Source organism: Polaribacter sp. IC066 (genome assembly GCF_007997085.1).
Taxonomy (GTDB): Bacteria; Bacteroidota; Bacteroidia; order Flavobacteriales; family Flavobacteriaceae; genus Polaribacter.
The window spans coordinates 1-57,671 of sequence record NZ_VORR01000010.1; the positions used below are offsets into that span (position 1 = coordinate 1).

The following is a 57,671-nucleotide window of genomic DNA, read 5'->3' on the forward strand; positions in this document are numbered from 1 at the left end:
TTATTTATGCATAAGGTAAGAGAAGCCATGAAATCTAGCGAAAATCATCCAATGGACGGAATTGTTCATATTGATGAGTTTGTTATTGGTGGAAAGGAAGTAGGTAAAGTGGGAAGAAGTTATAATAGTAAGAAGAAAAAGATTGTAACTTCAATAGAATTAACAGATAAAGGAAAAGTTAAAAGAATGTATGCCTTAAAAATTGATAATTATTCAGCCAAAGAATTAGAGATCATATTTGACAAACATATTGATAAAAATGCAGTAATAACCACAGATAAATGGAAAGGCTATCGCCCTTTATCTAAAGATTATAATATCACTCAAATAGAAAGTAATAAAGGCAAGAATTTCATGGCATTGCATACGATGATTCATCAAGTAAAATCATGGATTAGAACAACCTTTTCTTCAGTAAGTGATTTTAACATAAACAGATATCTTGATGAGTTTTGTTATCGAATTAACCGTTCTCAAAGCAAAAAAAATATCTTTAATAATTTAATAGTAAGAATGGTCAAAGCAGATAAAATATATCAAGCAAAAATCATATGTTCTTAACTACTTACCTCAATAAGATTAAATTACCTTAAAAACCAAAAGCTAACTCTCTACTGTTTTTAATCTATAGAAAACTTTACGATGAATTAGCAAATTGGTTTTCCCCTAGCAAATACTTTACTTTTCAGGTTTTAAAATCAACACATTTTCGCTTCTTCTTATTTGAATCTCGTTCAGCTTCATTTTTACATATTCGCCATTTCGGTATTTCTCTGCTTGGTCTTTATAATGCTCGCTAAACACGTTTCCTGATTGACCTGTGGGAATAATTGCCAAACTATTTTCTACATCAGAAAAATCTACAATTATTCTAGTTGAAGCCCCAGCAGTTACGTTGTAAAGCCCTGTGCTATCTAATTTAAAAATTTGGTTATTAATAACCTCATGCCCCCCTATTGTTTCAAAAGGTCCTACATTAAAAATTTTACGCAACAGGCCTCCTGCTTTTCCGATAGCATGCTCATGTTCTACAGAAATTACACGGCTCCAGAGCCAATCATCCACATTTTTTCCTAATTGATTTTCTAAAAAAGAAAACGCATTCTTAAAAGAATTTGAAATAATTTCTTCTCTATTCTCTAATTTTGATGGCGTACTAATATCATCCCACCAAACAGATTGTGCTCTATTTATTTGAATTGGTAAAGCTTGGTCTTGCAGTTGCGAGTTGATAAACAAATCAAAACCATCGCCTAACTCATCTTTGTAGGTTGCGCTTAAAAATTCATATAAGAAACGATTGTAAATAGTGGCGGCAACTGAATTTTTAAAGTACGATCCATCCCATTTTTCGAGAATAAGAATTGCTTTCTTTTCTGAAACAGATAAACCTACGCTATTTATATTTTTTATTAAATTATTTGCTATTTCTGAAACCGTAGAAGATTTTACATCAAACATCATTTTTGCCACATCTTCTTTCGTAAAATCGTCTTTTTGATCCAATAATTCTACAATTCTTTTAGCTCTATCTTCTGGTTCATAATACCCGGGATATAATTTACCTCTTACAGAATCTATCTGATTGTTTGCAGAATACACATAATTGCTCTTTGGGTTTATCGCTTTAGGGTTTTCACTAAAAGGTATATAGGCTATAATTTCATCCTTTCCAGAAACCCCGTCTAAATAGGTTTTGGAAGAAACACTATCTCTTAACTCATATAATTTTGCAGATGCAAACCAAGCAATATTGTTTTTTGCATCTCCATACATTACATTTAATCCCGGCGCATGAATTTTTGAAACTGCCTTTTCAAAAGTGGCTAATGATTTTGAGTGAGACATTTCATAAACAGCATCTAATACTTCGCTGTTTAGCTGCGTATAAATCCAATTCATGGCAATGGGTCTATCCTCTTCAAGATGCGAAATTAAACCATTCATTATTGGCCCATGCGTGCTTACTTTTACTTGAAAAGTAGTGTCTTGCTCATCCTTTATATGAATTGTTTTATCAAAAATTTCATAGTCTTTGTATCCTTCAGAAGTTTTATATTGATTTGTATTTTTAGGATTATTTTCTTCGACATAAAAGTTTATATCGTCATTTGCTAACATCGTTAAACCGTAAGAATACTCGCTATTATGACCTAATAATGGGAAAGGTATCAAGGCAATATTGAACCCGTACATTTCAAAATCTGGTGTTGTTATATGACTTTGATACCAAACAGAGGGTTGGGAAAAAGCAATATGAGGGTCGTTTGCAAAAATCACTTTTCCGTTTTTTGTTTTTTCTGCACCGATTACCCAAGAATTACTTCCTATAAAAGTAGAGACGGGTAAATTATCCATAATTGTACTTACAGCATTTGATATACCTCCTTTAATTTCTGTTACTTCAGTTTTATTAATTGTAAGATTCTCACTAGAGCTTGTCATTAGTTCCTTAAAATAAGCATTTCCTAATTTCTCTTTTACCTCTGTTAATAAAGGATCTGTTTTGTGCGCTACTGCAAAACTAAATGCCATATAGCCAATTACATTATGAATATCTTTAATTGTATAATTCTCTTTTTTGATCCCTAACAAAGAAAACTCTAAAGGTGTTTTACCTTCATTTATAAATTGATTTACGCCCGCTAAATAAGCTTGGGTTAAAAGGTATGTTTTTGAATTTTTATCAAGATTAGCCACAGTTTTTTCAGAAGCTTCTTCTATCCCTAATCCTGCAAAAAAAACATCTGTTTTTAAAAGCTCTTTTCCCAAAATTTCTGACAATCTACCTGCGGCAATTCTTCTAATCAACTCCATTTGCCACAATCTATCTTGCGCATGCACATAGCCTAAAGTAACATAAGCATCTTTTTGATTTTTGGCATTGATATGGGGAACCCCAATTTCATCAAAATAAACAGTTACCTCATCAGATAAGTTTTTAAGCTCTAATTCGCCATTATAAGTTGGGTGATATGTTTTTGAGTAGAACCAGACACCAACAACCAATATAATGATCACTAAAACTAAAATTTTTAAAGCTTTTTTAATAAATTTCATTTGAAAGTTTTTGATGAGCCCAAAGATAAAATATTTATGTTGTATTTTTGATATTCTAACTATTTCTTCATTTATGAAAAAAATTCAAATGGTTGACTTACAAAGTCAATATCAACAAATAAAAACAACTGTAGATGCTTCAATTCAAGAAGTTTTAAATTCATCTTCGTATATAAACGGTCCTTTAGTCAAAGATTTTCAAAAAGATCTAGAAGACTATTTAGGCGTAAAACATGTAATTCCGTGTGCAAACGGAACAGATGCTTTGCAAATTGCTATGATGGCGCTAGGTTTAGAGCAAGGTGACGAAGTAATTACTGCAGATTTTACTTTTGCTGCAACTGTAGAAGTCATCGCCCTTTTAAAATTAACACCTGTTTTAGTAGATGTGGATGCTACAACTTTTAACATCGATATTGATGCGCTTAAAAAGGCGATTACCCCAAAAACAAAAGCGATTGTGCCGGTTCATTTATTTGGACAAGTTGCCAATATGGATGCTGTTATGGAAATTGCCAAAGAACATAACTTATTTGTAATTGAAGATAATGCCCAAGCAATTGGTGCTAACTATACTTTTAAAGATGGCACGCAACAAAAAGCAGGAACTATTGGAAATGTAGGAACCACCTCATTTTTTCCTTCTAAAAATTTAGGCTGCTATGGAGATGGCGGTGCAATTTTTACAAACAATGATGAACTTGCTCATACTATGAGAGGTATTGTAAATCATGGTATGTATGAAAGGTATTACCATGATGTTGTGGGTGTAAACTCTCGATTAGATTCTATTCAGGCTGGAGTTCTAAAAGCAAAACTACCCAACTTAAATACTTATTGTGATGCACGTAGAAATGCTGCTCGTTTTTACAATACTGCTTTTGCAAATCATGCTCATATTATTCCGCCTACTGCAAAATCTAACAAAACCGAGCAATGCAATCAAATTTGTGATGTTTGTGACTGCCATGTTTTTCATCAATATACCTTACAAATTACCAATGGTAAACGTGACGAATTGCACAAGCATTTATTAGAAAATGAAATACCGAATGCCATTTATTATCCTGTTTCATTGCATGCTCAAAAAGCCTATAAAGATTCGAGATACAACGAAGAAGATTTTCCTGTTACCAATCAATTGATTAAAACCGTAATTTCTTTACCGATGCATACAGAATTAGAAAACGATCAATTGCGTTTTATAACCGAAACAATTTTAGATTTTTTAAATAAGTAACCCAAACAACAACCAACAATGAAAAAAATTTTAGTAACAGGAGGTCTTGGCTTTATAGGATCTCATACCGTAGTTGAACTACAAAGCGAAGGCTTTGAAGTAATTATTATAGATAATTTAGCAAATACAACCCTTTCTGTTTTAGATAGCATTACAGAAATTTCAGGTATAAAACCAACTTTTCATAAGGTAGATGTTCGCGTAAAGAGTGAAGTAAAATCGGTATTTGATGCACATGAAATTGACGGAATTATCCATTTTGCTGCCTATAAAGCGGTAGGTGAAAGCATGGGAAAACCTTTAGAATACTATGAAAACAACTTAAGTTCTTTAATTTACATCTTGCAAGAAATGAGAGATCGTAAATTAGATAATTTTATTTTCTCGTCTTCCTGTACAGTTTATGGCCAAGCAGACCAATTACCAATAACAGAACAAGCACCTGTTAAAGCTGCAGAATCTGTTTATGGAAACACCAAACAGATAGGAGAAGAAATTATTAAAGACGCAAGCAACGCACATCATCTAAACTGTATCGCATTAAGATATTTTAACCCTATAGGTGCTCATCCTTCTATAAAAATTGGCGAATTACCATTAGGAGTTCCGCAAAATTTAATTCCGTTTGTTACACAAACCGCAGCAGGAATTCGTAAAGAGTTATCTGTTTTTGGTGATGATTATCCTACGGAAGACGGTACGGCTGTTCGTGATTACATTCATGTAGTCGATTTAGCAAAAGCACATATTGCGGCTTTAAAAAGACTTATCGACAAGAACAATAAAAAAGCTTTTGAATGCTTTAATATTGGTACTGGCAAAGGAAGTTCTGTTTTAGATATTATTACAACTTTTGAGAAAGTAAATAACTTAAAGTTGAATTATAAAATAGTTGGTAGACGAGAAGGTGATGTTGTAGCCGCTTTTGCAGACACTACAATTGCCAACAAAGAGCTAAATTGGAAAACAGAAATTAGCCTAGAAGAATCTTTAGAATCTGCTTGGAAATGGCAACAGAAACAATCTGTGTAACAAAAAAAAAATTACGCATTAAAAAAGCTTCATAAATTAATTTTTATGAAGCTTTTTTAATGTTTAAATTTATAATCTCTATCCTTTTACAGGCACAGAAACCACCGTATTTCCCCAACCTAAATGCATCGTTGCAGCATTTTCTTCGCCTTCAAAAACAACAGAAAAAGATTCTATAACATCTTTAGATTTAGATACTTTGCCAAAAACCCTTACAACATCTTCTGTTTTATCATAAAAATAAGAGCCCCAGACGTTTTTTTGTGTACTTAAAATAATCGTCCATTCTGTGTCTGTAGGAATCGTAAATAGCGTGTACGTGCCCGCTTTTACATCTCTATCGCCAAAAGTAACATCTTTATAAAATGTAATTTCTGCTGCTTCGTTTGCACCTGTTCTCCAAACTTTATCATTGGGCGCTAACTTATCTAAAGTTCTTCCTTTTAATTGAGGTCTGCTGTACACTACTTTTACAAGCTTATCAGAATTTCTCCAGTTTACAGGATATGAAGATGCATCCATAGGACTGACATCTACTTTTGGAAATTTTTGTGCAAAGGTATTTGTTGATGAAATCAAAGCAATTGTAAAAATTGCAATTGAAAAAATGGTTTTTATCATATGTAGTTTAAAATTTATTTATTAAAATAATAACCTCAAAATTAAAAAATATTCTCATTTTAAGGTACTAATATTCTGTTAAGCTTTTAATGACAGCCACAATCTGAACTACATTTTTTTACTTTTTTTGACGGAATAAAATATTTCTTTATCAAAAAATATGCGGCTAAAATGACGAGTATATAAACAATAATTTCTTGCATTAACTTAAAATTTGATAGGTTAAAAACGAAGCTACATAGGCTAATATAGCCATGCCGAATAACTGAATTAGTGGCCATTTCCAGCTTTTAGTTTCGCGTTTTACAATCGCAAAAGTGGCCATACATTGCATCGCAAAAGCATAAAAAACCATTAAAGACATCCCAACAGGAAAATTAAAAAGGATACCGCCTGTTTCGTTTACTTCAGCCGCCATTTTTTGTTTTATCGTTGTCGTATTTTCATCATTTGCTTCTACACTATAAATAGTTGCTAATGTACCCACAAAAACCTCACGAGCCGCAAAAGAAGTAATCAAAGCAATTCCTATTTTCCAATCGTAGCCTAAAGGCTTTATAGCTGGTTCTATGGCTTTTCCCATCATACCAATATAAGAGTTCTCTAATTTTGCTGATGCTATTTTTTGCTGAAGTTCATCCTTATTTAAGGTTTGATTCACTACATTTTCTGTGATAGCCTTTTCTACATTTTTATAAGTAGTACCTCCATTTGATGCTAAAAACCACAAAACAATAGATAATGCTAAAATTATTTTTCCGGCTCCAAAAACAAAAGCTTTTGTTTTTTCTACAACTTCAAAGAATACATTTTTAAGAGATGGCAATTTATAATTAGGCATTTCAATAACAAAAAATGACTTCGATTTTATATGTAAAGTTTTATGTAAAATATAAGCTGCCAATATTGCGGTTACAAAACCCAGCGCATACAGAGAAAGCAAAACCAATCCTTGAAGGTTTAAAAATCCGAAGAATTTTTTATCAGGAATTATCAATGCAATTAATATAGCATAAATGGGCAAACGTGCAGAACAGGTTGTAAAAGGCGTCACTAAAATGGTTATCAGACGTTCTTTCCAGTTAGCAATCGTTCTTGTAGCCATAATTGCAGGAATTGCACAAGCAGTTCCTGAAATTAACGGAATAATACTTTTTCCGTTCATACCAAAACGTCTCATAATTTTATCCATTAAAAAGACAACTCTACTCATATAACCTGTTTCTTCTAAAACGGCTATAAATAAAAATAAAATGGCAATTTGAGGAATAAAAATAATAACGCCACCTATTCCTGGTATAATGCCTTCTGTTAATAAATCTGTAAAAACACCGTTGGGTAAACTGTTCTTGGCAAAATCTGCTAATTGCGCAAAAGAGCCATCAATAAAATCCATGGGTACAGAAGCCAAATCGAAAATAGATTGAAAAATTATAAGCAGAATTAAAAAGAAAAATACGTATCCAAATATTTTATGCGTAAATATTTTATCTAGTCTACCCCTTAAATCTGTTGCTTTTGATTTATCAATAAGATAGGTTTTCTTTAAAATTTTATTAATTTCCTGATAGCGGTAAATGGTTTCTTTGTGCTGATACTTTTTTAGTTTAGAAGCATCCTTTTTAAACGCTAATAAATTCTCTTTTTCTTCTTTCGTAACGGTGTCTGGAAAGTTATTTTGAGTAACCATCAACCATAATTCATAAAGAGAATAATTAGGACTAATTTCTTTTAATTTTTTAAAGTAATCTGGATCAATTTTATGATCAATTCCGCATAAAGGAGATGCTTTTGCCGCAACATGACAACGAATTATGGCTGCTTTAACATCTTTAATTCCTTCGTTTTTTCTTGCGCTTATTAATATGACTTCTGTATTTAATTCTTTTTTAAGAAGCGATAAATCGATAGAGATTCCTTTTTTCGTCATTTGATCAACCATATTAATGGCCAATACTGTCGGAATTTCTAAATCTTTAATTTGAGAAAATAATAGTAAATTTCTTTTTAAATTTTCGACATCAGCAACCACTAAAATTACATCTGGAGATTCTTTAATATCTTTTTTAAGCAAGGTTTTTAACACAATACTTTCATCAATAGAAGTAGGATTAATACTATATGTACCCGGTAAATCTGTAATAATGGCATTTTGCGTGGGTGATAGTTTACTGACGCCTAATTTTTTATCTACGGTAACTCCAGGATAATTGCCAACTTTTTGGTTTAACCCTGTAAGCTGATTAAACAGCGATGTTTTGCCTGTATTTGGGTTTCCTATTAAAGCAACTTTTATATCAGTTTTAGACATTTCCTATTCGCTTTTTAAAATTTTAATTTGTAGAGCTGTTTCTTTTCTAATGGCTAAATGGCTCCCGTTTACACAAATGTATAGCAGGTCTTTAAGAGGTGCAATTTGCACGAGCCTCACTTCTGCTCCGGGCAAACACCCCATCTCTAATAATTTTAAAGGGATGAAATCTAATGAATCTTCAGAAATGTATCCTATTTCTCCGATGTGTAAAGATGCGATTGTGATCAAAGATTTAATTTTAGGAAGCAAAGATAATCATTTAGAATGATTCTAAACAAGTTATTTTCTGGTATATTCTTTTTTCAAAAGAGCCATATCTTTCTTCAACTTTTCCATGTCTTCTGTTTCTGTGCCATCGTAATAACCACGAATACGTTTTTCTTTATCAACCAAAACAAACTGTTCTGTATGAATAAAATCATCTTCTCCGCCATCACCAGCTTCTATAATAGCCATATAACTCTTTCTTGCTAATTCGTAAATGTGCTTTTTATTACCCGTTGTCACATTCCATTTTTTATCATTTACCCCTTTATTTATAGAATATTCTTTTAAAACAGCAACGCTATCTATATTTGGCGTTACAGAATGTGATAAAAACATAATATCGTCATCATCTTTATAAAACTCTTGCAATTCGCTCATATTATAGGCCATGGCAATACAGATGTTGGTGCAACGTGTAAAAAAGAAATCTGCAATATAAATTTTATTTTCATAATCTTTCTGGGTAATCAAATCTCCGTTCTGATTTATTAATTCAAAATCTGCAATGGTATGATCTCTAGTTATGTGTTTTATCGATACGTCTACCAAACGCGGATTTACATCTGCAGGATGATATACTTTTAACTTCTTTTCGACTTTCAATAGATTATAGTAAATAGGAATAGCGACTGCTGAAAAGACTAGCAAAAAAATAAATGTTGATCTACTTTTTTTGAAAAATTTTAAATCCATGAAACAAGGTATTTTTGCAAATTTACGGCTTAAAAAAACCATAGAGAAATAGCATATCTTAAAATACTTCTAAAATCTTTGTTAAAATAAAAGCAACTATTAATAGTTCTTCTTAAACTCTCTTTAAAAACGTACATTTGTACATTTTTAAAATCTGATTTATCGCTGAATGGAAATATTAATAAAAGCATCACAATTTATTTTAAGTTTGTCTCTTCTAATCGTCTTACACGAATTAGGGCATTTTATCCCCGCAAAATTATTTAAAACTAAAGTTGAAAAATTTTATTTATTTTTTGATTATAAATTCTCAATTTTTAAGAAAAAAATTGGCGATACAGTTTACGGTATTGGTTGGATTCCTCTAGGTGGTTATGTAAAAATAGCCGGAATGATCGATGAAAGTATGGATAAAGAACAAATGGCTTTACCACCAAAACCATGGGAATTTAGATCAAAACCAGCGTGGCAGCGTTTAATTATAATGCTCGGTGGTGTTTTTGTAAACTTCGTTTTAGGAATCTTTATTTACATTATGTTAATGTGGAGTTATGGTGATAACTATTTACCGAACGAAAATGTAAAAGACGGTGTCTGGGTGCGAGACTCTTTAGCCATGAATATAGGCATACAAACAGGTGATAAAATCTTAACTGTAGATGGTCAGAAAATAAGAAAATTCTACGGATTAACATTAGAGTTCATCAACGGAAATAACTTTCAGATAGAAAGAAACGGCCAAATCATTGACAAAGAAATTCCTACCAACTTTATTTCTCAATTAATGGATCGAGGTAAAGATGCTGGACCTATTTTATACCCGAGATATCCTTTTGTAATTGGTAAGATTTCTGAAGACTCGCCGAATATAAATTCAGATCTAAAGCCAAAAGATATTCTTATTGCTATTAATGACAACGCTGTTAAGTATTATGATGAGGCAGAAGCAATCTTGTTGAATCATAAAGGTCAAAAAATTACCGCTACAGTTTTAAGAAATAAAAAAACAGAAAAAATTGACTTACAAATTACCGATGAAGGTAAAATAGGTGTTTTTAGCACAACGATTCCTGATAAAGATTTAGAAAGATTAGGCTATTATGAACTTGCCAATTTAGAATACTCTTTTGCAGAAGCAATTCCTGCGGGATGGAATAAATCATGGAAAACTTTAACCGATTATATTAAACAACTGAAAAAGATTTTTAACCCAAGTACAGGTGCTTATAAAGGTTTAGGTGGTTTTATTTCTATTGGTAGTATTTTTCCTGATGAATTTAGCGCAGAATCTTTCTGGAACATCACAGCCTTTTTATCAATCATGTTAGGGTTTATGAACTTATTACCAATACCAGCACTAGACGGAGGCCATGTGGTATTTACACTCTGGGAAATGATTACGGGTAAAAAGCCCGGAGATCGATTTTTAGAATATGCCCAAGTTGTAGGCTTTATTCTTTTAATTACACTGCTACTTTTTGCAAACGGAAATGATATTTTTAGATTATTTAAATAATATTTTTAAACCAAAAAGCCTCACATTAAATATGTGAGGCTTTTTTTTTGGCTAAATTCTTAAGCTTCTGTTTATAATCGGAAACCAAGTATAGTAGGTATTGCACTTATCGCATGAATAAGCTCTGGAACCTGGAATTAATTTAACAAAAGCCTTTCTTTTTAATCTATGCTTTGACACAGATTTACATTTCGGGCAGGCTTTCATAATAGTTGTATTTAGTTAGCAGCAACGAATATAATTAAAAATCAAGTAATTAAACTAATTTCGATTCACTAAAAAAGTGTAAAGATTAACAATTACACCTCCTTTATAAGCAATTTAAACGTTTTAATTTCTTTGTTTTTTTTTAAAACAAAACACTATAATAGCGCTATTTGCTTTGTAATTTAACACAACTTATTTAAGGTACTTGCTTATTTTTAATTCGGAAGGAACATAAAACTAAAAGAAATATTTTACAATCTTTTTTAGTTTCAAATTTAAAAAGAACGATTGATGAGTGGAAACCAAGTGTACACAACATTGCATTTATCACAACCGTAAGCCTTTGTTCCTGGAAATAGTTTAGCCAAAAATTTTCTTTTCATTCTGTGTCGTGACACCGACTTACATCGAGGACATGCTTTCATTCGTGATAATTTTCAATTTGTTCGCAATCTACTTAAAAGCAGTTTCTTATCTATTAAATAAGGCTAAACATCCATTTATTTGTTCTGAAAGTATCTATTTACGTTCTGAAATTACTTATTTTTTTTTCTAGTTGGTTAAGTTTTAATCTTATTCAATTGTTCACTACATCCTAACACCTCTTTTTACAGAAAAGTTATAGATCCATTTTAATTCATTTCTTTAGTTTTTTATTAATGATCTTTAAATTCTAAACAACAAAAATTAATAACATTCTAACAACATCGATGTACCGCTAGAAAAACAAACAAACTCAAACATTAGAACATACTACCCAATTAATTTTATGATGATGTTTGATTTTATGATGACGTTTGTAGACCATGGATAATTTTTACTTAAAAAATTAAAAGAAGGAACACAAACTTTATTTTAATATTTTCTTTCAGAAAAAAGTAAGCAAATATTTATATCGACAAGCAAAAAAACCAATTTATTAAAACCTAATAAAATTAAATTACTGCTATTAACCTCGAAGTAATTATACTTTAAAGTTGTCTTACAATTTTATTCATTTTTCTTTTCCATTGACCTTTCGACTTCGCTCAAGATAAATTCCAAGAAACAAAAATCTAGACTTCTGATAATTTTATTGAATTCTACAAGATATTTCGCTATCGTGTCCAGACCGCAAAAGGGCTGTAGAACAGGTAACCGCTTCCTATCTTTTGAACTCTTACTAAAATTATCGTGTGTCGGGTTTAGATTGTGAATGCTATATCCCGAAACTTCGAGAGTAGAAATCTGTCATCTAACGCACGGAACTGATGATGTCCTTTAACAAAATAGGCTCTTTAAAAAGTAAACTTCTATTGATGCGAGTTTAATACCAAATTAGCCTTATAATGCCGTAATAAATCGTTTCTTTTCGCTTACCTTTCATCAAAAATAATTCAATTTATTTGCACGTCACTATAAAACTAAATTGGTATAATAGTTATTCGTTGAGGAATTTGATTAAAAAAAATCCATCTACTCAAAAGTAGATGGATTTTAAATTAGAAAAACACTTTGTATTTATACCTTCAGAGATTTAGCCTCTTGCTTCTTCACTTCATTACGTTCAATTTTGTGCCCGGGTCTTGTCCATTTTGGTTTTTCACCTAAAGCTTGATAAGCAGATTCTGATGCCTCTACAGTTTGTGGTTGTACTTTTTTAGTAAATGGTTTTTGCGGATTTAAGCCTAATAATTTAAACATTTTCATGTCTTCATCTACATTAGGGTTTGGCGTTGTCAATAATTTATCGCCAGCAAAAATAGAATTTGCACCCGCAAAAAAGCACATTGCCTGCCCTTCTCTACTCATTTCTGTTCTTCCGGCAGATAAACGTACTTGTGTTTCTGGTAATACAATCCTTGTGGTTGCAACCATTCTAATCATATCCCAAATATCAACAGGAGTTTCATTTTCTAAAGGCGTTCCTGCTACTGCAACTAACGCATTAATTGGTGTAGATTCTGGTTGCGGATTCAAAGTTGATAAGGCAACTAACATTCCTGCTCTGTCTTCTGCTGCTTCTCCCATTCCTATAATGCCGCCAGAACAAACGGTTACATTTGTTTTACGAACATTATCAATAGTATCTAATCTGTCTTGATACCCTCTTGTAGAAATTACTTTTTTATAATATTCTTCGGATGAATCTAAATTGTGATTGTATGCGTACAAACCAGCTTCTGCCAATCTTTGCGCCTGATTTTCAGTCACCATTCCTAACGTGCAACAAACTTCCATTTCTAGTTTATTAATGGTTCTTACCATATCTAAAACTTGGTCAAATTCTGGCCCATCTTTTACATTTCGCCAAGCTGCACCCATACAAACACGAGAACTCCCACTTTCTTTAGCTCTTAAAGCTTGAGCTTTTACCTGGTTCACCGTCATTAAATCGTTACCTTCTACATTGGTATGATATCTTGCTGCTTGCGGGCAATAGCCACAATCTTCAGAACATCCGCCAGTTTTTATAGACAATAATGTTGATACTTGAACAACATTAGGATCGTGTTGTTTTCTATGAATTGTTGCTGCATCATACAGCAGTTCCATTAACGGTTTATTATATATTTCTAGAACTTCTTCTTTCGTCCAATTGTGTCTTACTTCGCTCATAAATGTTCACTTAATTTCTACACCAAAAATACAGTATTTCGTCTATTTCTCTAATCCTTTTTTCAAAACTTCTTGAATTCCTTCTAAATGCTCACTAAACTGCATCATTTGCGCTAACACTTGCGTCATTTCATTAGCATTCCCAAAACCTTTTAATTTGTTGTTTTTCACAAATGTGGTTTTGATTGTTTCCCAGCGTAATTTTTCATCCACAGATAATAGATTCCCTAATTCTTTGTATTTTAAAAGATTAGACTCTGCTGCACTTGTTAAGGTTTGAGATTCGTTTTCATAATGAGACAATAACAAAATTTCTAACTCTTTATTATTCATAATTGGTACCACTTTAGCAACCAGTTTATTCATATCTCTATAAGAGCCTTGCAATTTAAAATTAGGTTCAGTTCTGTTCTGGTCGTCCATGGCAGCAGATTTTATATATGCCGCATTTACCTCCATCACTCGATCTCTAACAATCATTACTTTCTCTAAAACAGACAAATAATCATTTAATTCTTGTTTTGTGTAATTTCCTTTTAACTCAATGCCTTCTCTATTTCCTGTTTCAACAATTTTCACAAATTGATAAATATCATCAAAATTTGTGCTGGAAACTTGGCTCAAAATCGGATTTGAAGTCAACGAATTTTCGATTAAGCTCATCTTAAACAACGATGCTGTATCCCCAATAATATCTCCCAAATTATAAATATCTGCTCTATTGGCAAGCATATCCGGAATTTGAAACTTGTCGCCGCTTTCTGTATACGGGTTTCCAGCCATAATTACACAGAACTTTTTATCTCTAAAATCATAGGTTTTTGGTTGCCCATTATAAACACCTTCAATTTTACGTGTTCCGTCTGCCAAAGAAATAAATTTCTGTAAAAACGCTGGATTACAATGCTGAATGTCATCTAAATACAACATTACATTATTGCCCATTTCAAACGCTAAATTCAGTTTTTTTAATTCTTCACGCGCTGCAATATTTGTCGCAGACATTGGGTCTACAGAAGTAACTTCATGACCAATTGCAGGACCATTTATCTTCATAAAAACAAAACCCAATCTGTTTGCCAAATATTCCATTAAAGTGGTTTTACCATACCCTGGAGGCGAAACCAACAACAACATTCCCATTCTATCAGTACGTTTATTGCTACCTACACTTCCTAATTGTTTCGATAAATTATCGCCAAACAAAGGCAAATACACTTGATCTATTAATTGGTTTCTTACAAAAGACGTTAAAACTCTTGGTAAAAATTCTTCTAACTTTAACCCTTCTTTTAGTGCTTCTGTAACATTGTGCTTTTCCTTTTTATATTGATGAAATCCGGAAATTTCAACCGCTGAAAAATGTGCTAATTGCGCTACAAATTGATGATAATCGAAAATAAATTCTTGGCTTTTTATCGAAGAATGACTTCCTAATAAATCTTTGATAATTTCTTCTGCTTCAACATTCACTATATTTTGCGCAGATTTATCTTCATATAAAAACAAACAAACAATTTCGTAAATATAAGCTGCATCTTTTTCATGTGATGATTTTACAAAAGAGGACACCCATTCGGTTGCTAAATTAATTTTATAGGCTTCATTATTAAGCAACTGAATTTCAGTTCTTAAATTATGAACGTTCTTGTTATCATTTAAAACTTTTAGAAACTCGTCAAATAAAGTAATTGCTTTCTGACTTACATAAAAACTTGTTTCATCACTTAATTCTTGAAATAAATAATTTGCAATTTCGAACTGATTTTCTTCTTGATACTCCTTACTATTTACTAAAACCTTGGCAAAAATAGTATGTATAGATTTCCCTAAATCTGTAATCAGCTGTAAATGACTATCACTTTTTGGAAACACCTTTAAAACGGCTGCAGATGCTTTTATTTTATCACCATAAAAAGTTCTTTTTTCTTCGGATAAACAATGCCAAAATAACTGTGAAAATGCTCTAATTTTTGGAGAGAACCTCAACAAACCGAGTGAAGTTTCTTTGATTATAAAAGTTTTTAAAATTTTAAATGCATCTACATCATGAACTCCTTTTGTGTAGCCTTCTGTATAACTTTTTGAAGCAACAGTTTTCACTAAATCCAACAATTTTTCATCGGTTCGATTGTATAAATCTTCGATAGTATTTTCTTGTGTAATTCGATACGCTAAATAAGCTGCGCGATAGACGTTTTCATTTTCGGAAACAAAAGATTGATTCCAATATTTCTCTGATTTTAATAGAACCTCATTTTCAATTTCTTGGTAAAAATCTGTTCCAGTTAAATGATAAGAAAGGGATTTGTCTTTATACACAATCGTTAAGTCTAACACTTGCTTGTTTACCCCAAATTTATGTTTCCCTAGCCTAATTACATTTTCGCCATCTTCATATAAATCTTGTTTGTCTTTTAGTTTTCTAACAGCATCTTCTTTGGCTGTTTTTAAACCCGTTTCAATCATTTCTGCTTTTCCACCATCTTCTAAATCATATAATTGAGTAATGATGTCTCGCAGTTTATTAATCATTAAATCGGATGCGAAATACCCATTAATTTCATTTAAAAATTTAAAACTTTCTGCTTTTTTAACAACGCCATTTAAAATTCTTTTTGCCGCTGTTTCTAAAGAAATTGCTTTCCTATTTCTGGCTTCAATAATGCTACTTTTCTTTGCCTGAAAGGCATTATAGACTTCTTCTCTTTTTTCTAAAATATCTGCAATAAATTCGTCATAATCTGCAAATCTACCTTCTAAATCTTCTAACTGAATCGCTACTTTATTTAGCAATTCGTCTGTTTTTTCTGGCGTTGTGGCAATGTCTAAATAATTGACAATACTTTGATCAATCAGTTTTATTTTAGAAGAAAAATCTGCGCTTGCTTCTTCTGAACTTAACGATTTAACTTTATTCTTAATTCCTGCTTTTAGTTGATTAATCGTAGAAAAAATCAACGAAATAGAATCGATAATTTTTGTAGAATGAGAAGTATCTTCAATCTCTAAATTAGACACAATTTCTATCAGCAATTCTAAATCTGTAACAATTTGATTGACTTCTTTTTCTACTGCTTTTGCATTGATTACTTTACTGATTTTATCTAATTCCGTTTCTTTTTCTGCTACTCTTTTATGATACGGTAGCAATGCTTTTTCATCCAACAGAAAAGAAACACATCTTTGTGAAATTGTTTCTGTTTGTGCGACAAGTTCGGCTTCTAATTTTACTAAATAAGCTACATCTATATATCTTATTTCTTTAAAACCAATAATTTCTCCTCGTAAGGTTCTTAATTGTGACAATGCTTGCACAAAATCATCAATAGATTTGAACGAAGTACTTTTTATTTTACTAAAAAAAACGTTTGCTTTTCCAGCAATTTCTTCCGTTATCTTTTTGGCATTTTTTCGAAGTTGTACCACCTTATCAAACTCGTCAATAGCTGCATTTGCTGAAGCGTTTATGGCTGCTAACGGAATGGATAATTCAAAGGTTTTTGATTCTTTTATCCAGTAATAGCTATCAGAAATATCCAAGGAAATTTTAGCAATGTCTTCATACAACCCGTCATAATTATCTTCTTTATTTAAAAGTGTGATTAAAACTTGGCATTCTGCCATCGCCTTCACAATATCTTTATTGCCAACTTTGTATAAAAAAGAGTCTTTAAATTCTGATGGAATTTCGGTGCCTTGCGTAAATGGTGTTTGCCAAATCTGAATTACATGATGCCTTGTTTGATCTTCATTATCTTTAAAATAGCACAATTCGCCATTTTTTAAGAAGGTAAATCCGCTACAAATAATTGGCGTTTTTACCTCTTGCTCAATCACATTATAAGACATCAATACATACAATCCTGTTGTTTCTTGATAAAAGACATAGAAAAAATCTTCTCCGTTTTGTGAGCTTATTTTATCTTGAAACTTTAAATCTGTGAACTGATTATCAAAAATTTTAAAACCACCCGATTGTAAATAATATCCGTTTGAAAAAATAATTCCTTGGTCGTTTGGCAATAAAACAGCCGCATCTTTTATCGCATCTATCTTCTTAACCTCTTGTATTTTATGATTGTACACAAAATAACGCGTTGCTTCTTGAAATGGTTTTATTTCTAAAATGATTAGATTTCCTAAATCGGCAAAACGGTATTGACCATCATCTAATGTTTGATCTGCTTGCGTAACCGACTCATTATAAATACCTTTTCCGTCATCGGTATTATTTTCGATTTTTATGGTTAAATCACCGCCAACAGTTTCCACAAAAACCTTATCTAAAATACTAATATGCGGATGTTTGCCATAAAAATGCATGTCTCTCGTAACTTCTTGCCACCTATATTCATGCTGATTTGGAAATACAAACTCGTGATCACTCCTGTTATCAACATAACTTAAAGTTCCGTCGGTTATTAACCATTTAAAAGTTTTGATATCGCTAGCGGTTTCACTTAATTGAAAAACCAAATGCAAGTAATTACCAATAATGGCAAATTTGCTAAAAATGGTGTTTCTGTAATATTTATAAAGATTCGTGAAATCTAACGTAAAAGCATCATTTTCTAGAAAATCTAAACCTTTGTTCACAAATTGCGTTCCGTCATAAGAGAAAATGCTGAAAACATCGTTTAACTTTACATCTGTTCTTAATCCTAAATGAACATTATATCCAAAAATACTGATATTGCCAATCGTTATAATATCTCGAGCAATACAGTTGTTTTCTGTGTTAATTCTATTGTTTGCAATTAGTTTAGTTTCTACACTACCAAATACTTTTGCACGTTCTTGGTTTAATTGACCAAGCCGGGTTTGCAGTGCTTCTTTTTGCTTTTGAAGACGATTTTGAATAATTTCATACGTTCCGTCTTCGAGAATATTCTTTTGATTTTTTTCTTCTTTTTGCATTCGGATTATAGATAGATTTTACTGTAGAAATTAATAATCTGTAGTTCTATCCTGCAAGGTTTTAATACCTTGTAGGTATGTTTAATTCGAAATAGTTTTTAATCTTATCCCTACAAGGTCAAGAAAAAGACCTTGCAGGATATAAAATGTAATTAATTCTACCCCAACTTCTTATCAGACAATCCTAAACCTTTTGCAAGATTCATTAAATTCGAAAACAAGTTGCTTTCTTCATTATCAGAAGTTTTCGATTTTAAATCCATCAAAATACTCGCTACAGAAAGATTTTTTAAATCTTCTGATGATACATTGTATTTATCAGCAAAATCTCTCACTTTTTCTAGTAAATTTCCTTTAACATCATTGCTGCCAAGAATTGCATTTTTTACCTCTTGAATATTATCAGAATGTTTTGTCAATCTGTCAATACCTTTTGCTCTTGTAATTTGCCCAACAATCTGATCAAAGAACATGGTTTCTCCGCCAACAATATCAATATTCGCGGCTTTCAAGGCCTCTCCGATTACACTTGCTTGCGCATCTGCTATTTCTTTCTGAATATTAATTTCAGCCAAGTCAACTTGTAATTCTTTGTTTAAACGCAATTTAAATTCTTCATGCTCTTTACCAACACCATCTAATTTCTTCATGGCATTTGCTTTTTCTTCAATTCCGGCTGCATCTGCCAAAGCTTTTTCTTTGATTACGATTGCTTCTGCCATTCCTTGTTTCTGAATCGCTGTTGCTTTTGCTTCAATACCAGCCGCTTCTGCTTTCGCTTTTTTCTCAATAATTAAGGCTTCTACAATACCTTCACGCTCATGCGCATCTGCTTTTGCATGCATTACTTGCGCTTCAGACATTCCGATTACAGCTTCTTCTTTCGCTGTTGCTTCCGCTAAAATTTTTCTTGATTCCGCTTCTTTTTCACTGGCTTGTTTCTTCGCTAACGCTTCAATATTAATTTCTTCTGCTTGCTGAATTGCTGCTTGCTTTTGTGCTTCTGCAGCTTTCGTCGTTTTAATTAGCTCTTCTTCTGCATTTCCCTCTGCAATCGTAATTTTAACTTGCTTTTCTCTATCCGCAGTTTTAAAAGCCTGAATATCTTTCATATTCTCTTGCTCTTGTACCACTCCTTTTTCTAAAACAACACGATCACGAATTACATCTTGAATATTCTTCTTCTCAACTTCTAATACTCTTTCTTTTTCTATCTGCGCTAAAGTTACAATTCGCTCTCTTTCAGTTGCTTCTAACATTCTGTCTTTTTCGACTCTCTCTGTTTCTACAACACTTGTTCTTTCTTTATTTTTAGCAGCGACAATTACTTGACGTTGCATATTTTCTTCGGCAACTTGCAATTTTTCTTCTGTAGCGATTCTTGCACTTTCAGATTTTAAGCGCTCTTCTTCATTTACTTTTAAAATACTTGCTTCTTCGCGAGATTTAATATTGGCAATTTCTCTTTTCTGCGATTCTTCTTTTTCTGCTAATTGCTTGTCTAATTCTAAAATTGCCTCACGCGCTTCAACGTCTTGTTTTCTGATGGTTTTTTGTTCATCACGCATAATTAAATTCGACTTCACGTTTTGTGCCGCCGTTAATTCGGTGATTTTTTTAATCCCCTCTGAATCTAAAATATTGTCTGTCTTTAAAAACGAAACTGGCGTTTGTTCTAAATAATCAATTGCACAATCTTCTAGCGTATATCCGTTTAAATCCGTGCCGATAATATCAACAATTTCATCTCTAAATTCTCTACGCGCCTCGTATAATTCTATGAACTCAAACTTTTTTCCGACTGTTTTTAAGGCTTCAGAAAATTTTGCTTCAAATAAATCTTCTAATGTTTCAATATCGGATGCTCTTGCACAACCAATAGTTTGTGCTACTTTTTTAATATAATCGATTTCATTATTTACACGAACAAAAAACGCCACTTTAATATCTGCACGCATGTTGTCTTTACAAATAAGACCTTCATTACCAAGTCTTTCTATTTGAATTTTCTTTACAGAAATATCCATAATTTCTACTCGATGAAAAACAGGCACCACATACATTCCTTTATCTGTGGCAACTTTAGTACCACCCATACCTGTTCTTACCAGCGCTTGCCCTTGTGGTATTTTCTTATAGAACATGGCAACAATAGCAACAACAAGAATAAGTAGGAAAATAAATACTCCTAAAAAGATTCCAATAAGTGGTGATAAATTTTCTAGCATAATTTTAAATGTTTAGTTCGTTTTATAGGATTGTACGTAATAATAATTTTTGTCTGCACTCTGTTTAATGATTAAAATAGACTCTCTAAAATTAATTAGTTCGCCGTTTAAAGATTTTACATATATGGATAAAGGTGTTTCTTCTACCACAATTTCTGCAGAACCCATTTTATTCTCTTTTATAGTAGATAAACAAATTCCTACTCTTCCAATAATATCGATGGGTACATCGCCATCTTTATTAAAATTTTTAAAGAATTTCTTAAACGGAATTGTAAATATTTTGTTGATAATTAAGGACGGAAATATGGCCAATAACATAATTAAAACCCCAAAAGAAGTATCATAACTATAAGTAATTGTTGTGATGGTGGTTGTTAGCATCCACCAAATAAAAATCCAGCAAGTGAAAGCAAACATAAAGGGCAAACCGACAAAATTAAAGTATACAAGTACAACTTGCCACCATTTTAAGGGGCTTCTTCTGTTGCCTATTATATGTTCTTTTTCAATTTGTGCGTTAGAGACATCTTGAAAATCAATATTTCCACCTTCTATATTCGCATCAAAGTCCGCATCAATATCAAAATCGACGTCAATATCAAAATCTACATCAAAATCTACTCCAGAAATCATTGTGACTAACCAATACAAAATGAGTATCAGCATCAAAATAGTTAGTGTAATGTTCACTGGAGAGAATAATATGTCTATAAGTGAATTCAATATTATGATTTTATATCGTTAGAAAAACCTAACTGTTCTTTTAATTTTGTCAATTCGTTTTCGGCTGAATCAGCTGTAAAATCTATGGCTTTGTCAATTTCATCATCTATAGATTTGTTAGCGTTTGCAATATCGCCGTACGCTTCTGCTAATGCTTCTTCTTGATGTACTTTTTCTTTCATTCTTTCTAACATTGATACCGTACTTGATGCATCAATATCTGCCATTTGCTTATTCAATTTTTGCGTTGCATTAGAAACTTTTACTCGTGCTTTTAACGTTTTTAATTCGTTTTCCCATTTACTGATATTCTTCCTAACTGCTACAACATTCTTTTCTAATTGAGATACAGAACCTTCTAATTTCGCAGATTCTGCTTTCGAGTTTTCTGCATGCACACTACTTTCCTCTTTTTTAATTAAAGATTCTTTTGCCAAACGTTCTGCTTCAGACATTTTTAACGTACCTTTTTTAGCTTTCGTTAATAACAACATCGCTTTTTCTTGGTAATTCTCTACTTTAGATAAAAACTCTTCGTACTCATTTTTAGACCTAATTGCCAAGGCTTTTACTTGTGCCAAGGCTTCTAAACTTTTTTCAAGATCTACTTTCATATCTCTTATTCCTTGCTCTGTCAATTTGATAGGATCTTCCATATTGTCTAAAGTCGAATTCGCTTCGGCTTGTCCCATTTTAAATAATCGTTTAAAAAAATTCATAATTTAATATTTTGAAAAGTTTATAATTTGTTCTGAATATTCGCTCAACAACAAGCTCAACGAATTTAATGACGCCTCTAACTCGTTTAAATCGAGGTTTTCAATTTGCAGAGTGTCTCTAAAAATTACTTTTTGTCCGGTTTCATCAAGTACAAATGCACCGTGAATAATATCTCTATTTTTCTGCAATAATTTTTTAAAAACCTCTTCATTTTTATTTTTGATGTTAAAAATATGTTGCTCCATAATTAACATTGGCGGCGCAATTCCTAAAATCAAATTTTTAATCCCTTCACTCTCTTTGCTAATCATTAAAATACCGTCTTCAGAATTTTCAAAAACAATATTAAAATCGAGTTGCATTAAAAAATTTTTAATTTTTGTGTTGTAGTTTTTCATAGTTAGTTATTTGTTGTTTGTTCTTTTTCTTTAAAAACACAATTACCCAATATTACAACAAGTTAGACAAAATCGCTACAAGTTTTAAAACAAAAATAAAAAGGCAATACACAAGTAAGATCATATTTTAAAAGTTTAAGTTGGTTGATAAAATGCTAATTCTGTTAGTTTTTATTCCTATTTTGATAAAACAGCAACAAAAAGCTAGTTAGATTAGCACAATTAAAAATAATTAACTAATATTGTTAGCGTAAAGATACACTTAAATTTAAATAATGCAAATTAAATTAGCAAAATATGTCTTTTTTCGGAAAAAATATTAAAAAAATAAGAACAGTAAAAGGATTAAGCCAAACAGCATTCGCTGATATTTTTGGCTTAAAGCGATCTGCATTAGGTGCTTACGAAGAACACAGAAGTGAACCAAAAATAGAAACAATTATTAAAATTGCTAATTATTTTAGCATAAAAATAGATACGTTGTTAACGAGTGATATTACTGTTAACGAGTTATTACAGTTTAAAGAAAGTTTAGCAACCTACACTGAAGATATCAAAAAAGAACCGTTTGCAAAAGTACCATGTATTACAGATAATAACAATATAGATTATCTGCAGCATTTTAAAAATGATATTTTTATTGACGAAATGCCTTGTCTTCAAATCCCTATAAATACGTCTAAAAATTTTAGAGCGTTTACCGTTTCTAGTTTAGAAATGACCAACAAAGACAAAGGTTTTTATCCGAAGGATATTGTTATTGGCGAACAAACACCGATAAATGTCATAAAAAAACTTACAAACGGAACGTTGGTTTTTGCAATTATCGACAACAACATATTATTCAGAAGACTACATATAACCAACAACAATGTTATTTTTAGAGCAGATCATAAAAATATAGAAGACGAAATTTATAAAATTTCTGATGTAAAAGAACTTTGGCGCGTTCGATACGTTTTCTGTAAAAGAATTCCAGAATTTTCTACTTCTTTTGAAGATAAGTTAATTACAATAGAACAAGAAATTTTAAAGATGAAAGCGAAAATGGAGTAAGGGTTTTTAGCTTTTGGTTGTTAATTTTTGGCTTTTAGCTTTTAGCTTTTAGCTTTTAGTAATCTAAAAAATTAAGATATAACTGAACTATTTAACAAGGTTATTTTTAGTTAAATTTTAAACTAACTCTTCACACATTGTCACATCGAGTGATGCCGCTTTTGGGCGGGATTGTATCGAGATGCCCTTTTAGTCTTTTATGCATTTTAAAAAAATCCAAAAATAACTTTTATGCTCTACTTCCAAAAAATCACTTGCACAGAAAGCACTCAATATTGACTTTTTATTAGACACATTATTTCGACAACAACACAGAAACCGCATTTCCACCAAAACCAACTGCATTTATAAGTACATTTTTAATTTTCTTCGGATGCATTTGTTTCTCTGCAAAAGGAACTTCTATTACTTGTTGATGCTGTAACATCAGCAAACCCAATTCTAAACTCAACATTCCAGATGCACCAAATGTATGTCCTAATTTCCATTTATTAGTGGTTAAAAAGGGTGTTATTTCTCCGAATAAACTTTTAATTGCATTCACTTCAGATTGATCTCCTTTGATAGTTCCTGGAGCATGCATCACAATTACGTCAATTTCATTGACTTTTATTTCTCCTAAAGCCATTTTCATAGATTTCTGAAAGCATTTTGCATCTGCTGATATTGAAGTGTTATGTTGCAGAACTTCCGTTGCAAAACCAACTCCTACAATTGTTGCTAAAGCATTTTCTACAAATCCTTTTTCTAAACAAATTGCGGATGCGCCCTCACCCAAAACCATAGTATTTTGTTTCTTTTTTAAATCAAAAGATTTACAGGGATAAAATTCTTTATGAGCGTCAGCATCATGCTTCGCATAGACCTTTAAAGCTTGCATTTGTGCAATTGTAAAATCGGTTAAAGCCGCTTCACTTCCGCCTACCAAAAATTGTTCTGACATTCCTGAATTTATCCAAGCAACTCCGTTTAAAAGCGAATGTAAAGCTGTAGAACAGGTTACAGAATGCGATATTTCTGGACCTGAAGTTTGCAAATCATGCGCTACCCAAGACGAAATATTACCTAGTGTTGTGGTTGGAGAACTTAATGTTGATGATTTTTGAGTTTCTAAAAACTCCTTATGATATTTCTCAAACAAAGAGGTTGCCCCTCTTGAAGATCCAAAATTAATTCCGAAATGATTGTCTTGAGATTTGTCGAAAGATTTCTCTGATTTCCAATTTGAGTTTTTAACAGCCTCTCTAGAAACATAAATGGCAAATAAAACGGAATCGTCTAAATTTCTGTATTTTGAATCAGATTTTCTTAAAGATCTAATTTTCTGCTGATTTTCTGCTGATAGCTGCCCAACAAAAACAGTTTTTCCACTCACCTCTTTTTCTGACAAAAAGTGTGTGTTTGACAGATAATTTTGCCAAATTTCTTTTGGAGAACTACCTAATGCAGAAATAGACGCGATTGATGTGATAGAAACTGGTTGAATCATTAATTACTATTATTATCTGCACAAGACCTCACAGGTTTTAAAAACCTGTGAGATCTGTAAATTTTCACAAAGATAAGTTTTGCGTTAAGGATTGAAGCATTGTCGGAGCTCATTTTTGTTGTTTTTTCAACAAAAAAAGCGACTGCGGAAAGCCTGACGTTTTTTAAATCTAAAAGTTTTTTTTTCAAAACTTTTAGATTTAAAAAACGGAACGCCCTAAACAATCTCTAAACTTTCTTCAATAGTATTATACACTTTTTGTAATTCAATTTCAGAAATTACATACGGAACTTGAATATAAATCGTGTTCCCTAAAGGACGTAAAAAAACACCTCTTTCCATGAAAAACTTCAATAATTTGTCACGTAAATTACCGTAACGTTCCATTTTGGTATCTAAATCTAAAGCAAAAATAACACCTTGTGAACGTGCTGTTTTTACTTTTGAATGTTTTAAAATATGTTCTTGAAACTTAATATGAGACGCTGAAATTGTTTTTATATTTTGCTGAATTTCATCCGTTTGTAACAATTCTATCGCGGCAATTGCAGCACTGCAAGCAATCGGGTTGCCAGAATAGGTATGGCAATGAAAAAAACCTTTTGCCATTTCATTGCTTAAAAAAGCATCGTAAATTTTTTCGGTACAAGAAGTAATTGCCAACGGAACTAAACCGCCAGTTAACGCTTTACTCAAACAAATAATATCTGGTTTGGTTTCTATATAATCGGATGCAAAATTACGCCCTGTCTTTCCGAAACCTGTCATGACCTCATCGGCAATCGATAAAATATCGTTTGTTTTAAGAAATTTTAAAATCTCATTTAAGCCCTCTTTATCATGAATTTTCATTCCGGCTGCACCTTGAATAATTGGCTCGTAAATGAAACCTGCTATTTTATAGTTTTTTGTGTATTCTTTTAAAGTTGCTAAAATTTCTTCGTGGTTTTCTCCGTTCGGAGTCGGAATTCGTTTTACATCCATCAAAAAATCTTCAAACGGACCATTGTAAACCGACAAACCAGAAACCGACATGGCGCCAAACGTGTCGCCGTGAAATCCGTTTTCAAAAGCGATAAAAGTTGTGCGCTTCTCCTCTAAATTAAAATAGTACTGCAAGGCCATTTTAATACCTGCCTCTACTGCTGTAGAACCGTTATCATTAAAGAAGATCCTATTCTGATTTTTAGGCAATATTTTAATTAGTTCTTCTGATAATTTTACAGCAGGCTCGTGCGTAAAATCGCTAAACATTACTTGGTCTAACGTTTGCATTTGCTGGTAAACCCGACTCGTTATAAACTCGTTGCAATGCCCAAACATGCAAGTGTACCAAGACGAAATTGCGTCGATGTATTCATTGCCATTTTCATCTGTTAAAATACAGCCTTTTGCCTTTACAATTGCTAAACTATCTGGGTTTAATTGATGCTGTTTTAACGGGTGCCAAAGGTGTTTTTTATCTCTTTCTTGTAGTGTCATTTTACAAATTTATACAGCATTTTTTATACTTCTTGCCGCTGCCGCAATGGCAAGGTTCGTTTCTACCTATTTTTTTTGATTCGTTTACAAAGTAAGCAGGACTGATTGGATTCTTCTCTAGAGGAAAATCTTTATCAAAATATTCGTCATCAATAGCTGTATCATCAAAAAAAGTACCTGAATCATTTAACCAATACTCTTTAAAAGCATTGTATTTTTCTAAAATAGAGTTTTCTTTTACAGATAAATCTTCGTTAAATTCTTTAGATATATCTTTAGCTACTTCCTCGTAATCTCCACAAATCCAATATCCAATAATTTCTAAATTAAAAAGTTCCTTAATTTCTGGCAATAATTCTTTACACCTAAAATTTATTAAATCTGAAACAAAAAGACCTAAAAATTCGGTGTCTACTATATTTTCATCTGCCTTATTTCTGATAAAATAATTTAAAATATCTTTGCTATAGCTTACTAAATCAGCTTTAGAACCTCCATTTTTATAATATAAAATTTTACATAAAGTTTCTTGAACTATGCTTTTTGTATACGCACCTATATTTGGCTCTTGAATAAAAGAAACCAATGCTTCAACATTATTTTTTTCTGAAAAGTATAGGGCTGGTGTTGCCAAGCTAGGTAAAGAATCTCCAAACCAAAAATCTAGATAGGTACCATTTTGCTTTAAAACCTCTAATAAAACTGGAAGTGCTTTTTCCTGTTTTAAGTGTGCAAGCAATAAAAAAGCGTGTGAAACCAAATCGGTCGTTATCTCTTTATCCCCGATATAAAAACGTGAATAATGATCAAATCTAACAATAGAATCATTTACAACTTGAATTAAATCTTCTGTAAGTTTGTCTACCTCTAAATGATTAAATAATTCTAATTGACTTTCTTTAATTTCATCAATTCCTCTTGAATATAAAATATCAATTTCTCTAGGGTAATTAAAAACTGGAGGATTTATTGTTTGCAAAGCAGATGTTCTATCAATTTCTGGCACCATTAACATTAACTCTCTTTCTTTACTCATTCTTTTCGAAGCTAAACCGTAGAAGTAATGCCTTTTCATTTCATTAGCAACCAGATACTTTGGGTGTTCATTATCAATCTCTTCTAATATTTCTAACCGTACTTCTGCCTCGTCGATATCTCCTACAGCCAACAAGTATTGTATACTAACTGAAAAATAAGCCATTACCTCGTCTAAATGGAACTCTGTGCGTTCTGGATATAATTCATGTAACAATAAATTTTTACCTAAAACATTTTTTACTTCGTCAAAATTTTCATTTTCTATTAAGGTAGAAGCGAGACTTAACAAGCCAAATAAATAATTAGGATGCTCTTTTACTAACCATAAGTTGCATTCTCTTGCCTTTTCTGGGTTGCTATTAAAAATATAATACGTTGTTAGGTAATTTTTAAAAACAGGAACTTTAGGAAATTGTACTGTATATTTTAATAACTTTTTTAATGTATTTGTTTTAGTTTTCGGTAATTCTGGATGAATTTTACTTAACAAAGAAGCAACATACGGTGTTATATGATTCTGTTCATTTAATAGAGAATGATCTGTGGATATTTTAAAGCTAATTAATTCCATGATTTATATTTTGAGTCTATCTACTTTTTATTTTCTTTTTTTTAGTCTATTTTTTGACTAAAAATTTAATCTACCAGCAACTGAATTTAAACGTAAACTATTAGTTGATTCATCACTCAAAAAATAAAATAATAGCTATTATTCGTTGCAATAAAACTGATTTTTCTTGCAAATTCCGTTTAAAAACTTACTCCAAAAAAGTACAAACATTTTTACAAGTTATCAATACAAACAGCAACGTAAAGGTATTGAATTTTGTCTATTTTTGTAGTGATGAAATTGCCAAAGAAATTAACAACGAAATTAAATATTCGTAAAGAAAATAATTCTTTACGAAAATTAACTCCGCCAAATAATTTAATTGATTTTTCTTCTAATGATTATTTAGGACTTGCAAAATCTGAAGATATTTTTGAGTGTACCCATCAGTTTTTAGTAGATCGAAAAATCAAACAAAATGGCGCAACAGGAAGTAGATTGTTATCTGGAAATCATTTTTTATATGAGGACGTTGAACGTTTTTTAAGCGAATTTCATCAAACAGAAGCTGCAACTATTTTTAATTCTGGTTATGATGCTAATATTGGCTTTTTCGCTGCAGTGCCGCAAAGAAATGATATTATTATCTATGATGAGTATTCTCATGCTTCGATTAGAGACGGAATTCAATTAAGCAATGCAAAATCGTATAGGTTTCAACACAATAATTGTACTGATTTAGAGGAGATGCTCAAACGAGTTCGGCATGATCAATCAGAAATTTACGTGGTTACAGAATCGGTTTTTTCTATGGATGGCGATTCTCCTGAACTTATTTCTATATCAGAAATCTGTAAAAAATACAACGCTTTTTTAATTGTGGATGAAGCACATGCCGTTGGTGTTTTTGGCAAAAATGGTTGTGGTCTTGTGCAAGAACTAAACCTACAAAATGATGTTTTTGCAAGAATTATTACCTTTGGTAAAGCTTTGGGTTGTCATGGGGCCGCAATTTTAGGAAGCCAAGATTTACAAAACTATCTCGTAAATTTTGCACGAAGTTTTATCTACACCACTGGTTTATCTCCTCATTCCTTGGCAACCATAAAAATGGCTTATCATGAGATGCTCAACCAAGTTCGGCATACAAAAAAACTTAAAGAAAATATTGAGCTCTTTAAATCTGAAATAATAAAGTTAAAACTACAAAAACTTTTTATTGAGAGTGATTCAGCCATTCATTGTTGCCTAATTTCTGGTAATGAAAAAGTGAAATTAATTTCAAGGCAACTTCAAGAAAAAGGCTTTGATGTAAAAGCAATAGTGGCACCAACAGTTCCAGAAAAAAAAGAACGTTTGCGTTTTTGCTTACACAGTTATAATTCTGCAAAAGAAATTAGTGAAGTTTTAAGTTTGTTGACTATTTTTGCTTTCGGTGAATCTAATTCAGTATCTGATTAAATAAATTTAGACCAAACCTAAAAACAGAAAGACTTTTAAACCCTTTCTGACATAAAATAATGTAGTTAATGGTATGAACAATAACTTTAAAATTTTAGCAGTTTTCGAGTTTTCTACAGAAGCGCACGTTACAAAATCGAGATTAGATTCAGACGGATTTACAACCATGTTGATGGACGAAAAAACGATAGATACCGATCCTTTAGTGAGCAATGCTATTGGCGGCGTAAAATTATTAGTACATAAAAATGATTTTGAAAAAGCTGCTGTAGTTTATAATGAGATTAGAACCTATCAAAAAGATAAAAACGATAAGGATATTAGCTGTCCGAAATGCAGTTCTACCAGAATTTTAATTGCGCCTATTCAGCGGAAAAATGTATTTTATATGCTATTTCCTTTTTTTGAAAAAACAAGACATATTTGTAACGATTGCAAAACAATTTTTTAATGCAAAAAAAATATTTTATTACCGGAATTTCTACAGAGGTCGGCAAAACAATCGTTGCCGCAATTGTTACAGAAGCATTAGAAGCCGATTACTGGAAACCCGTTCAAGCAGGAGAATTAGACAATTCTGATACACATAAGGTTAAAAAACTAATTTCTAATTCGAAATCGGTATTTCATCCAAATTCGTATGCCTTAAAAACACCGATGAGTCCGCATGCAGCTGCAGAAATTGATGATGTTACCATCGATTTAAACAAAATACTAGAGCCAGAAACCAAAAATAATTTGGTCATTGAAGGCGCTGGTGGTGTGCTAGTACCTTTAAACGATACAACTACTATTTTAGATTTAATAAAACCTGAATACAAGGTAATTGTAGTTTCTCGCCATTGTTTAGGCAGCATTAATCATACTTTATTAACCCTAAATTTATTAAAAGAAAAAGGGTTTGAAGTCGCTGTTATTTTTTCTGGTAAGGAACATAAAACAACAGAAGCAATCATCAAAAAAATGAGTGACGTACACGTTATTGGCCGAATTGATGAGGAACCATATTTTGATAGAAATGTGATTAAAGAATATGCTGAAAAGTTGAAAGAAAAATTGTAATTTACAAGCCATGAAAATATCTGAAAATCTTACTTTTTTTTCTCCAAAAGCTTCTTCTGGAAATGGCGCTATGTTAATTGATGTAGGAATTTCGGCAGGTTTTCCTTCTCCAGCAGGCGATTTTAACCAAAACCGAATCTCTTTAGATGATGAATTGGTTAGAAATAAGGACAGCACTTTTTACGCAAAAGTAAAAGGACAATCTATGATTGATGCAGGTTTAGATGATAACGATTTACTAGTTATTGATAGAAGTTTAGAACCTGCTAACAACAAAATTGCAGTTTGCTTTCTAGACGGCGAATTTACCGTAAAACGTTTACGAGTATCTAAAAATGAAGTTTGGTTACAGCCAGAAAACCCTGATTATCCGATTATAAAAATAACGGCAGACAACGATTTTATGATTTGGGGAATTGTAACAAACGTCATCAAAAAAGTTTAAAATTACCTTTTTTTAATATTTTATTATTGTTTTTCGATAATTTTTATATATTTGCAATGTCAAATCATATAAAAATGAAAACAATACCTCTTTTAAAAAAACTAATTAATTTCTATTATTACCTGCTCCTTTCAGTACTGCTTCTTTTTGTGGCAATTCTTCCTGTTTTATTTGCAACTGATAAAATTAAATCAATAAATATTGTTGAAGGATTTGATTTATCTAACTTAAGTACTCTCCAATTTGCTCTTCTTCTAATTTCATCAACCGTAATTTATCTACTTTATATTTGCGCAATTTACTTTCTAAAAGAATCTCTGGACGATTTATCTAATGAGAATTATTTTTCTAAAAAAGTAATTAAAAACTTTAATACATCTGGAAAACTAATTCTTTTATCCGGAGTATGTTATGCTATTTTTAATTTTCTTATAGCCTTAATTTTCATGAACGAAATTAAACTTGGTATAGATAATTCTTTTCTCGTCTGTACACTTATAGGATTATTTTTAATGTTCTTAAGCGAAGTTTTTGAAAAAGGTAGAAAGACAAAACAAGAAAACGATTTAACTATATAACCGTGAATGAAATTATAATAACAGATGCAATGAATACAATAGATATAATTTATCCCATGCTATTATATGTTGGTTTACTAATTTTCTTTGGATTAGTCATAATTAGTTTATTCTACAATAAAAATCTTATCAGGTTTTTAAACGGTATTTTCACAATTGCTTTTTGGTCTGTACTTGCATTTTTTTTATTTCAGATTTCAATGGAGTTATTTACAGATAATGGCTCTTTTAAAGCATCTGAAAATGGTAGAATGCACTCTAAAGGACATTACTCAAAGGGTTATAATGTTCCTGTTAAAATTGACCTATATATTTCACCACCAAAAGAAGAATTGAACTACAAAAAAGATTCAACTAATCAATCTACCTCTAGTATTACATTCAGCAGATTCATTAATCCTAATGACAACTTTTTTAAAGATAATATTCCTGGTAATTTTAACAAACAGCGTTTAGAAGCGGCAGGATTAACTGAAAAAAAATTAGATAGCTTCTTTAAGAATTCATCAGGTATAAAAATTACTGGCAATAAGCTTCAAATTGGTTTTTCTTTTGAAAAAAATCAGTTTTTAAAAACAAGTACTTCTTCTTTTACAACAGAAGGATACTTAAATATAAAATCTTCTAATTGGTTTTTTACACTCTGTCAACTCATTAGAAGCTACATTCCTTTTATAATAACGCTTTTAATACTTTATCAATTAAAATCTATTTTTAAACTTTTAAAAAAAGAGTTTAACTTTAGTTTAGAATTGTCTAAAAAAATAAAATTTATTGGATTTCTATTGGTTATAGGACAATTATTGACCTTAACTTTAAGTGTTATATTTAGTTTTTACTTTAAATATGCTGGTTTTGAAAATACAAGTCAAAACAATGGTATTCGATTAAATATAAATCCTAGTATTGAGTTTGACATTACCTTAATTCTTGTTGGTTTAAGTTTATTACTCTTAAGTATTTTATTAAATAAAGGACATCATATTCAACAAGAAAACGATTTAACAATATAATATGGCAATCATAGTGAATTTAGATGTGATGCTCGCCAAACGAAAAATGCGAAGTAAGGAATTGGCAGAAATTATTGGTATTACTACTGCAAATTTATCTGTCTTAAAATCTGGAAAAGCAAAGGCTGTTCGTTTTTCTACTTTAGAAGCTATTTGTAAAGCTTTAGAGTGCCAGCCAGCAGATATTTTAGAGTATCAAAAAGAATAGTACTTTTTTTGTGTAGTTTTGAGTGATGTTTAAAAACCAACTCTTATGAAAATTACTTTTTTTAAAACTCTACTTTTATCAATTTTTATCGCTTTTATTTCTTGTGATAAAAAGGAAACTACCAAAGAAAAATCAATTGTAAAATATAGTATCAGTTTTGAAAATGCCGTGCATCATGAAGCCGAAGTAAACATTACTTTTGCTGACATTTCTGCGGATACATTTACCTTTAGAATGCCTAGAAGTTCACCAGGAAGATATGCAATACATGAGTTTGCTAAAAATGTATACAATGTAAAAGCAACCAATAGCAAAGGCGATAATTTAGAAATTACAAGACAGGATCCGTATGAATGGATTGTAGAAAAACACGACGGAACTGTAATCGTTTCCTACACCATATTTGCAAATCGTGGCGGCGGTACCTACGCTCAAGTTGATGAAACGCATGCACATTTAAATATACCGGCAACATTTATGTTTGCGAAATCACATGTTGAAAATCCGATTGAAATCACTTTTCATCCCAGAAAAGATTTAAATTGGAAAGTGGCAACGCAACTAAAAAAGGAATCAGAAAACACCTATTCTGCTCCGAATTTGGACTATTTTATGGACAGTCCTACTGAAATTAGCAATCATCAAATACGTTCTTTTAAAGTGGATGAGCAGCAAATAAATTTTGTTTTACATCATAATGGAACAGCTGGTGAATTGGACGAGTACTTCGAAAAAGTAAAAAAAATTGTGTTACAAGAAAAAGCAGTTTTTGGAGAATTACCAGAATTTGACTTTAATGAATATACTTTTTTAGCCTGTTACATTCCCAATGCTTCCAGCGACGGAATGGAACATAGAAATTCAACCATTTTAACAAGTACAAGAAGTTTAACAAATGGCGGAATGGAAGATAATATCGGAACCGTTTCTCACGAGTTTTTCCATGCTTGGAATGTAGAAAGAATTCGTCCACAATCTTTAGAACCTTTTAATTTTGAGGAAGCAAATATGAGTGGTGAATTGTGGTTTGCAGAGGGTTTTACAAGTTATTATACCGATTTAATTTTATTTAGAGCAGCAATTATTACAGATGAAGAATATATAAGTGGATTGAACGGAACCTTCAATTATGTTTGGAATTCTCCTGCTACACAATTTTTTAATCCGATTGAAATGAGTTATCAAGCCCCGTTTGTAGACGCGGCAACTTCTGTAGATCCTGTAAACAGAGAGAACACCTTTATTTCTTATTATTCTTACGGAAGTGTTTTGGGCTTAGTATTGGATTTATCCTTAAGAAAACAAGACAAAAACCTAGATGATTTCATGAAATTAGTTTGGCAGAAGTATGGAAAAAAAGAAATTCCGTACACCATCAAAAACCTAAATGACGCTTTAAATGAATACGCTGGTAATAAATTTGGAAATCAAATTTTTTGAGAACTATATCTATAAAAGCGAAATGCCCGATTACAAAACCTTATTTGCATCTGTCGGAGTTTCTTTGGAACAAAAAGAAACAAAAAGTGATTTTGAATCTAATTTAAACGGGATAAATATCAGTGGTAATCCTAAAATTGGAAGTTCTATTTACAAAGCTAAATTGCAAAAAGGAGATACCATTTTATCCATCAATAATATAAACACCAAAAATGATAATGACATTTCATCAACATTAAAAAAGAGTAATGTTGGCGATGAAATTACAATTAGTTTTAAACGTTATGGCGTTCAAAAAACAACAAAACTAATTTTACAAAAAAATGAAACGTATTCAATTTCTGCTATTGAAAAAGAAAACCTTTCTGCTAAAATTTTAAAAAATAGAGAAAACTGGTTATCGGCTAAATAAAATTTTAAACAAGTTCAAACTAACTTTCTACTTGCCTGTTTAGGAATACAATTTGATCAAAAAGCATAAAAAAACTCCGAATTTTCATTCGGAGTTTTTAGTTTTTTAAAATATTAGCTGCCAACTAACAGCCAAAATAGCTTAAATTATTTATTCATTGGTTCATTTAAATTCATAAACATAAAATCTACATCTGTATTTTCTTCACCTAATAAATATTTACTAAAATGATCTGCACGTAACCAGAAAGAATATTCTGTCATATCACCAAAACCATGTCTTTGTCCGGGCATCGTCATAAATTTAAAACGTTTGTGTGCCTTAATCAATTCATTTGCCATTCTAATAGTTCCGGCAGGATGTACGTTATTATCCATATCTCCATGAATTAACATTAAATGTCCTTTTAAGTTTTTCGCTAAAGATTGATTGTCATCAATTTCATATGTATGAGAAATTTTTCCTTTTTCATCAATTTCTTCTTGCACACCATGATGCGTTTCACTCCACCAAGAATTATACACATTATTATCATGATTTCCTGCGGATGAAACTGCAGCTTTAAAGAAATCTGGATACACTAACATTGCTGCTGTAGACATAAATCCACCGCCAGAATGACCATATATTCCTATTTTTTCGATATCAATAAATGCATGTTTGTTCGCTAATTGTTGCGCAACATATTTTTTATCAGCCAAACCATAATCACGTAAATTTCCGTATCCATAATTATGATACCATTTAGATCGGTCTGGATGACCACCTCTGTTACCAAGCGTAATCACCACAAAACCAACTTGTGCCATTCTATCTAAACGATCCATTCTGTATGAAAAAGACTTATTAACAGCCTCTGTTTGTGGCCCAGGATATACATACTCTAAAAGCGGATATACTTTGGTAGAGTCCATATCAAAAGGCTTGTACATTACTCCGTAAATATCTGTAATTCCGTCATCTGCTTTTACCTTAAAAGTTTCTGGAAATTGATAACCAGAAGCCATTAATTGTGATAAATCTGCCGTTTCTAAATCCATCACTTTCTTTCCACTTGCATCTCTTACTTCCGATTTTGGAACAGTATTTACACGCGAGTAATTGCTTACAAAATACTCATTAGAATCTGCCATAGAGGCACTTGCTGTATAATTACCAGCATCTAATGTGCGCATTCCACTTCCATTTAAACTAATGCTATAGGTATGCAAGTAATAAGGATCTTGCTTTTTATCTACACCGTTTGCAGTAAAATAAAGCGTTCTACTTTTTTCATCTAACCCCGCAAAATTATCTACATGATAATCGCCTTCTGTTACTTGGTTTTTCAAATTACCATCGGCATCATACAAATAAAAATGTGCCCAACCATCGCGCTCTGCCCAATGTAATATTTCTGTTTCGTTGTTAAATAAAATTAAAGGTCTAGATTCTATATACGTATTAAATCGTTCTTTAATAATCGTTTTATACTCTCCGGTATTGATATCTGCAACATGAATATCAAATTTTTTACGATCTCTAGAAATACTACTAAAATATACCTTCCCTTTTTTTGATAATAATAAGGAGGGCGTAAAATCATCGTCTCTTTGTGACTGTTTTCTTGGTGCTCGATATACATCAATACTTTGCTGCTTAACAGTATCTAAAGGAACCATTACATGACTTTTTGTAGGCATATCAAAAATCATCAATTCAGATTTATAAAATTCTTGTTCTCCTGGCATGTGGTATTTATAAGTTTCTAACGTTGGTCTTTTTTTACCCGTAGAATTAATTACCCATAAATCTTTAATATGTCTTGAGTCAGATTTCTGAAACACGAACTTTTCAGAATCATGAGACCATGTTCCCCAAACACCTTTTCTCTTATCCTTGTTTTTTTCTACATCCACATTATCTTCACCTCTATTGCCGCCACCATAACCGTAATTTTCTTCGCCATCTTTTGTCCATTGATTTTCTACAACGGTAGAATCTTTTTCGTCTTTGATGAATTTTTTAAAGTTCATTTTATCCATCCAGTACATATTATAATTTTTGCTATACAAAACAATAGAACTGTCTGGAGCAATATTTGCCCATTTTTCCCAAGGTTTTTTTTCCTTTTTTATGGTGTCTATTATTTTTAGACCATTACCACCTAACGTATATTCTAAATGGTAGGTTTTTTTCTCCATTTTTGGCTTTTTCGCCTTTTTGGTTGCTGTAGAATCTTTTTCGATTTCTTCCTTCGTTTCCTTTTTATCTTCTTCGATCATCACAACCTCTTCTGTGGCTTTTACTCTAAAGCGAATTGCATTTTCTGCTTCGTTAAACTTAAAGCTTAAACGAGGTAAATGTTGAGCATCATAAGGATCTTTGGTGATTTCGGTTAACCATTTGGCCATTTTTACATTATCAAAAAGCGGCTTTTTAGACTTTTTATCTATATCAACCAAATAATGATTAGACCCGTCAGAAGTTTTATAAGAATACCAAAAACGATTTCCTTTTTTTAGCCAATGCGGACTCACACTGGTTGAATGCACCATTTTAGCTAGGTTTTTTGGCGAATATTTAGCCGCCTGTCGATAATTTGGTTTTGGAGTTTCTTGCGCAAAAATTACTGATGCAGTAATAATCATCGCAAAACTTAAGATGCTATTTTTCATGTGTAGGATTTGGTTTTATTTGAATTACCGATAAAGTTCTTCAAAACAAACTAAACTACAAATTTTTTAAGAAGAGTTTGTTAAAATTTTAACAGTTTCTTCTTAATTCAAATTCCTTTTTTCAATAAAAAATCTTTTTAAGATCAGGGAACATTCATTTTCTAAAACTCCTGTAATCACCGCTGTTTTAGGATGTAATTTGGTATTTAAGTTGATAAAACCTCTATTGGGTTCAGAAGCGCCAAAAACAATTTTATCTATTTGGGTCCAATAACTAGCCCCTGCACACATTTGGCAAGGCTCTAATGTAACATATAAAACACAATCTTTCAAATACTTACCTCCTAAAAAATCTGCAGCAGCCGTAAAAGCTTGCATTTCTGCATGGGCAGTAACATCGTTTAATGTTTCTGTTAAATTATGCGCTCTTGCAATAATTTGATTTTTGAATACAATAACAGCACCCACCGGAATTTCTCCTTTATCAAAAGCTATTTCTGCTTCTTGGTAGGCTTTTTTCATAAAATAAGTATCGTCAAAAGGAAGTATCATAGGGTGTCTCTTAATACTGTAAATTTACGGTAAATATTTTACGATAGATTCGCATTTCTTACAGTCCTTTATTTCAGACACAAAAATGTATATCGTACTTTTGTAACCGAATGAAAAACTTGTTAAACAACATCTCCAATCCGTCTGATTTAAGAAAATTAAATCCTGAACAATTACCGCAATTAGCGCAAGAATTACGAACGTTTATTATAGATATTATAGCTGCAAAGGAAGGCCATTTAGGCGCAAGTTTAGGAGTTATAGAATTAACAATTGCGCTGCATTATTTATTTGACACTCCAAATGATTTGCTTGTCTGGGATGTTGGGCACCAAGCTTACGGTCATAAAATTTTAACAAATAGAAAAGATATTTTTCATACCAATAGACAATTTGATGGTATTTCGGGTTTCCCGTCAAGAAAAGAAAGTGAATTTGATACTTTTGGCGTAGGTCATTCATCTACCTCTATTTCTGCAGCTTTAGGAATGGCTATTGCCTCTAATTTAAAAGGTGAAACACACAAACATCATATTGCCGTAATTGGTGATGCTTCTATTGCAAGTGGTATGGCTTTTGAAGCGCTGAATCATGCAGGCGTTTCTAATGCTAATTTACTCATTATTTTAAATGATAATGCAATCGGTATTGATCCTTCGGTGGGTGCTTTAAAAGAGTATCTCACAAAAGTAAAAACCGATAGAAAACTAGCAACTCAAAACAATATTATAAAAGCTTTAAATTTTGATTATTCTGGCCCTATTGATGGCCATGATTTACCAAAACTAATTGCTGAATTAGAACGATTAAAACATGTAAAAGGCCCTAAATTTTTGCATATTATAACCACAAAAGGTAAAGGTTTACAGAAGGCAGAAGAAGATCAAATAACCTACCATGCGCCTGGTAAGTTTGATAAAATTACGGGTGAAAGAATTAAAAAAAAAAAGAGCTTATTTACTAAATATCAAGATGTTTTTGGAGAAACTATTGTAGAGCTTGCCAAAAAAAACGATAAAATTGTAGGCATAACGCCGGCAATGTTAACGGGTAGTTCTCTTAAATTGATGATGCAAAAATTTCCTGATAGAACTTTTGATGTTGGTATTGCAGAGCAACACGCCGTAACCTTGGCCGCAGGCATGGCAACACAAGGATTAATCGCTTTTTGCAATATCTATTCAACATTTTTACAACGCGCTTATGACCAAATAATTCATGATGTTGCCTTGCAAAACTTGCCTGTTATCTTTTGTTTAGATAGAGCTGGTTTAGTAGGTGAAGATGGCGCAACACATCATGGCGTTTTTGATATTGCATTCTTAAGATGCATTCCTAATTTAATTATTTTTGCACCAAGAAACGAAATTGAATTGCGTAATATGTTATTTACGGCGCAATTGGGGTTAAAAAATCCGATTGCCATAAGATACCCAAGAGGAACTGGAAAAACTATAGACTGGCGTCAACCCTTTACATCCATAGAAATAGGAAAAGGAATTTGTATAAGAGAAGGTAGTGAAATAGCTGTTTTATCTATTGGAACCATCGCTGATACTGTTTCTGAAGCAATTTATTTATCAGAAAAAAATAATGAAATTGCTCATTTTGATATGCGATTTGTGAAACCTTTGGATGAAAAATTATTGCATCAAGTTTTTAAAAAACATCACAAAATCATCACAATTGAAGATGGTACTGTAAAAGGGGGCTTTGGAAGTACTATTTTAGAGTTTGCATCAGAAAACAAGTATCAAAATACCGTAAAAGTTTTAGGGATACCTGACGAATTTATAACACATGGTAATGTTACAGAACTGCACAAAAAAATCGGTTTAAATGCTGCATCTTTAGCCCAACATTTTAATAATATAAACTAAAAAAAGACGCTTTTACAGCGTCTTTTTTTAGTTATTGTACTTCTACATTGCTAATTAGTTTATAATTATTTTTTGACTATAACTAATTACTTCATTATTGATTTTCAAAATATAAATTCCTGCGCTTAAGTTTTCAGTATTTATTGTTACCGTTCCTTTTAAGTCTGATTTTTTAGAATATACTTCTCTTCCGTTCATATCATAAATTGCAGTAGTTGCGTTTTTAACTTCGCTTACTAAAGAAATACGTATTAAGGTTGTTGCTGGGTTTGGATACACAGTAAACATTTTTAAAGTTTCAGTATTCAGGTTTAAAGCAGCACATTTAGAAGCTGGTAATACACTTTCTGGTGGCATATCAAACGCTATTGTTTGGTCTGTAAAAGAATCTGCATCACCAGAGTCTGCGCTATATCCTAATCCTCTTCTAGCAAATACTTCCCAAATAGCACATTGGTTCACTCCGTCATTTAGAAGCTCATCAGCTGCAAGAATTGCATCTCTTGCCCCAACAAATCCAGAATTACATGGAGTAAGTTTTAAACCAGAAATTACTAATTGCATGGTTTTATTGTTTCCACCATTACCTGTGTACATGTTAGAATCAAACCCGTAGATACCAATCATTTTCCATTGCAAATCCCATAACATGGCTGCCCATATAGAACCTACACCATGAACAGATACAGAACCATCTCCTAATCCTTGATCTTTTACATCACTAAATATAAAAGGATTCACAGACATGTTTGTAGTATAAGGATATCGTCTAATTCCTCTACCTGTAATTGCTTCTGATCTTGTAAACGTACCAATACCTCTTAACGTTGTATCTGTATCTCCTGGTTTCATTGTAATCGCTAATCCAAAATAATCAGACCATCCTTCTCCTAGTTGCTCTTGGTTACTTAAACAGTTTACATTACCACCACCACCTACTAATCTATTAGAAATTCCGTGACCATATTCATGCGCTACAATTCCATTATCAAAACTACCATCTAAAGGGGTGCCTGTTAAAGCTACATTTAAAGATTCTCCGTTTTGTAAAGCTGTAATCATCGCTTCTCCTAGTTCTTGTGAAACTGAAATTGCAGGAATTGTAATGGTTGTTGATTCTCCGCCCATTCTAAATCTTCCTGGATTGCTATTTACAACAATAACAGCTACTGCGTTATTGTCTTGCGCAAGTTGAACTTTATTTACAAAAAGACAACCACTTGATCTTATCACAGCAATATTACCTGCTAAACCAGCAACATCAAGACCACTCTCTGAACAACCTTGTAACGGATCGTCTCCAGAATCTTGCATTAACGCTAAATTAGCCGTTATTGGATTCTCTTCTAATGAAGCACCAAAACTCGCCTCGTACGCATCGCCAGTATATTTACCTGATAAAGAGCCTGTATTTATTTTTACCACGGCATCATCCCAAAGAAACATTTGCATTCTTGGGTTTCTGCCGTCTCTTGGTGTTGCAAAATTAGCATTGTTTCTTCCGCTTGCATCTTGTCCGTCTGCGATAACTTCGTCTCCGTCTGTTGGCGGAAAAGTTAATGCTGCTTCTCTTCCGTAATTGTTGGCTTGAAAATTTCCTGAAACTTCATCAAAACCGTACTGATACCAAATGTCATGCATAATATTACTTACATAAAACAAGTTTGTTAGCGAAGCATCTTTATAAGTCTCTGCTGCTTTGCCATCCCTGTCTAACGGAAAGTTAAAGTTTAGTGCACTTCCGCCATCTGGTGAATACCCAATAGTTTCATTTTCACCATCATCATCTAATTGTGCATGCACATTGTTTCCTCTTGTAATTGTATATTCTGCACCGGCTGCACCATCTGTATCATGCCATCCAAAAGGAGAAGCAATTATATTGTGGGGTGATGAAACTATGCTTCTAGAGCCATGATTAGGACTTTCTACAGGCAACCTAAAAACATTATATTGATCTAATTCAAAGAGATTTTCTTTTTTTTTTATTAGAATTACAGGACTTTTTACTTCCTCTTTTTTAATTGTTGGCGCATGAGAGTGTGTATCCGTATCCATATCATAATTACAGTTTACACCCCAATCATTTTTTTGTAAAATAACACCTGTTTTTGCATCAACTCTAATATTCCACCAATGAATACCATCTAATTGATATACATTTAACAACCAAGATAATTTTACAGAACCATCTTTTAAAGGCTGGTATACCAGCTCTACTGAAATTTTTTCTTGAGATATTCCACTTTTTGAAAACACAAAATTGTTATTCCCTAATTCTTCCATTAATTCAACACCGTTCACCCTTCCTAATTTAAGTTGCTCTGCAACCTGTACAATAGCATTTTCAGCCTTTAAAGTTGGCGTAGTTGACTTAATTTTTGAAGAGAGATCTTTAACAAAAGAATTCCCTACAAAAATTACTTTATTGTCTTTTAACGTAAGATTAGAAACTGCATTAAAAACAGGAATTCCTTTATGCAATTGCTGTATATACACATGTCTTACTTTTGTTTGTTTAGAAAATACCTCGTTGGTCATCTTCCATTCTTTAATATCATCCTCTAATAAATCTAATTTTTCTAGGTTGTTAGAGAGGTACTCTTTTATTGCGTCATTATAATTTTGTCCAAAACTAATAAAAGATAAAAACAGCATAGCGGCTGTTAAGAACCTTTTCTTATTCATTGTTTTTAGGGTTTTACGATAATAAGTGGGTAATTTTTTTTTCATTTTCTTTTAGTATAGTAGTTAATAAATTTAATTCTGTAATTTTAATTTATATCAATTATTACAATGTTTTTATTTTTTGCATCTTTTAACATCACGGCATCGGGTTCTTTTTCAATCATACCAACGTTTAGATATCCTTTTAATTGATGTAAAGTAAACCATTCTAACTTCATCCCTGTAAAAACTCCAGATTTTAGAACTTTTTTAGATTTACTATCTAAAACGCTATAATTAATGGTTTTTCTTGGGTTGATATCATTGGTGTATCTGGTCACCAATAACATGGTTTTATCTTTATTATATGTTTTATTTTCTACGCTATTATTTTGAGTAGTCAAAGTAGCATCATTTTTGTTGTTAGCGACTTCTTTTGATTTACAAGAAATCAGCAAAAGTAAAAGAAAAATTGAAAAGAAAGCGATTGCTTTTTTAATGAACATAAAGAGGATAGAAGTTAGGTATTCGTAAAAATAAAATATAAAATTGAATTTTAAGTCAATTTCTCTGTTAATTTTTTGAACATAAAAAAAGACGCTATAAAAGCGCCTTCTTCTTAAAACTAGTAAAATAAAAATTATTCCCTACTCTAGGATTAACTTGCTAGTGCCTCTTTTATTATTTTCTCCTATTAATTCAACAAAATAAACTCCTGAACTTAAATTAACTGAAACTTTCTGTTTTTCGTTATTATTAAAATTTAAGCTGGAATAAAATACTGTTTTACCTGTAATATCAACTAACTTCAATTTTGATTTTCCTAACGTATTTTTACCAAAAACTGTAAAGTTTCCGTTTGAAATTGTTGGGTAAACCGAAAATAATTTTACTTCGTTTACAACATCAACTATAGATGCCACAGCACCCTCAATAGATTTAATAGCCCAACCAAAAGAGGTAGCGCCAGCATCTGTTGTTAAAACAAATCGAATAACAATGGTATCGCCAATAGAAAAACCTTTGTCTGTAAGCGAAATAGTTTGAGATTTAAATAAATTATCTGAAATAGAAGCGTTTGCTCCTTTATTATATTCATCTAACCATTCATCAAACCTTCTCGCATCGTATTTGTCTAATAAAGTCCAGTTTTGACCATCTGTTGATGCTTCTATTTTTACAAAATCATAAAAATTATTTAAATCACTTAAATCATCTGAATATGGCTCAACAATAGCCGCATCTGTATACGTAAAGCTTGTAGTTGATTTTGTTATAATTAGTGGTTTTTTAAAAACATTAACATATGTTTTGTTATCTAAATAAGGATGGTCAGAATTATTTAAAACAAGGCTAGAGACTGCTCCGTTCATGGTATCAACTATAAAATCATCATTATAAATGTACACATCTGCTGCTTTAAATTCTGTAATGCCTATATTTTGAGAAGGGGCTTCATAATCAATAACATCAAACTGATACTCTTTTATGGTTGTTTGATTATTATTGGCATCATCAAATAACTGAACCCCAACCTTATGAACACCTTCTTGTAAATTTACTGTTTCATATTCATAGATAACACCTGTATCAAAATTTTGCAAAACTTCTGTTTGCGCTACATCATCAATAAAAATTTTAACTCTGTTTACTTGATTAGCAGTAACATTATACTTTACAATTGTTTTTAAACTTTCGATATTTTTTTGAACCGCAGAAACTTCGGGTAAAGTCATAAACGGTGCAACCATATATTCATCTAACTGGCTTAAGGTAGCCGACCATATGCCTCTACCATAAGTTGCAATTACTACTTGATTGTTTACAATTTTCATATCATAAACTGCTACAGGTATAAAACCGTTTAAAAGACTCCAACTAGCACCACCATCCTCTGTTTCAAAAATTCCGATATCTGTACCCGCCCACAAAATATTTTGGTCAAAAGGCATTTCTAGAATAGAATGCACCGCAACATCTGGAAGGCGAGAAAAAGCATTGCCTGAAATATTAGTCCAAGAATTCCCTAAATCTTCTGTTTTTAAAATTTTAGCAGCTCCTTGTGATGAAAAAAGTGCGTAGGCTCTATTTCTCTCTGTTAAAGAAGTACCAATACCGCTAATATTATAACTGTGATTATTTTTAGGACTACTATAAGTATTTGTTTGTTTGTACGTTTGCCCGTTGTCTTCTGAAACATGCAAAGCCGAAGAACCATCTTCTGTCATGGCAGCACCAGCCCAAACAACATTAGGATCTGCAGGAGAAACCTCTACATTTAAAGCACTATTATTAGAAGACCCAAATGCAGAAGCGATTTGAGTTAAATTCCAATTTGCACCAAAATCTGTAGACCTCCAAACACCTCTGCTTGTTATTGTAAAAACTACATCAGGATTATTATCTGCACTCGAAATTTTTGAATAAAAAGGCGCTATAGAGCTATTTCCAGAGTCTGCGATATCTGCAACACCTGCGTATACATTATTTACATATCTACCAATTCTACCATATTGAGAAGTTACCAAAAAATCTCCAGATCTGTTATAATGCCATAACGCTTCATATCCGTCACCCCCAAAAACATAGGTATAGTTCTTCGATTTATTTGCGTTATCACCCCGAGAAATCCAAGAGCCATTATCTTGAGCACCTGCCAAATAATTATCTTGACCATTCTGTTTTACTGCACCATAAAATTGTGTGCTGTTTTTACCAATCGCGTCAGCAGACCAATCTCCTTGACTTACTCCAGGGTCTTGTTTAAAAGAAGTGCTATAAATACCACCGTCATTTGCTAGTAAAATTCTAAACTCTTGGTTATTCCCTAAAATGGTAGTTAAACCATGCTGATCTACATGCACTGCTGTGTTTATTTTGGTATTATCATACCCAGATGCAATAGAAGAAGATGTAAAGTTTGTACCGTTTATAGTAACTTTAAAAACAGCAACACCCCCTACATAAAATACATTTGCGTTATATGGGTGTGCTAAAATAACATTGTCATACCACCCTTGCCCTGTTAATAGATTTGCATTTTCTGCTGAACCAGTAGTATTTAGATTGATAAAAGAATTACCGCTGTTTCTAGAAACATAAAAATCTGTATTTATACCCGTAGTGGCATTTGATGCAGAATATACACTTACAAAAATGGTACTAGGATCTGCGGGAGAAACACTTGTTTCAAATCTTGCATGATTGCTGTTAAAAGAACTTCCGTTTAAAACAATATCCCAGGTTTGCCCTCCATTGATACTTTTTACCAAGCCTAAATTTCTTACGGAACCGTATTGTATATTAAAATTTGTAGGATCTACATCTAAATCTTGCACCCAGTTGCTAGAGCGTGTAGGAAAATAGGTTGACGTCCATGAAACACCTCCATTAGTAGTTCTATAAATGCCATTTTTTGCCGCAACAATTACATTATTTTTATCATTAGGATTGATCACTAATCTGCCAATATCTCCAAAATTAGACGTTCCTGTTAAGGCAGTCCAAGTAACTCCGCCATCTGTAGTTTTAAAAATTCCAGATCCTCCAATAGCGCCAAGGTTGCCGAAAGGTTCTCCGGTACCTGCATACAAGGTGTTTTTGTCTTGCTGACTTATAGCAATCGTTGAAGTAGCTAAATTAGGCAATTGAGCATCTGTTAAATTCACCCAAGTTTGTCCTTCATCTTCAGTTTTCCAAACTCCGCCACCAACAGTACCAACAAACCACTTTTTATTGTTTGTAGGGTCTACAGCAATTCCTCTTGTTCTTCCAGGAACGTTTACAGGACCTCTTTCTATAAAAACAGGATTTAAACTATTTGCGCTTTTCTTCGCTTTTAAGTTTTGTTTTGCTTTTTTAAACTCCTTTATAAGGTATCCGTCTTCGTAAGAAGTTTCCGACGAATCTAAATGTTTTCTAATTGCCAATTGATAATCGGCCATGTGCTCAATTCCTTTTTTATGGCTACTATCCGTTTTTCTAACTTTTTTCTTTTCTTTAAAAGTCTTAATTTTAACCTCTTGTTTCTGCTCTTTACAAGCCGTAAAGATTAGCATACTTATGACAAAAGTAAAAACGGACCACTTTAAAAATCTTTTCATGTATTTCTTATTTAATTAATTTTTTTGTTTTTTTATTGATGTGTCTTTTTAAAAATGTCTAAAACTGTTATTATTTGCTAAATACTAAAATTATCATTCCTTATTTTTATGCAAAATAAAGGGTTTAAACTTTTTTCTAGTCGATGAATCAGAACAGAAAAAATTAAATTTTAAATTAAATTGCCTGTTAATTTTTTAAACATTCTAATTGCATAGCTATCAGACATTCTTGCTACATAGGTAGAAACTTGCATAAGTCTCTCGTATAAATTGTTCGTTTCTAACTGATATTCTTGGGGTAAAAGATTCAAAATTAAGACATCAAAATTAGATTCATTGCCATCAAACTTATTATTAATTGCTTTTATATAAACATCTAATAAATCTGCTATTATTTTATAACCAGCAACTTCTTTCTCTATAACCTCTTTACTTTTATAGATTTTCTCTACACTTATTTTAAGTATGTCGTTTATTTGAGCCTCATACTTACATTTTTCTAACAAAGATTTATCAAAAGTGCCTTCTAAAATTGATTTTTCATTGGCAAGAAAAATAGCTACTGCCTCCTCTATTAAAGAACTAATAGCAATAGCACGTAGGTAAGCGGTTCTATCTTTAGTATGTTTTAAAGCATAATATTTATCTCTATTAATACCGTGAATTAATTTAGACATATACTCTAAAGCATAGTCTTCATCAATTAAACCTAAATTGATACCGTCTTCAAAATCGATAATTGTGTAACAAATGTCATCTGCGGCTTCTACCAAATACGCAAGCGGATGTCTGTAAAAGGAATTATTTTCTACCGCTTTAGCTTTCATACCCAACTCTTTTACAATATCTAAAAAAGCGGCTTCTTCTGACTGAAAAAAACCATATTTTTTATCGACAATATGATTGGTTGGTTTTTTAGGCAAACTTGGTTTCGGGTATTTTAAAAACGCACCCAAGGTTGCATAACTTAAACGTAACCCACCAGAAATACCTTCTCTAGATTCTGTTAGAATTTTGAATCCGTTTGCATTTCCTTCAAAATCAATTAAATCTTGATATTCTTTTGCCGATAATTGGTCTTTATACTTTGCACCATTTCCTGACTTAAAATACTCGCCAATAGCTTTTTCTCCAGAATGACCAAAAGGCGGATTCCCGATATCGTGTGTTAAAGAGGCCGCCGCCACAATAGCGCCAAAGTCATTAAACGTATACCCAAGCTTACCTAAACTAGGATGGCGTTCTAGCAAAGCCCTACCTACCCTTCTGCCTAAAGTTCTACCGACCACAGAAACTTCTAAACTATGGGTTAAACGTGTGTGTACAAAATCAGTTTCTGATAACGGAATTACTTGTGTTTTGTCTTGTAAACTTCTAAAGGCGGATGAAAATATAATTCTATCAAAATCTACATCAAAACCCAAACGGGTTTCATCTTGCGCTATTCTTGGACGCTTTTCTGTATCGCCAAAACGTTTTAAAGAGAGAAGTTGTTCCCAGTTCATCATAATTATAGAGTATTTTCAAAATTAAACAAAAAGAGACGCTTTCTGCTTCTTTTGTTTAATTAAAATAATTATTTAGCCTAATCCGAGTTTTTCGTCTATATCTAGCACACGAATAACTTCATATTCATCTTTTGTAAGAATTTTTAGCCATTCTGTAAAATTTTTCACTTTATAATGAAGTTTTTGATCGCTATAATATGCTAAAGGCCATTCGTTATTATTTTTTTCTTCTGATGTTAGCCAACACCAAGCGCCTCCATTAGAATCTTCTGACATCAAACAAAGTAAACTGTCCACATTTATATTTTGTCCATTTAGCAGAATTGTTTTATTCAAATCCTTTCTGTAATCCCTTAACCAAGAATAATTTTGAATGCTATCTATATTTTGACAAAATACCCATGAACCTCCATCAGCAAAATACCTTAAAAATATCTTATACGATTCGGGTAATTTAAAATTTAATTCATTCTCTATCGAATTGATTTCATCTTTATTTAATTTTTGACCTAACGCTTCATGAACATTTAAGTTTTCTAATAATGTTAAGATTGATGATGAAATTGGATGCTGGAAATCTAGTGAAGTTTTGAAAGTTTCGATATTTTTAACCTGCTTTACTTTATCCAGCATCTTTTTTTTAATCTCTTCCGATCTCTTTTTATTTTTATTCATAAGTAAAAAGACACCTAGAGAAAATATTCCTAAAAGAAGTAAACAAATGGTTTTTGTCGTCATAAAAAATATTTAAATAAGCAAGAAAACAAAAAAAGAGAAGTTTTTCAGCTTCTCTTTTCCTGAACTTTTAATAAAAATCATATTTTAAACAACTATCCTTCACAATTCAAGCAATCTTTCTTTTGCTTAAATTTTTGTGCAGCGTTCATACTATGTTGGTAATACATCGATTTTACACCTAATTTCCAAGCATTAATATAAATAGCATTTACGTCTTTAATTGGCATATCTGGGTGTACCATAACGTTTATAGATTGTCCTTGATCTATATGATTTTGTCTATTTGCTGCTTGATAAACAATTACATTTTGATCTATTTCTGAATAGGTTTTAAAAACTTCTTTTTCTGCATCTGTTAAACAATCTAAATGCAATACAGAACCGTCATTGTCTCTAATACTTTTCCAAATATCTGATGTATTAAAGCCTTTTGCTTCTAATAATTTTTCTAATACGGGATTCTTAATCGTTGTTTTTATTTTAGCAATATCTTTTACGTAAATATTAGACCATATTGGCTCGATACCTTGCGATACTTGTCCCAAAATAAATGCAGACGATGTTGTCGGTGCTATTGCGTTTAACGTTGTATTACGTCTTCCATACCCTTTTAGCACAGCTGGCTCGCCATACAATTTTGCCATTTCCTCAGATGCTTTGTATGATTTTTCTTTAATAACCTTAAAGATTTTGGTATTCAATGAATACGCCTCTTCACTATCAAAAGCTAGCATTTTAGACTGTAATAATGAGTGCCAACCCAAGGCTCCTAAACCTAATGCTCTGTTATCTTTTGCAAAATTATACGCCTTTTCCATGAATCGAAACGTAAACTGATCGTCTCTATTCGGTGAATCTTTAAATACTTCTAACTTTGTGATAAACTCTTGCATTACTGCATCTAAAAAGTAGGCTAACGTTTCTACCGCATCGGTATCTTTCCATTCTTCAAAATGCACTAAATTAATGGATGATAAACAGCAAACAAATGACCAATCATCGTTAGATGGTAACATGATTTCTGTACACAAATTACTTGCGTAAATTTCATGATTTTTGTCTTTATAAACATCTACCGTTCCGTTGTTCGCATTGTCTCTAAAAAGAATATATGGGTATCCTATTTCTCCTCTTCGCTGTAATATTTTAGCCCAAATACTTCTCTTTTCTGCATCGCCATCAATCATTTCTTGCATCCATTGATCACTAACAGTAACACCATGTGTTAATTCTTGAATTGGATTTCCTTCTGTTCCTATTTCTAAAAACTCTTTAATATCCGGGTGATCTACTGGTAAATAAGGAGAGAAACGACCTCTTCTTACAGAACCCTGACTCACAACATCTACCATTTTTTCAAACAATTGCATGATATGAACAGACCCAGATGATGAACCATTATTTTTAACATCTGCACCTCTTTTACGCAATTTACCAAAATAACCAGATGTTCCTCCGCCTAGTTTAGACATCATACCAACTTCTGATTGAGAGAATAAAATATCGCCCATATCATCTGCAACATGAGACCCAAAACAACTAATAGGTAAGCCTCTTTTTTTACCAAAATTAGACCACACAGGTGATGACAAAGAATAATAACCCGCTGCCATGTACTTGTAAAACTTATCAGAAAATCCTTTAATTTTCAAGATACCTTCTGCATTGTCGGCTATTTCACGTATTCTTTCTTCTGGTGTTGTTGTTCCGGTTAAATAACCAGACTCTAAAAATTTACGGCTATTTTCTGTTAACCATTTAATTTCAGGTTCTTTATTTTTTTCGAGCATCTCTTTTCTTGCAAAATTTGTTGCTTGAATTAACTTTTCGTGTTCGGTAAGGTCAGTTTTTTTCAGTAGGTCTTGGTCCATCATTTAAAATAAATCGTCACTGGTTATACTTTTTGTTCTTTTACTATAGTTGATTGATCTTTTTACGAAAAAATCACCATGTTTAGTTCCTATAATCTCATCATCAAACCAGTCTGTTTCTGCTAATAATTTTTGATCAACATCAAATATTTTAGCAAGACCAATGCTCGATAACGAATTATTAAATCTGTTTTTTATAAATTCTTTAATCACATCTTTAGGCAAGAAGTCTAATTCTCCCTTTTCAAAAATCCAATCAATAATTTTACTTTCAGAAAGAAAAGCTTCTTTACAGGTTTCTTGAATCATTAAACCATGATCTTCATCAAACCACTCCGGATTTTCTTCTTTTATAATTTTGATAATATCAATGCCGAAATCTCCATGAATTTGTTCTTCTTTAGAGGTTGCCTCTACTACATTAGAAATTCCTTTTAAAACATTTTTATGCTTATTAAAAGCCATTATAATTAAGAACTGAGAAAATAAAGATACGTGCTCTATAAATAACGAGAATAAGATAATCGACTCTGAAAACTCTTTATTGTTTTCACTTTTTACATTTTTTAGCGCGCCTTCTAAATAGTTAACACGTCTCATCATTACGGGATTTTTTTTCAAGTTTGCAAACTCGTTATTTAACCCTAAAATCTCTAATAAGTGAGAATATGCGTCATGATGGCGTACTTCACTTTCTGCAAATGTTGCACCCACCGCACCAATTTCTGGTTTTGGCATACTTTTATAGATATCGCCCCAAAAAGTTTTAACGGCCACTTCTATTTGAGAAATTGCCAACATCGTATTTTTAATCGCACTTTTTTCTACCTCTGTTAAATGTGCTTTAAAATCTTGAATATCGCTTGTATAATTAAACTCTGTATGAATCCAATAAGAATGTCTAATAGCATCTACATAATCCGTTAAAGCCGGATAATCATAGGGTTTTAAGTTTAATCTCTTTTCAAAAATATTTCTTTTTCTGTTTCTTGTTTGCTCGTTTCTATATAAGATGTATGCTTTGGCAACATCATGAAAAGGGCTGTCCATTAGTTTATATTCTACAATATCTTGAACTTGTTCAACCGTAGGAACATAATCTGGTTCTTTTAACTTTCTTTCTAATAAAGTGCCATTCACAATATTAGTAATTGCAATTGCATCTCTTAAGGTACCATTGTTTACAGAAAGCATAGCTTTTTCTATGGCCTTTGTTATTTTGTCTAACTCGAAAGTGCTAATTTCGGTGTCTCTTTTTATTATTTGAGTTATTTCCACGTTGATGTAAGGTTATTTAAATGTTAATAAAGCTGCTAACAAAGATTGGTTTTTTTACTAAAAAAAGAAAGCTATACTTATTCACAAAACCACGAAGTTCTTAACAAAATGATGCTTTTCGCACTTTTATCAGTAAAAATAAAATATTACTAAACCACTATAATACAGATTATTATAATAAAAAAAACGCTACAACCTCTATTTCTATTGACATTCTTAAAACAAGATTTTACCTTTTTAATTGTGTTATTTTTTTCTAAAAAATCTATTTTTTTTTTAATAACAAAAACACGTCCTCTTGATTAAACAAAATTGAATTTGTAAAATACAACCCTTTTAACGTATCTTTACAGTATTATTAACAATTTATTATATACACATTGAAAAAAGGAACAATAAAATTCTTCAACGAGTCTAAAGGATTCGGTTTTGTAACAGAAGATGATTCGAACACAGAGTATTTTTTACATGTATCAGGTTTAATCGACGAGGTTAGAGAAGGTGATTCAGTAGAATTTGATTTAAAAGAAGGTAGAAAAGGTTTAAACGCGGTAGACGTTAGAGTTCTATAATACTATTTAGATTTTTTTTACATAACAACAAGTCGCTTAAATAATTTTAAGCGACTTTTTTTTGGCGTATTTTTGCAAAAAGTTTATCTCTGATGAAAAAAAGATTTCCTAGAATTGTTCAATACGCGATTATCTCTCTTTATTTAATATTTTTAGCCGGTGCCATTGTTAGAATGACCGGCTCTGGAATGGGTTGCCCTGATTGGCCTAAATGCTTCGGATATTACATTCCGCCAACATCTGAAGAACAAATAACGTGGAAACCAGATACTGAATTCAAAAAAGGATTCATTATTATTAAAGATGAAGTTTTATTTGTTGCCGAAAAAGATTTAAAAACAACAGCTACTTTTAATACTAAAAACTGGTCTGAATACACCAAACACGATTATACAAAATTTAACAAATTTCATACCTGGACAGAATATATCAATAGATTAGTTTCTGTGCTATCAGGATTTGTCTTTTTATTTTTGATGTACGGAGCTACAAAATTCTGGAAAGAAAATAAAACAATTACGCTGCTCTCTTTTGGCGCTTTTCTCTTAATGCTTTTTGAAGCATGGTTAGGAAAAACAGTAGTAGATAGTAATTTAACTCCAGAAATTATTACCATTCACATGGTGGTTGGTTTAATTATAATCGGCATTTTACTGAAATTAAAGTTTATTGTTTCTTCTAAAGATAAAATTTACAGATACAACTCTCTTTTTAATAAATTACTTATTATTTCTGTCATATTCTCGCTAATTCAAATTGCTATGGGAACCCAAGTAAGACAATATATAGATGAGCAAGTAAAGGAATTCGGATTTGAAAATAAAAACTACAGTTTAATGAACCCTAGTTTTAAGTTCTACTTCCATAGATCGTTCACTATCGCCATTGTATTGGTAAACTTCGGATTATTCTATATTAATCAAATGAAAAATTTGGGGTATAAACTGGTAAATTGGATTGTTTTCTTGATCTTTTTAGAGACCATCACCGGAATTTTAATGTACTATGCAGAATTTCCTATTGGAACTCAAGCAATACATTTATTATCTGGCGCCCTTTTATTTGGATTGCAATTTTATTTATGGTTGCAAAATAGGTCTGCGAAGTAGGCGGTTCGTGAATTGTGAATTGTGGATCGTGGATCGTGGATCGTGGATCGTGGATCGTGGATCGTGGATCGTGGATAAGCAAAATAAAAAATAATTTGCTCTTTATTTCGAATTATCACTTTTTATGTAGTTAGATTACAAAAAAAACGACAAGAGATATTTTTACTTCTGCTCTACTGAATCGAATTGAGCAGAAGTAGCTTAAATAATGAACAAACTCGAAACAGCGCCATCAAGGCATCAAAAAAGAATATCCTTTTGATATTCCGACACAGCGCTTCTGGGTATTAAACCTAAAATTCAACTAAATACTGAAATAAGCACGCTTGCCTAACAAGCTAAAGTTCAAGGAATAATTTTGAATTCATAATTTTGCTATTTTTCAAGATTGACTTTCACTAATAAAACTGACTATTAATTGGAGATTGAACAACTGCCAGCTAAAATCAAGGATGCGCATTTACCCAAATTTCACCATCCGAGAAATGTTCTTTTTTCCATATGGGAACTGTTTCTTTTAAAGTGTCTATAGCAAATTCACAGGCTAAAAAAGCCGCTTTTCTATGTTTTGCAGACGCAGTTATAATTACAGGAATTGCACCGATTTGTAACATTCCTTCTGCATGATGAATGGCAATTTTTTTAATATTAAACTTTTCTAAAGTTAGATCTGCAATTTTTTGCATCTCCTTTATTGCCATCGGTTTGTAGGTAGAAAAATCTAATTGGGTTACCTCTTTTCCTTGCGTATCGTTTCTTACAGTGCCTATAAAAGCAGAAATTCCGCCACAAGAATCATTTTCTACAAAAGCATAACACTCCTGTAAATCGAGCTTTTCTGATGTTATTTTAATAGAAGTTCTTATCATTTTTGTAAAATATAAAAGCGGGTTTGTCGTTTTACGAGATACTAAAATGCCTAAATAAACTTAGCATAAACAAGTTCTAGACGATAGCAAAAATAGGAAAACAAATTTGTATTTTTGCAGAAATAAAAACAACGTTCGTAGCAAGCGTTTTCGGCTAAATAATCTATCTCTTCATCCGTAGATTGTTTTATCGAATCGCAAAGACAAAAATCAACTTTATGAAAAATATTTTTAGAATTGTTAGCTTTTTAGAAGGAATTTCTTATCTTTTATTACTTTTTATTGCTGTACCTATTAAATATTTTCAAGGGGATGCGTCTTATGTAAAAATGCTAGGAATGCCACACGGAATTCTTTTTATGCTGTATATCGTTTTGGCTATTGTAATTCAAAAGCAAATGAAATGGAATTTTAAATCTTTAGGAATCGTATTACTAGCCTCTATTTTACCTTTCGGAACTTTTTATGTTGATAAAAAGTATTTGCAAAATTAGTTTGACTTAAAAGATTGATGCATAGATTTTTGTAGCTTATTCTTAATGCAACCTCACAGAAGAGACCTCAATATTTTTAAAGAACCTTATAGATAAAGCACAAAAAAATCACTAGTAAATTCACAAAGAAGAGAGCAAAATAATATTTTATATTGAGTTCATATTGATACACTTATGCTAGATAAAGAAGATTAAGATCGTCTTTTTTATCCACCACTAACAGGCGGGATCACCGCAACCACGTCTTCTAACTTTAAAAGATTTTCATCATTTGCATATACTTCATTTACCGCAATAGCATACGAATTGATATTTACTAATTGCGGAAACATCTCTTTTAAAACAGCTTTTAAATTGGCTACAGAACTATTTTCTGCAAGTTCAATTTGCAATTGAGAAGATTTTACTAAATCTGTGGTAATTCCGAAAAACAGCACACTTATTTTCATAGCTCAAAAATAGTTAAAACAAACTTGCTCTAAACACAAATCCGGTTTCTTTTACATCCCCATAACGCGCACTTACGTATTCAAAACGTAAAAAGCGATACTTACCAAAACCTAAATTTGCCAAACCGATAGAATATTCTGTGTAAGGATTCTTATCCGCCATAAACAAAGCTTTTCCGCCAGCAACTAAATGCAAACTTAACTTATTTAATAACGGAACTTTACCTAAAAGCGCACCTTTAAAATTATGCTCTAAATGCATTTCTGCATACCGATCATTGGTATAATATTTATAATATTCTAACAAATTGAAACTATTTAGTTCTCTATCGATAGGAAACCATAATTGGTTTCCGTTGGCTTGTAAATTATCCATAAAAGCAATATCCTTCTTTTCTGCAAAAATTCCTCCCCGAATCGTATAGGAAAAATCGCCATAATTACCCGCTTGTATGTCTTGCTTTATATTTGCAGTAAATAAATCTGAATTTAAATCGGAGTTCTCTGCACCAAATCTTTTTCTATAGTTTACGCTCACTGTTGGGTAGGTATCACTTCCTTCATTTGATTTCCTATCGGGATACGACAAGTATTTTTGCCTAAACACAAAAGTAGCGCCTATATTTAAAGATGCAATTGTATGTTCTTCAAAGGCACCATTTGTAAAATCTGTTTGATCTAGCGGATTGTTAGATGTATATCCAGTATCGTTTTGTTTTGCAAAAGAATAATCTGTTGTATTAAAAAGAGGCGTCCTTTTTGCATATTCTAAAGAAGATTCAACATAAAAACCATTTCTAATTTCTTCTGAATACCGAACCTCCGTAAAGGTTTTTTCGTAAATTTTCATATAATTGTTTCTGTAAAACAAAGAAGCAATGGTATTATTCAATTTAAAAATGGGTTCTCTCTCATTAAACTGCGGTGTTATTGTGCCGCCAGAAATAGTTAATCTCGGTTTCGAAAAATTATCCCATTTTTTGGTAAAAGAAAACGTTGGTCTTACTCTTTTATCAGAAAAGCCATAATTCGCAATTATACTTGCAGTCCACCATTTTCCTTCTTCATTAATTTGTTCAAAATAGCTAAAACCCGCAGAGGCATTAATTCCTTGAACAGTATTAAACCCAGTTCTTACCAAAGGACCGTTGTAAGAAAAAGAGTTGTTTTTATAAGAATTTCTATGCGTATATCCTTTTAACGGATCTAACCATCCAAATTTATTTCCTTTTGCATCTAAGGAATCCAAATATTTTTTAGATTTTCTAATGACCTTAATACTATCTTTTACACTATAATCTGTAATTTCTTCTTCGGTAAGTGGCACTGGTCGTAAGGTGTTCCAGAAAGCAACATCTTTTTTTGTAGCATTTTCTTCAAAAGACAACACCTCGTTTGTAAAGGTAGTTTCTGTAAAATTAGGCTCAAAGTTATAATCTGAATACACGTAAGAAAATTTTCCGTTTGGCTTAAAACCAAAAAACTTAATATCAAAATCTATCGTTTGACTTATTAAAACCCATCCTGCTATTTCATCAGCATAATTATAACTTTGTTTTAACTTTAAAGAATTTACAATCGGTATGTTTACTTGCGCCCCGGTTGTGGTAACATCTACCCCGTACAAAGCCCAATCATCTTCTACAATGTATATAAATCCGTCAAAAACCCGATCATTTTTTCGTTTCGGAATTAATTTTATTTTGTTAATCAGCTTCTCATTCTTCTCATAAAAAGTACCCACTAATTTATAATTGTAATAACTAAAGGCATTTGTAGAAATTGGCGAAACCAAATCGTTAAAAACAGCTAAACTATTTTCATACAAATCTAAATTAGAATCTTCTGCTCTATTAAAACTGATACCGTTATCTTGACCCGATACTTTAGACGCCACTATTTTTTCTTTGAATTGTTTTGGTTTTTTTTGAAAAGAAATATTAGAGAATGTTTCTGATAAATAAATGATACCGGTTCTGGTTGAATCTAAACCCCCACCAAAATCTCCTGTACTTCGTCCTAAAAAACTCTCTGGCGCATCTTTAATTCTTGTTAAACCACGCGAATAAAATTTAGCCGTATAATTAGAAAATTTATCTGTGTTCTTCTCTTTGTTAGCAATTACATTTCTAATAATTCTATTGGCTGGG

General features: G+C 31.8%; 44 protein-coding genes (1 of these 44 running past the window's edge). 18 read left to right on the forward strand and 26 right to left on the reverse strand.

Annotated elements, in window-relative coordinates:
- The coding region (locus ES044_RS04810; RefSeq protein WP_147186926.1) for an IS1595 family transposase at positions 1–561 on the forward strand (561 nt) is incomplete at its 5' end.
- 117 nt (positions 562–678) lie between these two features.
- On the opposite strand, the gene ES044_RS04815 is transcribed toward ES044_RS04810, so the two are convergent.
- Positions 679–3,060 carry a penicillin acylase family protein gene (locus ES044_RS04815; protein WP_147118217.1) on the reverse strand — a complete coding sequence of 794 codons (2,382 nt, stop codon included), beginning with the start codon at positions 3,058–3,060 and terminating at the stop codon, positions 679–681.
- A gap of 73 nt (positions 3,061–3,133) precedes the next feature.
- On the opposite strand from ES044_RS04815, the gene ES044_RS04820 reads away from it, so the two are divergent.
- Both ES044_RS04820 and galE read left to right on the forward strand, forming a co-directional pair.
- On the forward strand, positions 3,134–4,300 hold the full coding sequence (locus tag ES044_RS04820; protein WP_147118218.1) for a DegT/DnrJ/EryC1/StrS family aminotransferase: 1,167 nt from the start codon (positions 3,134–3,136) through the stop codon (positions 4,298–4,300).
- An 18-nt stretch (positions 4,301–4,318) separates the two neighbouring features.
- Positions 4,319–5,332 carry a UDP-glucose 4-epimerase GalE gene (galE, locus tag ES044_RS04825; RefSeq protein WP_147118219.1) on the forward strand — a complete coding sequence of 338 codons (1,014 nt, stop codon included), beginning with the start codon at positions 4,319–4,321 and terminating at the stop codon, positions 5,330–5,332.
- 78 nt (positions 5,333–5,410) lie between these two features.
- Here galE and ES044_RS04830 read toward each other — a convergent pair whose 3' ends face one another.
- The 4 genes from ES044_RS04830 to ES044_RS04850 all read right to left on the reverse strand — a co-directional run bounded on the left by ES044_RS04830 (position 5,411) and on the right by ES044_RS04850 (position 9,227).
- A complete protein-coding gene (locus tag ES044_RS04830) occupies positions 5,411–5,953 on the reverse strand; it encodes a DUF2911 domain-containing protein (protein WP_147118220.1) in 543 nt (180 codons plus the stop codon).
- A 202-nt stretch (positions 5,954–6,155) separates the two neighbouring features.
- Positions 6,156–8,264, reverse strand: a complete 2,109-nt coding sequence (feoB, locus tag ES044_RS04840) for a ferrous iron transport protein B (RefSeq protein WP_147118222.1) — start codon at positions 8,262–8,264, stop codon at positions 6,156–6,158.
- Positions 8,265–8,267: 3 nt separating this feature from the next.
- Entirely contained in the window at positions 8,268–8,495 is a 228-nt protein-coding gene (locus tag ES044_RS04845) for a ferrous iron transport protein A (protein WP_147118223.1), read from the reverse strand.
- A gap of 51 nt (positions 8,496–8,546) precedes the next feature.
- Positions 8,547–9,227: an SCO family protein gene (locus ES044_RS04850; RefSeq protein WP_147118224.1), complete on the reverse strand. Its 681-nt coding sequence runs from the start codon at positions 9,225–9,227 to the stop codon at positions 8,547–8,549.
- A 169-nt stretch (positions 9,228–9,396) separates the two neighbouring features.
- Here ES044_RS04850 and rseP point away from each other — a divergent pair, with 169 nt between their 5' ends.
- Positions 9,397–10,743, forward strand: a complete 1,347-nt coding sequence (gene rseP / locus ES044_RS04855) for an RIP metalloprotease RseP (protein WP_147186928.1) — start codon at positions 9,397–9,399, stop codon at positions 10,741–10,743.
- Positions 10,744–12,450: 1,707 nt separating this feature from the next.
- On the opposite strand, the gene bioB is transcribed toward rseP, so the two are convergent.
- The 6 genes from bioB to ES044_RS04885 all read right to left on the reverse strand — a co-directional run bounded on the left by bioB (position 12,451) and on the right by ES044_RS04885 (position 22,540).
- A complete protein-coding gene (bioB, locus tag ES044_RS04860; RefSeq protein WP_147118226.1) occupies positions 12,451–13,548 on the reverse strand; it encodes a biotin synthase BioB in 1,098 nt (365 codons plus the stop codon).
- Positions 13,549–13,590: 42 nt separating this feature from the next.
- Positions 13,591–18,468: a DNA repair ATPase gene (locus tag ES044_RS04865; protein ID WP_147118227.1), complete on the reverse strand. Its 4,878-nt coding sequence runs from the start codon at positions 18,466–18,468 to the stop codon at positions 13,591–13,593.
- Positions 18,469–18,626: 158 nt separating this feature from the next.
- Positions 18,627–20,696 (reverse strand): SPFH domain-containing protein, encoded by a 2,070-nt coding sequence (locus ES044_RS04870; RefSeq protein ID WP_147118228.1) that lies wholly within the window; start codon positions 20,694–20,696, stop codon positions 18,627–18,629.
- A 12-nt stretch (positions 20,697–20,708) separates the two neighbouring features.
- Complete coding sequence (locus tag ES044_RS04875; RefSeq protein ID WP_189663187.1) at positions 20,709–21,365, reverse strand: hypothetical protein; 657 nt, start codon at positions 21,363–21,365, stop codon at positions 20,709–20,711.
- 59 nt (positions 21,366–21,424) lie between these two features.
- Positions 21,425–22,141 carry a PspA/IM30 family protein gene (locus ES044_RS04880; protein ID WP_147118230.1) on the reverse strand — a complete coding sequence of 239 codons (717 nt, stop codon included), beginning with the start codon at positions 22,139–22,141 and terminating at the stop codon, positions 21,425–21,427.
- A gap of 3 nt (positions 22,142–22,144) precedes the next feature.
- Complete coding sequence (locus ES044_RS04885; RefSeq protein ID WP_147118231.1) at positions 22,145–22,540, reverse strand: CesT family type III secretion system chaperone; 396 nt, start codon at positions 22,538–22,540, stop codon at positions 22,145–22,147.
- A 297-nt stretch (positions 22,541–22,837) separates the two neighbouring features.
- Here ES044_RS04885 and ES044_RS04890 point away from each other — a divergent pair, with 297 nt between their 5' ends.
- Positions 22,838–23,596 (forward strand): helix-turn-helix domain-containing protein, encoded by a 759-nt coding sequence (locus tag ES044_RS04890; protein WP_147118232.1) that lies wholly within the window; start codon positions 22,838–22,840, stop codon positions 23,594–23,596.
- A 295-nt stretch (positions 23,597–23,891) separates the two neighbouring features.
- Here the strand turns inward: ES044_RS04890 and ES044_RS04895 are convergent, their stop codons facing one another.
- From ES044_RS04895 to ES044_RS04905, 3 genes are all read right to left on the reverse strand, one after another.
- Complete coding sequence (locus ES044_RS04895; protein ID WP_147118233.1) at positions 23,892–25,085, reverse strand: beta-ketoacyl synthase N-terminal-like domain-containing protein; 1,194 nt, start codon at positions 25,083–25,085, stop codon at positions 23,892–23,894.
- Between the two features lie 216 nt (positions 25,086–25,301).
- Entirely contained in the window at positions 25,302–26,567 is a 1,266-nt protein-coding gene (bioA, locus tag ES044_RS04900; protein ID WP_147118234.1) for an adenosylmethionine--8-amino-7-oxononanoate transaminase, read from the reverse strand.
- 1 nt (position 26,568) lies between these two features.
- Positions 26,569–28,176 (reverse strand): DUF1186 domain-containing protein, encoded by a 1,608-nt coding sequence (locus ES044_RS04905; RefSeq protein ID WP_147118295.1) that lies wholly within the window; start codon positions 28,174–28,176, stop codon positions 26,569–26,571.
- A gap of 273 nt (positions 28,177–28,449) precedes the next feature.
- On the opposite strand from ES044_RS04905, the gene ES044_RS04910 reads away from it, so the two are divergent.
- The 9 genes from ES044_RS04910 (at position 28,450) to ES044_RS19450 (ending at position 34,774) form a co-directional block, all read left to right on the forward strand.
- Positions 28,450–29,616 (forward strand): aminotransferase class I/II-fold pyridoxal phosphate-dependent enzyme, encoded by a 1,167-nt coding sequence (locus ES044_RS04910; protein WP_147118296.1) that lies wholly within the window; start codon positions 28,450–28,452, stop codon positions 29,614–29,616.
- Between the two features lie 73 nt (positions 29,617–29,689).
- Positions 29,690–30,067, forward strand: a complete 378-nt coding sequence (locus tag ES044_RS04915; RefSeq protein ID WP_147118235.1) for a DUF2007 domain-containing protein — start codon at positions 29,690–29,692, stop codon at positions 30,065–30,067.
- Positions 30,067–30,678 carry a dethiobiotin synthase gene (bioD, locus tag ES044_RS04920; RefSeq protein WP_147118236.1) on the forward strand — a complete coding sequence of 204 codons (612 nt, stop codon included), beginning with the start codon at positions 30,067–30,069 and terminating at the stop codon, positions 30,676–30,678. Before ES044_RS04915 ends, bioD begins: the two co-directional genes overlap by 1 nt.
- Before the next feature lie 10 nt (positions 30,679–30,688).
- Positions 30,689–31,123, forward strand: a complete 435-nt coding sequence (locus tag ES044_RS04925) for a LexA family protein (protein ID WP_147118237.1) — start codon at positions 30,689–30,691, stop codon at positions 31,121–31,123.
- A 74-nt stretch (positions 31,124–31,197) separates the two neighbouring features.
- On the forward strand, positions 31,198–31,701 hold the full coding sequence (locus tag ES044_RS04930; RefSeq protein WP_189663188.1) for a DUF2975 domain-containing protein: 504 nt from the start codon (positions 31,198–31,200) through the stop codon (positions 31,699–31,701).
- 29 nt (positions 31,702–31,730) lie between these two features.
- Complete coding sequence (locus ES044_RS04935) at positions 31,731–32,714, forward strand: DUF2975 domain-containing protein (protein ID WP_147118239.1); 984 nt, start codon at positions 31,731–31,733, stop codon at positions 32,712–32,714.
- Between the two features lies 1 nt (position 32,715).
- On the forward strand, positions 32,716–32,922 hold the full coding sequence (locus tag ES044_RS04940) for a helix-turn-helix domain-containing protein (protein WP_147118240.1): 207 nt from the start codon (positions 32,716–32,718) through the stop codon (positions 32,920–32,922).
- Positions 32,923–32,967: 45 nt separating this feature from the next.
- Complete coding sequence (locus ES044_RS04945; protein ID WP_410524668.1) at positions 32,968–34,362, forward strand: M61 family metallopeptidase; 1,395 nt, start codon at positions 32,968–32,970, stop codon at positions 34,360–34,362.
- Positions 34,363–34,384: 22 nt separating this feature from the next.
- Positions 34,385–34,774, forward strand: coding sequence for a PDZ domain-containing protein (locus ES044_RS19450; RefSeq protein WP_410524669.1), 390 nt, complete (start codon positions 34,385–34,387; stop codon positions 34,772–34,774).
- 146 nt (positions 34,775–34,920) lie between these two features.
- On the opposite strand, the gene ES044_RS04950 is transcribed toward ES044_RS19450, so the two are convergent.
- The gene (locus ES044_RS04950) at positions 34,921–37,431 is read right to left on the reverse strand and encodes a S9 family peptidase (protein WP_189663189.1); all 2,511 of its coding nucleotides are present in this window, start codon (positions 37,429–37,431) and stop codon (positions 34,921–34,923) included.
- 102 nt (positions 37,432–37,533) lie between these two features.
- Entirely contained in the window at positions 37,534–37,983 is a 450-nt protein-coding gene (locus tag ES044_RS04955; RefSeq protein ID WP_147118241.1) for a nucleoside deaminase, read from the reverse strand.
- Between the two features lie 110 nt (positions 37,984–38,093).
- Here ES044_RS04955 and dxs point away from each other — a divergent pair, with 110 nt between their 5' ends.
- Positions 38,094–39,863: a 1-deoxy-D-xylulose-5-phosphate synthase gene (dxs, locus tag ES044_RS04960; protein WP_147118242.1), complete on the forward strand. Its 1,770-nt coding sequence runs from the start codon at positions 38,094–38,096 to the stop codon at positions 39,861–39,863.
- 54 nt (positions 39,864–39,917) lie between these two features.
- Here dxs and ES044_RS04965 read toward each other — a convergent pair whose 3' ends face one another.
- From ES044_RS04965 to ES044_RS04995, 7 genes are all read right to left on the reverse strand, one after another.
- Positions 39,918–42,551: a T9SS-dependent M36 family metallopeptidase gene (locus tag ES044_RS04965; protein WP_223813542.1), complete on the reverse strand. Its 2,634-nt coding sequence runs from the start codon at positions 42,549–42,551 to the stop codon at positions 39,918–39,920.
- Positions 42,552–42,637: 86 nt separating this feature from the next.
- Entirely contained in the window at positions 42,638–42,934 is a 297-nt protein-coding gene (locus ES044_RS04970) for a hypothetical protein (protein ID WP_147118244.1), read from the reverse strand.
- A gap of 243 nt (positions 42,935–43,177) precedes the next feature.
- Entirely contained in the window at positions 43,178–46,633 is a 3,456-nt protein-coding gene (locus ES044_RS04975; protein ID WP_147118245.1) for a T9SS type A sorting domain-containing protein, read from the reverse strand.
- Between the two features lie 170 nt (positions 46,634–46,803).
- Positions 46,804–48,138, reverse strand: coding sequence for a deoxyguanosinetriphosphate triphosphohydrolase (locus tag ES044_RS04980; RefSeq protein ID WP_147118298.1), 1,335 nt, complete (start codon positions 48,136–48,138; stop codon positions 46,804–46,806).
- Positions 48,139–48,213: 75 nt separating this feature from the next.
- Positions 48,214–48,879 carry an SMI1/KNR4 family protein gene (locus ES044_RS04985; RefSeq protein WP_147118246.1) on the reverse strand — a complete coding sequence of 222 codons (666 nt, stop codon included), beginning with the start codon at positions 48,877–48,879 and terminating at the stop codon, positions 48,214–48,216.
- Positions 48,880–48,971: 92 nt separating this feature from the next.
- Entirely contained in the window at positions 48,972–50,753 is a 1,782-nt protein-coding gene (locus tag ES044_RS04990) for a ribonucleoside-diphosphate reductase subunit alpha (RefSeq protein WP_410524670.1), read from the reverse strand.
- Positions 50,754–52,028, reverse strand: coding sequence for a ribonucleotide-diphosphate reductase subunit beta (locus tag ES044_RS04995; protein ID WP_147118248.1), 1,275 nt, complete (start codon positions 52,026–52,028; stop codon positions 50,754–50,756).
- Between the two features lie 380 nt (positions 52,029–52,408).
- On the opposite strand from ES044_RS04995, the gene ES044_RS05000 reads away from it, so the two are divergent.
- Both ES044_RS05000 and ES044_RS05005 read left to right on the forward strand, forming a co-directional pair.
- Positions 52,409–52,600 (forward strand): cold-shock protein, encoded by a 192-nt coding sequence (locus ES044_RS05000; RefSeq protein WP_147118249.1) that lies wholly within the window; start codon positions 52,409–52,411, stop codon positions 52,598–52,600.
- Positions 52,601–52,692: 92 nt separating this feature from the next.
- Positions 52,693–53,709, forward strand: coding sequence for a COX15/CtaA family protein (locus tag ES044_RS05005; RefSeq protein ID WP_147118250.1), 1,017 nt, complete (start codon positions 52,693–52,695; stop codon positions 53,707–53,709).
- 446 nt (positions 53,710–54,155) lie between these two features.
- On the opposite strand, the gene ES044_RS05010 is transcribed toward ES044_RS05005, so the two are convergent.
- Positions 54,156–54,578, reverse strand: coding sequence for a molybdenum cofactor biosynthesis protein MoaE (locus ES044_RS05010; RefSeq protein WP_147118251.1), 423 nt, complete (start codon positions 54,576–54,578; stop codon positions 54,156–54,158).
- Between the two features lie 218 nt (positions 54,579–54,796).
- Here ES044_RS05010 and ES044_RS05015 point away from each other — a divergent pair, with 218 nt between their 5' ends.
- Positions 54,797–55,072: a DUF3817 domain-containing protein gene (locus ES044_RS05015; RefSeq protein WP_147118252.1), complete on the forward strand. Its 276-nt coding sequence runs from the start codon at positions 54,797–54,799 to the stop codon at positions 55,070–55,072.
- A gap of 206 nt (positions 55,073–55,278) precedes the next feature.
- Here ES044_RS05015 and ES044_RS05020 read toward each other — a convergent pair whose 3' ends face one another.
- Complete coding sequence (locus ES044_RS05020; RefSeq protein ID WP_147118253.1) at positions 55,279–55,521, reverse strand: MoaD/ThiS family protein; 243 nt, start codon at positions 55,519–55,521, stop codon at positions 55,279–55,281.
- A 13-nt stretch (positions 55,522–55,534) separates the two neighbouring features.
- A protein-coding gene (locus ES044_RS05025; RefSeq protein WP_147118254.1) for a DUF5686 and carboxypeptidase regulatory-like domain-containing protein crosses the window boundary here: on the reverse strand, positions 55,535–57,671 show its 3' portion. It continues 329 nt past the right edge of the window; only the last 2,137 of its 2,466 coding nucleotides appear in the window; its start codon lies beyond the right edge, outside the window; the stop codon is at positions 55,535–55,537.

Bases quoted from the DNA above. Each gene is read 5' to 3' on its own strand.
- ES044_RS04815 (WP_147118217.1), bottom strand. From the start codon at position 3,060: ATGAAATTTATTAAAAAAGCTTTAAAAATTTTAGTTTTAGTGATCATT.
- ES044_RS04820 (WP_147118218.1), top strand. From the start codon at position 3,134: ATGAAAAAAATTCAAATGGTTGACTTACAAAGTCAATATCAACAAATA.
- galE (WP_147118219.1), top strand. From the start codon at position 4,319: ATGAAAAAAATTTTAGTAACAGGAGGTCTTGGCTTTATAGGATCTCAT.
- ES044_RS04830 (WP_147118220.1), bottom strand. From the start codon at position 5,953: ATGATAAAAACCATTTTTTCAATTGCAATTTTTACAATTGCTTTGATT.
- feoB (WP_147118222.1), bottom strand. From the start codon at position 8,264: ATGTCTAAAACTGATATAAAAGTTGCTTTAATAGGAAACCCAAATACA.
- ES044_RS04850 (WP_147118224.1), bottom strand. From the start codon at position 9,227: ATGGATTTAAAATTTTTCAAAAAAAGTAGATCAACATTTATTTTTTTG.
- rseP (WP_147186928.1), top strand. From the start codon at position 9,397: ATGGAAATATTAATAAAAGCATCACAATTTATTTTAAGTTTGTCTCTT.
- bioB (WP_147118226.1), bottom strand. From the start codon at position 13,548: ATGAGCGAAGTAAGACACAATTGGACGAAAGAAGAAGTTCTAGAAATA.
- ES044_RS04865 (WP_147118227.1), bottom strand. From the start codon at position 18,468: ATGCAAAAAGAAGAAAAAAATCAAAAGAATATTCTCGAAGACGGAACG.
- ES044_RS04870 (WP_147118228.1), bottom strand. From the start codon at position 20,696: ATGCTAGAAAATTTATCACCACTTATTGGAATCTTTTTAGGAGTATTT.
- ES044_RS04875 (WP_189663187.1), bottom strand. From the start codon at position 21,365: ATGCTGATACTCATTTTGTATTGGTTAGTCACAATGATTTCTGGAGTA.
- ES044_RS04880 (WP_147118230.1), bottom strand. From the start codon at position 22,141: ATGAATTTTTTTAAACGATTATTTAAAATGGGACAAGCCGAAGCGAAT.
- ES044_RS04885 (WP_147118231.1), bottom strand. From the start codon at position 22,540: ATGAAAAACTACAACACAAAAATTAAAAATTTTTTAATGCAACTCGAT.
- ES044_RS04890 (WP_147118232.1), top strand. From the start codon at position 22,838: ATGTCTTTTTTCGGAAAAAATATTAAAAAAATAAGAACAGTAAAAGGA.
- ES044_RS04895 (WP_147118233.1), bottom strand. From the start codon at position 25,085: ATGATTCAACCAGTTTCTATCACATCAATCGCGTCTATTTCTGCATTA.
- bioA (WP_147118234.1), bottom strand. From the start codon at position 26,567: ATGACACTACAAGAAAGAGATAAAAAACACCTTTGGCACCCGTTAAAA.
- ES044_RS04905 (WP_147118295.1), bottom strand. From the start codon at position 28,176: ATGGAATTAATTAGCTTTAAAATATCCACAGATCATTCTCTATTAAAT.
- ES044_RS04910 (WP_147118296.1), top strand. From the start codon at position 28,450: ATGAAATTGCCAAAGAAATTAACAACGAAATTAAATATTCGTAAAGAA.
- ES044_RS04915 (WP_147118235.1), top strand. From the start codon at position 29,690: ATGAACAATAACTTTAAAATTTTAGCAGTTTTCGAGTTTTCTACAGAA.
- bioD (WP_147118236.1), top strand. From the start codon at position 30,067: ATGCAAAAAAAATATTTTATTACCGGAATTTCTACAGAGGTCGGCAAA.
- ES044_RS04925 (WP_147118237.1), top strand. From the start codon at position 30,689: ATGAAAATATCTGAAAATCTTACTTTTTTTTCTCCAAAAGCTTCTTCT.
- ES044_RS04930 (WP_189663188.1), top strand. From the start codon at position 31,198: ATGAAAACAATACCTCTTTTAAAAAAACTAATTAATTTCTATTATTAC.
- ES044_RS04935 (WP_147118239.1), top strand. From the start codon at position 31,731: ATGAATACAATAGATATAATTTATCCCATGCTATTATATGTTGGTTTA.
- ES044_RS04940 (WP_147118240.1), top strand. From the start codon at position 32,716: ATGGCAATCATAGTGAATTTAGATGTGATGCTCGCCAAACGAAAAATG.
- ES044_RS04945 (WP_410524668.1), top strand. From the start codon at position 32,968: ATGAAAATTACTTTTTTTAAAACTCTACTTTTATCAATTTTTATCGCT.
- ES044_RS19450 (WP_410524669.1), top strand. From the start codon at position 34,385: ATGCCCGATTACAAAACCTTATTTGCATCTGTCGGAGTTTCTTTGGAA.
- ES044_RS04950 (WP_189663189.1), bottom strand. From the start codon at position 37,431: ATGAAAAATAGCATCTTAAGTTTTGCGATGATTATTACTGCATCAGTA.
- ES044_RS04955 (WP_147118241.1), bottom strand. From the start codon at position 37,983: ATGATACTTCCTTTTGACGATACTTATTTTATGAAAAAAGCCTACCAA.
- dxs (WP_147118242.1), top strand. From the start codon at position 38,094: ATGAAAAACTTGTTAAACAACATCTCCAATCCGTCTGATTTAAGAAAA.
- ES044_RS04965 (WP_223813542.1), bottom strand. From the start codon at position 42,551: ATGAATAAGAAAAGGTTCTTAACAGCCGCTATGCTGTTTTTATCTTTT.
- ES044_RS04975 (WP_147118245.1), bottom strand. From the start codon at position 46,633: ATGAAAAGATTTTTAAAGTGGTCCGTTTTTACTTTTGTCATAAGTATG.
- ES044_RS04980 (WP_147118298.1), bottom strand. From the start codon at position 48,138: ATGAACTGGGAACAACTTCTCTCTTTAAAACGTTTTGGCGATACAGAA.
- ES044_RS04985 (WP_147118246.1), bottom strand. From the start codon at position 48,879: ATGACGACAAAAACCATTTGTTTACTTCTTTTAGGAATATTTTCTCTA.
- ES044_RS04990 (WP_410524670.1), bottom strand. From the start codon at position 50,753: ATGATGGACCAAGACCTACTGAAAAAAACTGACCTTACCGAACACGAA.
- ES044_RS05005 (WP_147118250.1), top strand. From the start codon at position 52,693: ATGAAAAAAAGATTTCCTAGAATTGTTCAATACGCGATTATCTCTCTT.
- ES044_RS05010 (WP_147118251.1), bottom strand. From the start codon at position 54,578: ATGATAAGAACTTCTATTAAAATAACATCAGAAAAGCTCGATTTACAG.
- ES044_RS05015 (WP_147118252.1), top strand. From the start codon at position 54,797: ATGAAAAATATTTTTAGAATTGTTAGCTTTTTAGAAGGAATTTCTTAT.
- ES044_RS05020 (WP_147118253.1), bottom strand. From the start codon at position 55,521: ATGAAAATAAGTGTGCTGTTTTTCGGAATTACCACAGATTTAGTAAAA.